Source organism: Streptomyces sp. NPDC002784 (assembly GCF_053592135.1).
The window spans coordinates 57072-113279 of record NZ_JBSFVD010000016.1 but is presented as its reverse complement, the minus strand read 5'-3'; the positions used below and the strand labels follow the sequence as shown (position 1 = coordinate 113279).

The window sequence follows — 56208 nt, the reverse complement described above, 5'->3', positions numbered from 1 at the left end:
CCTGCGCCGTGCCCGCGCCGACCTCGCCCCCGACGGCGACCAGGTCCTCAGGGCGCTCGCCCGGGACGCCTGCACCCCGATGACGGTCGCCGAGCACGCCGCCCGGCACGGCATGACCCTGACCGAACTGCGCGCCGCCGTCCGCCGCGGCGCCGGACGCGGCCCCAAGGACTATCTGCTCGGCATCCGCCTGGGCCGCGCCAAGGAACTCCTCGCCGCCACCGACCTGCCCGTCGCGGCCGTCGCCCGGCGCGTCGGATACGACGATCCGGCCTATTTCTCCCGCCTGTTCACCCGCCGCGTCGGCATGCCCCCCGTCCGTTTCCGCACCCAGCAGGGCCGTACCGTCCCCGGCGGCTGGAGCGACCGGGTTCCGGATCCGGACGATCCACCCATGATCGAAGGGCCCGGGGCTTTGTAGGGTGGTCGCCCATGACCACCAGCAACACCGGAACCGGTGACGTCGACCCCGCCGTCCGCGCGGAGCTCGCCCGCCTGCGCGACAGCATCGACAACATCGACGCGGCCGTCGTCCACATGCTCGCCGAGCGCTTCAAGTGCACCCAGCAGGTCGGCCACCTCAAGGCCGCCCACCAGCTGCCGCCCGCCGACCCGGCCCGCGAGGCCCGGCAGATCGCCCGGCTGCGCACGCTCGCCGAGAACGCCAAGCTCGACCCGGCCTTCGCCGAGAAATTCCTGACCTTCATCATCGCCGAGGTGATCAGGCACCACGAGAACATCGCCGGGACCACCGAGAACACGGTCAACGGCGCTGCGCCCACGGCGAACTGACCCTCTCCCCGGGCGACGGGGAGGTGACAGGGCCGCCCGCACGGGGCATGCTGCGCTGTGCACTCGTTGTCAGTCGGCGGGCACGCCCCGTCAGCGTCATGGACACACGCTGGTGGTCCCATGCGGGAGGGACGTCGGACCATGCCGTCGGATGCCAAGATCCTCATCGTCGACGACCATGAGGACACGCTGTACGCGCTGGAGAGCGCCCTGGCCCCGCTGGGCTACCAGCTCAGCCGCGCCACCTCCGGCGACGACGCGCTCAAACAGGTGCTGCGCGGGCAGATCGGGCTGCTCCTGCTGGATGTGCGCATGCCCGGCGTCAGCGGCCTGGACGTGGTGCGCTACCTGCGCCGCCTCGAACAGACCCAGCACATTCCGGTCATATTATTGACCGGCTTCGGCCCGGACCAGGAACTGACGTCGATCGCCTTCGGACTGGGCGTCGCCGACCTGGTGATGAAACCCATCGACCCCTGGGCGTTACGCACCAAGGTCCGCTACCTCTACGACGCCTACCGCCGCCACCGCGCCCTGGAGCAGGAGGTCCGCGACCTGCGCGCGCTGGTCAAGGACCAGGCCGGCACCGGCGCACCCGTCCTGCCCCACCCCGACTCCCGGGTCCCGCCGCAGCGTGACATCTCCGGCGCCCGACCGGCGCAGGACCGGACATAGGCCGCGTACCGATCCGCCTCTGTGCCTTGCCGGTGCCATCAGGCAGCATGGCCTGCATGTCCGTACTGACGCGCGACGAAGCGCAGACCCGTGCCCAGCTCATCGACGTCCGCCGCTACACGATCGAACTCGATCTGACCACGGGCGACGAGACCTTCGACTCCGTCACCGTCATCGGCTTCGCCACGCGCGCCGGCGCGGACACCTTCGTCGAGGTCAAGCCCGCGGAACTGCGCTCGGTCACGCTCGACGGACAGCCGCTGGACCCGCGGACCCTGGACGGCAACCGGCTGCCCCTGAAGAACCTCACCGCCGGAGAGCACGAACTGCGCGTCGAGGCCGCCATGCGCTACTCCCGCACCGGCGAGGGCATGCACCGCTTCACCGACCCCATCGACGGCGAGACCTACGTCTACACCCAGCTGTTCATGGACGACGTGCAGCGCGTCTTCGCCGCCTTCGACCAGCCCGACCTCAAGTCCGTCTTCGAGCTCACCGTCAAGGCCCCCGAAGGCTGGACCGTGCTCGCCAACGGCCGCACCGAGCACACCGACGGCGTCTGGAGGGCCGCGCCCACCCCGCTGATCTCCACCTACCTCGTCGCCGTCGCCGCCGGACCCTGGCACTCGGTCACCACCGAGCACCGCGGACTGCCCTTCGGCCTCCACTGCCGCCGCTCGCTCGCCCCCTACCTCGACGCGGACACCGACGAACTCCTCGACATCACCAAGCAGTGCTACGACCGCTACCACGAGAAGTTCACCGAGCCCTACCCCTTCGACTCCTACGACCAGGCGTTCGTCCCCGAGTTCAACGCCGGCGCCATGGAGAACCCGGGCCTGGTCACCTTCCGCGACGAGTTCGTCTACCGCTCCGCCGTCACCGACACCGAGCGCCAGACCCGCGCCATGGTCATCGCCCACGAGATGGCCCACATGTGGTTCGGCGACCTCGTCACCCTGCGCTGGTGGGACGACATCTGGCTGAACGAGTCCTTCGCCGAGTACATGGGCTACCAGACCCTCACCGAGGCGACCCGTTTCACCGACACCTGGACCGACTTCGGCGTCGTCCGCAAGGGCTGGGGCTACGACGCCGACCAGCGCCCGTCCACCCACCCCGTCGCCCCCGAGGCCGTCGACGACACCGCCTCCGCACTGCTCAACTTCGACGGCATCTCCTACGCCAAGGGCGCCTCCGCACTGCGCCAGCTGGTCGCCTGGCTCGGCGAGAAAGACTTCCTCGCCGGGATCAACACCCACTTCGAACGGCACAAGTTCGCCAACGCCACCCTCGCCGACCTCATCGACTCCCTCGCCGCCCACACCGACCGCGACGTGCACGCCTGGGCCGACGCCTGGCTGCGCACCACCGGCGTCGACACCCTCACCCCGCGCGTGACGCCCGCCACCGACGGCACCTGCACCCTGCGGGTCGAGCACACCGGCAGCCGCCCGCACCACATCGCCGTCGGCCTCTACGACCTCGACGTCGCCGACGAAGGCCGCCACCTGCTGCTGCGCGAACGCCTCGACCTCGACATCCCGCAGAGCGAGCCGCGGCCCATCGGCAAGCGCCCCACGCTCCTGCTGCTCAACGACGGCGACCTCTCCTACGCCAAGGTCCGCTTCGACCCCGACTCCTTCGAAGGCGTCCGTACGGCCCTGTCCGGACTGCCCGAGCCGCTGACCCGCGCGGTCGTCTGGAACGCCCTCAGGGACGCCGTCCGCGACGGTGAACTCCCGGCCGCCGCCTACCTGGACACCGCCCGCACCCACCTCCCGCACGAGACCGACCTCGCCCTCGCCCAGGGCGTCCTCGGCTTCGCCTCCGGCCAGGTCGCCGACCGCTACCTCGCCCCCGAGGAACGCCCCGCCGCCCTGGCCTCCCTCGCCTCCCTGTGCCGCGACCTCATCCGCCGCACCGAGGACGGCGACCACCCCGGCCTGCGCCTGATCGCCGTACGCCACTACATCGACGTCACCGCGCACCCCGAGCCCATCGCGGCCTGGCTCGCCGACGGCACCGTGCCCGGCGGCCCCGAACTCGACCCGGAACTGCGCTGGCGGATCCTGTCCCGGCTCGCCGTCCTCGGCGCCGCCGACGAGAGCGCCATCGCCGCCGAGCTGGAGCGCGACCCGAGCGCCACCGGCCAGGAGGGCGCCGCCCGCTGCCGCGCGGCCCTGCCCGACGCGGCGGCCAAGGCACGCGCGTGGGACGCGATGTTCGCCACCGACGACCTCTCCAACTACCTGTTCACCGCCACCGCCCAGGGCTTCTGGCAGCCCGAACAGGCCGATCTGGTACGGGAGTACGTGCCGCGCTACTACCGGGACGCGGTCGCCGTCGCCGCCCGCCGCGGCCCGGCCATCGCCGATGTCGTCGGCCGCTGGGCGTTCCCGGTGTACGCCGTCGACGGGGAGACGCTGAGCCTGGGCGAGACCTGTCTGCGCGAGGCGGACCCGATCCCGGCGCTGCGCCGCAAGCTGGTGGATCAACTGGACGACCTGGCGAGGGCGTTGCGGGTGCGGCAGATCTAGCGCCCCACGGGCGGCTCCGGCTCCGGCACGTCTTCCCCGCACGGAAGTACCCCCTTTCGGGTTCCGAACCCCGGGCTTTTCGGACACGTCGCGCCATGGGCGTACAAGCTGGTCCCCATGAGCATGCCGCCCCTCGCCTCGGGACCCGAAGGCCCGCCCGCCCTGGGCCCGTTGCTCGACACCGTCCTCGACGCGCTGCGGGACGGCACCCGGGCCCGCGGCGGCCCGCTGCCCACGGGCGGCCCGGAGGCGGTGGCGGCCCGGGTCCGGGAAGCCGTGGGCGACCCGCTGCCGGAGGAGGGCGCCCCGCAAGCCCTGTACGCCCTGGTGCGGGCGGTGGCGGAAGGCTCGGCCGACCCGGCGCACCCCCTGTGCGCGGCCCACCTGCACTGCCCGCCCCTGGCGGTGGCCACCGCGGCCGACCTGGCCGCGAGCGCCCTGAACCCGTCCCTGGACTCCTGGGACCAGGCCCCGGCGGCATCCGCGCTGGAAGCCCTGGTCACCAGGGCACTCGCGGCACTGGTCGCGGGCCCGGGCGGCGCCCCCGCAGACGCCCTGGTCACCACCGGCGGCACCGAGTCCAACCAGCTCGCCCTCCTCCTCGCCCGCGAAGCGCGCCGCGGAATCCGGCTGATCCACGGCGCCAACGCCCACCACTCCCTCCCCCGCGCCGCCTGGCTGCTCGGCCTCCCCGAACCCGTCGTCGTCCCCGCCCCCGCCGGCACCCTCGACCCCGCCGCCCTGGACGAGACCCTCACCCGCCTCCCGGGACCGCACCTCGTGGCCGCCACCGCAGGCACCACCGACGCCGGCCTCATCGACCCCCTCCCCGAGATCGCCGCCCTGTGCGCCCGCCACCACGCCCGCCTCCACATCGACGCGGCCTACGGCGGCGGACTGCTCTTCAGCGACCGGCACCGGCACAAGCTGCGCGGCCTGGACGCCGCCGACACCGTCACCCTCGATCTGCACAAGCTCGGCTGGCAGCCGGTCGCCGCCGGACTCCTCACCGTCCGCGCCCCGCACGACCTCACCGCCCTGCACCAGCACGCCGACTACCTCAACGCCGACGACGACACCGACGCCGGCCTCCCCGACCTCCTCGCCCGCTCCCCGCGCACCACCCGCCGCCCCGACATCCTGAAGATCGCGGTCACCCTCAAGACCCTCGGCCGCACCGGACTGGGCCGCCTGGTCGACCAAGTCTGCGACCGGGCCGCCGAGTTCGCGGACCTCGTCGACCGGCACCCCGGCTTCCAGCTCTACGGACGCCCCACCCTCAGCACGGTCGCCTTCCGGCCCCGCACCGCCTCCGACGACACCGTCGCCGCCGTACGCCGCACCCTCCTCACCGACGGCCGCGCGGTCATCGGCCGGGCCCGCCTCGACGGCCGGCTGTGGCTGAAGGTCACCCTCCTCAATCCCCGCACCAGCCAAGGCGACCTGGCCGCCCTGCTGAACCTCGTGGAAGGAACCACCCCCCGATGAGCCCCACCTCCGACACACCCCGCGACCTGGTCGGCATCGGCATCGGCCCGTTCAACCTCTCCCTCGCCGCCCTCGCCCACCCGCTCGCCGAACTCGACGCCGTCTTCTACGAACAGCGCCCCGCCTTCACCTGGCACCCCGGCCTGCTCATCGAGGGCGCCACCATCCAGGTCCCCTTCCTCGCCGACCTGGTGACCCTCGTCGACCCCGCCAGCCCCTGGACCTTCCTCAACTACCTCAAGAGCCGCGACCGGCTCTTCCCCTTCTACTTCGCCGAGCGCTTCCACATCCAGCGCGCCGAGTACGACGCCTACTGCCGCTGGGTGTCGCAGAACCTGCCCGCCCTGCACTTCGGCCACCAGGTCGACGCCGTCCGCTTCAACCCCGAACGGGACGTGTTCGAGGTCGACTTCACCCAGCTCGACGCCGACGGGGAGGCCGAGGCACTGGGCCGCACCTACACCCGGAACATCGTCCTCGGCATCGGCACCGAGCCGTACGTCCCCGACCCGCTCAAGCCCCTCGTCGAGGCCCCCGGCGTGCCCGTCCACCACGCCGCCGACTACCTCGACCACCGCGCGGAACTGCTCGCCGCCGAACACATCACCGTGGTCGGCTCCGGCCAGTCCGGCGCCGAGATCTTCCTCGACCTGCTGCGCGCCCGCCCCGCGGGCCGCGAGCGGCTGCACTGGATCGGCCGCAGCACGGCCTTCGCACCCATGGAGTACTCCAAACTCGGCCTGGAGCACTTCACGCCCGACTACACCCGCTACTTCCACGCGCTCGGCGAACCCGCCCGCGACCGGCTCCTCACCTCGCAGTGGCAGCTCCACCGGGGCATCGACGCCGGCACCCTCGCCGCCATCCACGACGAGCTCTACCGCCGTACGCTGGACGGCGGCTGGCCCGACACCGTGCTCACCCCGGGCGTGCGGGTGCGCACCGCGGGCCGGATCGCCACCACCAAGATCGAACTGCACCTGGAACACACCGAGCAGCACACCCGCGACCGCCTCACCACCGACGCCGTCGTCCTCGCCACCGGCTACCGCGAACGCCCCCTCGACCGCATCCTCGCCGGACTCGACCCCTACCTGCGCCGCGACAGCCGCGAACGCCCGCGCGTGGACCAGCAGTTCCGGCTCGTGCTCGACCCCTCCGTCACCGGCTCCGGCTGCAACATCTACGTCCAGAACGCCGAACGCCACACCCACGGCGTCGGCACCCCCGACCTCGGCCTCGCCGCCTGGCGCAGCGCGACCGTCCTCAACTCCCTGACCGGCAAGGAGACCTACCCTCTGCCCGGCCGCACCGCCTTCACCACCTTCGGCCTGGACGCACAGCAGCCCCAGATCCCCTCCGCACGCCGGCCGCAGGCACTGACGCCGCTGCGGGACGGGATCTGAGGCCGCATCACCTCAAGGTCAGAACACCGGCGTGCCGTCCCGCGTGAGCCGCCAGTCCACCGACGCGAAGTCCTTCGGGTCCAGCACCCCCTTCGCCGTGACCCACTCGGCGATCCGGGTGCGGATCTCCGTCGACTCCGACCACACCTCCGGAGCCGAGGCCACATGCGGGAACGCGCCGCCGCCATTGGCCCGGTAGTTGTTCACCGCGAACACGAACCGCTGCGCGTCGTCCAGCGCCGCACCGCCGTAGGTCAGGTTCCTGATCCGCGACCCGGCCGGCTGGGCGATGTCGATGTCGTACGACAGACCCGACACGTAGTCGTAGTTGTAGTCCGGACGGTTGTCCGCGTTGGTCAGCTTGTCGACGTCCACGGCCGCACCCGCCGCCGTCCGCACGAAGTACTCCGCCGAGTACTCCAGGTACGCCTTGAGCTGCGCGCCCGTCATCACCTTGGCGACCAGCGTGTTGTCGTACACGTACAGGCTCGACAGGTCCCGGATGGTCACCTGGCCCGCCGGGATCGCCGAGGTGCGGGAGAACGGCGACGCCTGCGCGAGCACCGGCAGCGAGGCGTGCTCGGTGCCCGCCAGCGCGGCCCTGACCACGTCCTCCTGCACCTTGGTGATCAGATCGATGATCGGGGCGTCCCGGTAGCGGGCGTCCACCGTGGTCAGCGTCTCGGTGGCGGTGCCGACGACCTGGTTGACGTACGCCACCACCTTGTCGTGCTCGTCGTCGAGCAGCCGGGTGATCTCCGGGTCGTCGGCGACCGTCCTGGAGTCCCGCACGCTCGCCGCGACCGACTCGACCGTCCAGCGGCCCTTGTCGAGGACCAGCTCGATGTCGAACAGCGACAGCCGCTGCGCGTAGCACAGCGGCTCCGACAGGATCACCGTCCTGCCGGTCTGCTCGTTCGTCACCTTCAACTCGACGATCTCCGTGTGCGCGTGGCCCACCAGGATCGCGTCGATGCCCGGCACCTTCTGGGCGACCAGCGCGGCCGAGTTCTCGATGTACGGCAGCTGGTCACCGTAGGACGAGGTGCCCGAGGAACCGGAGTGCGCCGAGACGACCACCACGTCCGCGCCCATCGAGCGCAGCTTCGGCACCCACTTCGCCGCCTGCTCCTCCAGACCGGGGAAGGTCATCCGGCCCTGCACATGAGCCTTGTCCCAGATCGCGATGCCCGGGTTGGTCAGCCCCAGCACCGCCACCTTGACCGGCGGGGCACCCTTCACCCGGAACGTCTTCATGAAGTACGGCGGGAAGGCGGGCTTGAGGGTCTTGGCGTCCAGCGCGTTGGCGCCGAGCAGGGGGAAGTCGCACTGCTCCTCGAACTTGCGCAGCGTCTCGATGCCGTAGTTGAACTCGTGGTTGCCCAACGCCACCGCGTCGTACCCGATGGCGTTCATCGCCTGCGCCATCGGGTGCACCGGACCGCCCTCGGCGGTGATCGGCTCGACCTTGGCGTAGTAGTACGTCAGCGGGGTGCCCTGGATGGTGTCGCCGGCGTCCAGCAGCAGCGTGTTGCGGCGGCCCTTCTCCTCGCGGACCTGCTCGACCAGGGTGGCGATCCGGGCCAGGCCCTTGGCGTTGCCCCTGGCGTCGGTGTACTCCGCGTCCTTGAAGTAGTCCCAGTTGAAGATGTTGCCGTGCAGATCGGTCGTGCCCATCACCGTCAGCGAGTACCGCTTGGCGGGCCGGGGCCCCTTCCTTTCCCCGGCGGCCCCGGCCGCGGGCGCCGCCGCACCGGCCAGCGCGACCCCCGCTCCGGTCACGGCCGACTTCTTCAGGAACTTCCGACGGTTCAGGGGCATGTCGCGGTTCTCCTCGGGATGGTCCATGACGCGCGTAGATCCCGGGCGTGACAGCGGACCGACGCGCGTAGATTCTGTCCCGGACAGGGCGACCCGCAACAGGTCCGCGAGATTGCGATCTGATGACCCGAGCTGTGAGCCGGCTGTCCGCACCCGGCCAAGCGGTGACACAGTGGGGCGTATGACCACCCCCACCGCCCTGCCCTACGGCACCCCCGACGCCCCCCGCATCGCCGTACGCGGCGAGGCCCACCTCGAAGTCGACCCCGAGATCGGCCGGATCGGCATCACCGTCGCCTCCCGGGGCCGGGACCGCCGCACCGCCCTGGAGGACCTCACCCGGCGCAACGCCACCGCCCTGGACCTGGTCAAGTCCTACGGCGACGCGGTGGAACGGCTGGAGAGCGGCGCCTTCTCGGTCCGGCCCGAGCTGACCAAGCACGGCCGCGGCGAGCGCGTCCGCACCTACCACGGCACCGTCCATCTCACCGCCGAACTCACCGACTTCACCGCGCTGGGAGAACTCGCCACCCGCCTCGCCGACCTCGAACTCACCCGCGTCGACGGCCCCTGGTGGGACCTGCGCCCCGACTCGCCCGCCCACCGCCGGGCCCGCGAGCAGGCCGTCCGCGAGGCGGTCCAGCGGGCCCGCGAATACGCCGAGGCACTCGGCACCTCACTCGCGGCGCTGGTGGAACTCGCCGACATCGGCGCCGAGGACGGCGGACCCCGCCCGATGGCCGCCGCCGGACGGATGCGGTCCATGGCCTTCGCGGAGGCCGCCGAGGACACGGTGGCCGCCCTCGACCTGGAACCCCAGCGCCAGCACGTCCACGCCGAGGTCAACGCCCGGTTCACCATGCGACCGCCGACGTTGTGAGCGAAATCCCCCGGAATTCGCTCATCAGAGCGCCCCGTCGCACAATTCAACACTTGTCAATAGCCCTTCACGAAAAGGTTGTTGAGTAGTCATGCGGGGCCAATTCGCTACCCGTCGGTAAGCAATAGGCTCGAAACATGCGCCGAGCGAAGATCGTTTGTACTCTGGGGCCCGCCACGGACTCGTACGACCAGATCAAGGAACTGGTCGAGGCCGGAATGGACGTCGCCCGCTTCAACCTCAGCCACGGCGGATACGCCGAACACGAGGAGCGCTACCACCGCGTACGCAAGGCCTCCGACGAGACCGGCCGCAGCGTCGGCCTCCTCGCCGACCTTCAAGGCCCGAAGATCCGCCTCGGCCGCTTCACCGAAGGACCCGTACTCCTTGAACGCGGCGACACCTTCACCATCACCGTGGAAGCCGGCGCCCAGGGCGACCGCGAACACTGCGGCACCACCTACACCGGCCTGGCCGCCGACGTCACCCCCGGCGAGCGCATCCTCGTCGACGACGGCAAGGTCTGCCTGGAGGTCACCGCCGTCGACGGCCCCCGCGTCCGCACCACCGTGATCGAAGGCGGCATGGTCTCCGACAACAAGGGCCTCAACCTGCCCGGCGTCGCCGTCTCCGTCCCCGCCCTCTCCGAGAAGGACGAGGCCGACCTCCGCTGGGCGCTGCGCACCGGCTTCGACGTCATCGCCCTGTCCTTCGTCCGCTCCGGCCGCGACATCGAGGACGTCCACCGCATCATGGACGAGGAGGGCCGCCGCCTCCCCGTCATCGCCAAGGTCGAGAAGCCGCAGGCCGTCGAGGCCATCGACGACATCGTCGCCGCCTTCGACGGCATCATGGTCGCGCGCGGCGACCTCGGCGTCGAAATGCCCCTCGAACAGGTCCCGATCGTCCAGAAGCGCGCCATCAAACTGGCCAAGCGCAACGCCAAGCCGGTCATCGTCGCCACCCAGATGCTCGACTCGATGATCGACAACTCCCGCCCGACCCGCGCGGAAGCCTCCGACGTGGCCAACGCCGTCATCGACGGCACGGACGCGGTGATGCTCTCCGGCGAGACGAGCGTCGGCAAGTACCCGATCGGAACCGTCCGCACCATGGCGAAGATCGTCGAAGCGGCCGAGGAAGACCTCCTCGCCAAGGGCCTGCCCCCACTGACGGACCGCAACAAGCCCCGCACCCAGGGCGGAGCGGTCGCCCGGGCGGCAGCCGAGATGGGCGACTTCCTCGGCGCCAAGTACCTCGTCGCCTTCACCCAGTCCGGCGACACCGCCCGCCGCCTCAGCCGCTACCGCTCCCCGATCCCGCTGCTCGCCTTCACCCCGGAACAGTCCACGCGCTCGCAGCTGAACCTGACGTGGGGCGTGGAGACCTTCCTCGGCCCGCACGTCGAATCCACCGACGCGATGGTCGAGCAGGTGGACGAGCTGCTCCTGAAGTACGGCCGCTGCCAGAAGGGCGACACGGTCGTCATCACGGCAGGCTCGCCCCCCGGAGTCTCCGGCACCACGAACCTGGTCCGCGTCCACCACATCGGCGAGGACGACAGCCCCAAGTAGGCCCGCTTGTTCAGTGCTTGGGTCCGACGTGGGCGTCCATGAGGGCTACGGAGGCTTTGCGGGCGACGGAGATGTTGTACGGGTTGCCGTGACGGGTGCAGTGCGTCCACTCGACGCCGAGGGCGTCCAGGGTGTCGGTGTAGAGCCGTCGGATGTCGTCGGACACGTTGGTGAAGAAGTACCGCGGATACTCATAGCGCTTGCGCTCGCCACCGACCATCCGGGTCGTCCAGTTGGTGATACGGCAACCGTCGGAGTGGATGAGCCCGCGGACGAATTCCCAGGGGTGAGCGTCGACGATCTCCTGTTGCCAGGGTTCGAGGATGATGCGGCGTTCGTGCTTCCTGCCGGGGCCGTGCTGAGGGAAGAGGCAGTGGAGGTGCTTCGAGTAGACCTTCACGTTCCGGCAGCCGGTTCTGCGGACGCGGCAGACGGAGTTGTCCGGGAATACCGCGCGCATGGGCTCGCTCGCACTCGTCCATGAGGCCTGTCCATGACTCGGCGCAGGTGATCATGAGATTCGGGACGTGGTGCTCGGAGTAGTGGCTGATGTGGCCGTCGCCGAGGTACAGGCCGAGTAGGTAGCTGTATGCCTCTTGGTCGAGGTCCCGCCCGTCGCAGCGCGGGCACTTCGGGTCGTGTTTTCCGGGACACTCGCCGTGTTTGGCTCGGTCCATGTGCTTCCAGTAGCCCACGGTTCCCAGTGGGACGTTGAAGCGCCGCGCGACGTCTGCGTTTTTCATGCCGGTGCGCAACAGCGTGACCGCCCTTTGTCGCACATCAGTCCCGTGAAAGTGCATGCGGCCACTTTGTGCCACTCGTAGTGACCATGTGCAGCAAAGAGCGGATGTTCACGAGAACGTGAGCATCCGCCCGGGGTCTGAGGTGCCGGGTGCGGGATTCGAACCCGCAAGCCCTCTCAGGCAGAGGTGTTTGAGACCTCCGTGTATACCGTTCCACCAACCCGGCTGGTAGCTGGCTGCCCGGGAAGTGTACCGGGTCATCATGCGCGCTCGCAGCTAGGTAGGCTCTAGGGGCAGCCCCCAGCCTGCCGAAACAAGGAGCGCCCCCGTGACCGCCCCCGAGTCGCCCCAGCCCGTAGACGCGCCCGACGACGACAAGTCGCACGTGCCTCCGCTGACGACCCGTGTCGTCATCGCCGAGGACGAGGCGCTGATTCGGCTCGATCTCAAAGAGATGCTCGAAGAAGAGGGGTATTCCGTCGTCGGTGAGGCGGGCGACGGGGAGCAGGCGATCGAGCTGGCCCGGGAGCACAAGCCCGATCTGGTGATCCTCGACGTGAAGATGCCCAAGCTCGACGGGATCTCCGCCGCGGAGAAGATCGCCGAGGAGAGCATCGCCCCGGTGCTGATGCTCACCGCGTTCTCGCAGCGCGACCTCGTCGAGCGGGCGCGGGACGCCGGGGCGATGGCGTATCTGGTGAAGCCGTTCAGCAAGAGTGATGTCGTACCGGCGATCGAGATGGCCGTGTCGCGGTTCACCGAGTTGAAGGAGTTGGAGAAGGAGGTCGCGGACCTCACCCAGCGGCTGGAGACGCGCAAGCTGGTGGACCGGGCGAAGTCGGTGCTGCAGACGGAGTACGGCCTGAGCGAGCCCGCCGCTTTCCGGTGGATCCAGAAGACGTCGATGGACCGGCGGATGTCGATGCAGCAGGTCGCCGAGGCCGTCATCCAGGACGCCGCGGAGAAGAAGGCGGCCAAGGGCTAGTCCAAGAAGCGTGTACGACGAAGGCCCGCACCCCCCGCCGGGGGTGCGGGCCTTCGTCGTAGGGGATCAGTCCTCGCCGAGGTAGGCCTTGCGGACCGACTCGTCGTGGAGGAGGTCCTGGCCGGTGCCGGACAGGACGATGTTGCCGACCTCCATGACGTGGCCCTGGTCGGCGAGCGAGAGCGCCGCCTGGGCGTTCTGCTCGACCAGCAGGATCGTGGTGCCCTGGGACTTCAGCTCGGCGATCGTCGCCATGATCTTCTGCATCATGATCGGCGACAGGCCCATGGAGGGCTCGTCGAGCATCAGCAGCTTCGGCTGGGACATCAGGGCGCGGCCCATGGCCAGCATCTGCTGCTCACCGCCGGAGAGGGTGCCCGCGGCCTGCTTGCGACGTTCGCCGAGGATCGGGAAGAGGTCGTAGGCGCGCTGGATGTCCTTCTCGATGCCTGGCTTGTCATTGCGCAGGAAGGCGCCGAGGCGGAGGTTGTCCTCGATGGTCATGCGGGGGAAGATGTGCCGCCCCTCGGGGGAGTGGGCGAGTCCCAGCGAGACGATCTGGTGGGCGGGGTACTTCTTCAGCGACTTGCCGTTGAACTTGATCTGGCCGCCGACCGGCTTGAGCAGGCCGGAGAGGGTGCGCAGGGTGGTGGTCTTGCCGGCGCCGTTGGTGCCGATGAGGGTGACGACCTGGCCTGCGTCGACGGTGAAGGAGATGCCCTTGACGGCTTCGATCTTGCCGTAGGCGACCCGGAGGTCTTCCACTTCGAGGAGTGCGGTCATCGGTCGTTCTCCTTGCCGGGCGCGGCGTCCGTCGTGGCGTCGGCCTGTGTCTCTGCGGCCTCGACTTCGGCGGCCTCGTCGGCGCCGGGGGCGCTTTCGAAGGGTTCGCCGAGGTAGGCGGCGACCACGCGTTCGTCGCCCTGGACGGTGGCGCTGTCGCCTTCGACGAGCTTTTCGCCCTGGACGAGGACGGCGACGCGGTCGCAGAGGTTGAAGATGAACCGCATGTCGTGCTCGATGACGAGGACGGCGATGCCCTTGTCCCGGATGGCGAAGACGAGTTCCTCGGTGGCCCGGGTTTCCTGGGGGTTCATGCCCGCGGTGGGTTCGTCGAGGAGGAGCAGGCTCGGTTCGCTGGCCAGCGCTCGCGCGATTTCGAGCTTGCGCTGTTCGCCGTAGGGCAGGTTGCGGGCGAGGTGCTCGGACTTGGCGGCGAGGCCGACGAACTCCAGGAGTTCCATGGCGCGGGCGCGGGAGGCGGCTTCGGCCTTGTGGAAGCCGGGGCCGCGCAGCAGGGCGGACCAGAGGCCTTCCTTGGTGCGGGTGTGACGGCCGACGAGGACGTTCTCCAGAACGGTCATGTTGGCGAAGAGCCGGATGTTCTGGAAGGTCCGGGCGATGCCGGCGGCCGTGACCTTGAAGGACTTGGGCGGCAGGACGGTGCCCCGGTGGCGGACCTCTCCCTCGGTGGGGATGTAGAGGCCGGTGAGGCAGTTGAAGAAGGTGGTCTTGCCGGCGCCGTTGGGGCCGATGAGCCCGACGATCTCGCCGCTGTTGACGGTGAGGTCGACGTTGCGTACGGCGGTGAGGCCGCCGAAGCGCATCGTGACGCCGCGTGCGTCGAGGACGGGGGTGCCGGGGGTGGCGGCGTCCGGGGTGTTCTGGGTGGTGGTGTCGGTAGTCATGGTGGTCAGGCCCCTGCCTTGCTGAGGACTGTGGGCGGTTCCGCGTCTTCGTGGAATTCGAGCTGGCGGCGCCGGTTGGGGATGAGGCCTTCCGGTCGGAAGCGCATCAGCAGCACGAGTGCGACGCCGAAGGCGAAGAGCTGGTAGTCGCCGAGGAACTGGAGCTTGGCGGGGATGAGGTAGAGCAGGGCGGCGCCGACGAGGGGGCCGCTGATGGTGCCCATGCCGCCGAGGACCACGGCTGCCAGGAGGAACGCGGAGTTGGGCGGGACCACGTGGGCGAACTGGTACTGCTCGGGGGTCACGGTGTAGGTGACGTGGGCCTGGACGGTGCCGGCGAGTCCGGCGAGGGTGGCGCCGAGGGCGAAGGCGATGAGTTTGACGCGGAAGCCGTTGATGCCCATGGCTTCGGCGGCGGTCTCGTCCTCGCGGATGGCGACCCAGGCGCGGCCGATGCGGGAGTCGGCGCTGCGGCGGAAGACCACGACGACGATGAGGGTGATCAGCAGCATCAGCAGGAAGTAGTTGGAGAACCGGCCGATGGTGACGCCGAGCATGTTGTGTTCGGCGCCGAAGTCGAAGCCGAGGATGTTGAGGTTGGGTACGGAGGAGATGCCGTTGGAGCCGTTGGTGATGTCGGGTCCGGAGGTGCCGTCGGTGTTGAGGACGGTGATGCGGAAGATCTCTCCGAAGCCGAGGGTGACGATGGCGAGGTAGTCGCCGCGCAGCCGCAGGGTGGGGGCGCCGATGATGACGCCGAAGACCATGGCGACCGCGGCGCCGAGGAGGGCGGAGAGCCAGAACGGCAGGTGGAGGTCGAACGGCGAGGAGGGGGAGCCGGAGACCATGGCCGCGGTGTAGGCGCCGACGCCGAGGAAGGCGACGTATCCGAGGTCGAGGAGGCCGGCGAGGCCGACGACGATGTTCAGGCCCAGGGCGACGGTGGCGAAGATGAGGATGTAGACGCCGATGGTGGCGTACCGGTCGTCGGACTGGGTGAAGGGGAAGGCGGCCGCCGCGACGAACGCGCCGATCATCGTCACGTTGCGGTGTTTGGCGGTGATCGCGGAGATGCGGCCCAGGAGTCCGGCCTTGGCGCCGGCGGCGAAGCCGAAGCCCGCGGTGATGAGGAATCCGATGAAGAGTTCGTCGTATTCGGTGCCGATGCCGTAGGTGAAGACGGTCAGGCCGATGGCGAGGGCCGCGACGATGACGAGGATCTCGGCGTAGGCGGGCAGGGCGCGGGCCGGGGCCTTGACGGGTCCGGTGGCGACGGAGGCCCGCAGGATGCTGAGGTTGTGCCGGGTGTTGTGCCGGACGTGTTCCCAGGCGGTGTCGTCGGGGTCGACGGGGTCGGGCGCGGGCCGCTCGAAGGGGAGGGCGAGGGCGCCCAGGAGGGCGGTGAGGGTGGCCGCGGCCGCCACGTAGCCGCCGGGTTCGAGGTTGACGACGCCGCCGAGCTTGGTGCTGATGGCGATGACGGTGTACCAGGCGGTGACGAAGGCGCCGAGCGCGGCGAGCTTGATGGCGCTGTCGGCGCCGGCCGGGATGAGCCAGCGCAGGCCCTTGATGCCGTAGGAGGCGAGGCCGAAGAGGGCGGTGAGGGCGCCGCCGATGAGGACGAGGACCTGGAGGCCGCCCGGGTAGCCGTAGACGGTGAGGTCGCCGGGGAACTCGTTGGTCCAGGTCCAGGCGAGGAAGGTGGAGAGGATGGTGAGGACGCCGCCGCCGGTGGCGAGGGCACGTCCGATGTGCGGCGGGATGCCGACCAGGCCGGTGGGGGTGCCGGTGGTGGGGGTCCCGGCGCTTTCGGGTGCGGTGGTCTGTGTGGTCATCGGTGTCACGCCCTGTCCGCGACGCGCTCGCCGAGCAGGCCCTGTGGCCTGAACAGCAGTACGAGGATGAGGAGTACGAAGGCCCAGACGTCGGCCCAGGACTGGCTGCCGAACTTGTCCATGCCGGGGATGTCGGCGATGTAGGCGGTGGACAAGGATTCGGCGATGCCGAGGACGAGGCCGCCGAGCATGGCTCCGTAGATGTTGCCGATGCCGCCGAGGACGGCCGCGGTGAAGGCCTTGAGGCCGAGGATGAAGCCCATGCGGAAGTCGATCTGGCCGTACTTGAGGCCGTAGGCGACTCCGCCGACCGCGGCGAAGATGGCGCCGAGGGCGAAGGCGACCACGATGATGCGGTCGGTGTTGACGCCCATGAGCTTGGCCGTGTCGGGGTCCTGGGCGGTGGCCTGCATGCCGCGTCCGGTGCGGGTCTTCATGACGAAGTAGCCGAGGATCGCCATGCTGATGGGGGCGGCGAGGAGCAGGAAGATGTCACCGGTCTGGATGGTGACGCTGCCGATCTCGAAGGGTCCGCCCTCGATCTGCGGGAACTTGAGCGGGGAGTCGGCCTCGGGGTACCAGGCCCAGACGGCCTGCTGGAGGGCGAGGGAGAGGCCGATGGCGGTGATCAGGGGGGCCAGTCGGGGGGCGCCCCGCAAGGGGCGGTAGGCGAATCGTTCCGCTCCCACGGCGACGGTGGTGGAGACGAGCATGGCGCCGATCAGCATCAGGGGCAGCGCGATGGCCATGGAGGTGCCGTCGGGCAGGATGTAGAGATAGACCGTGATGGCGCCGAACGCCCCGGTCATGAAGATCTCGCCGTGGGCGAAGTTGATGAGCTGGACAATGCCGTAGACCATTGTGTAGCCGATGGCGACCAGCCCGTACATGGATCCCAGTAGCAGGCCGTTGACCAGCTGCTGCGGCAGTTCGTTCACCGCATGTCCTCCGAGACTTCGGATGTCGAGTGGATGGGGCCGTATGTGAGTCCGCGCGGGGCGCCTGTAATGCGGCGCCCCGCGCGGCTCAAGGGGGTGGTGCGGTGGGTCAGCCGGTGTAGGTGCCGGACTTGACGGCCTTCCACTCGCCGTTCTCGACGGCGTAGACCGTGAGCTGCTTGTTGGTCGTGTCGCCGAACTCGTCGAAGGCGACCTTGCCGGTGACGCCGTCGAAGCTGACGTTCTGGACGGCGGCGGTGACCTTGGCGCGCGCGTCGTCCGGCAGCTTGCCGTCGTTGTCCTCGACGACCTTCTTCACGGCCTCGATGATCGACCAGGTGGCGTCGTAGGAGTAACCGCCGTAGGCCGCGAAGTCCTCCTTGTAGCCCGCCGCCTTGTAGTCGGCGACGAACTTCTTGGCGGAGTCCAGCTCCTCCAGCGGGGCGCCCACGGAGGTGGCGAGGTCGCCGTCGCTGTCGTTGCCGGCCAGCTCGATGAAGGTCGGGTCGAAGATGCCGTCGCCGCCGACCAGCGGGACCTTGACGCCCGCGGCCTTGATCTGCTTGCTGAGCGGGCCGGCCTGCGGGTACTCGCCGCCGTAGTAGACGACGTCGGCACCGGACTTCTTCACCTTGGTGGCGACCGCGGAGAAGTCCTTGGTGTCGGGGTTGATGTGCTCGGTGCCGACGATCTTGCCGCCGAGCTTCTTGAACTCGTCGGTGAAGGTGGCGGCGAGACCGGCGCCGTAGGTCTTCTTGTCGTCGATGACGAAGACCTTGGTCTTCTTGCTGTCGTTGTAGACGTACTGCGCGGCGAACGGACCCTGGATGGCGTCCGTGGTCGAGGTGCGGAAGTACGACTTGTAGGTGCGGACCTTGTTGGTCTGCCAGTCGGCGCCCTGGGTGAGGCCGGGGCCGGTGTTGGCCGGGGAGACCTGGACCATCTTGGCGTCTTCGAAGACCTTCTGCATGGACTCGGCGACCGAGGAGTTCAGCGGACCGACAGCGCCGATGACGTTTTTGTCGGCGACGAACGTGGCGGCGTTCTGCTGGCCGGAGGAGGGCTGCGCCTGGTCGTCGAGCGCCTTTATCTCGAAGGTGACGCCGTCGACGTAGTTGTCCTTGTTGGCCGTCTTGGCGGCGAGGTCGGCGGAGTTCTTGATGCCGAGACCGAGCGCGGAGAGGTCACCGGTCAGCGGGGCGTCCACACCGATGATGACCTTGGTGCCGCCGCCGGAGTCCGAGCCGCCGTCGTCGTCGCGCGAGCCACAGGCGGTGAGGGTGAGTGCTCCTGCCGCCAGCGCGGCGGTGATGGCGATGAGCGAACGTTGACGCACGATCAGTCCTTTCCCTGGCGCGGCCCTTCCCTCTGGAAGCGGCCGAGTCGAGCGCTGGGCCGAAGTGACAATCCGACGGCGCGGTGACTGGGCGTGACTCTAGGCGTGTGAGGGGAACGTGGAGGAGTACCTGGCGAATGCTGTGACGCTCTTGTTATGACACGACGTAATGCAGAGCGGTACTGAGTGGGTAGATCTGCAGGATTCCGTACGGTTCGCCCTGTCCGCATTCTGAGAAGTTGCAGGCCCGGTAGACGTTGTTCAGGCGTCTCAGGGGTTTTGGTAGTGACAACTATTTGGTGCCGCAGGCTACCCGCAGGGCGTGTGAGAGATCCCGTGCGTAACGTGAGCCCAGGATGAAACTGTGCATCTGTATTGCGCGTGTATTACGTAGAGTTACGTCCAGAAAAGGCAGTCCGGCGTTCCCGGGTATTTTTCCGCAATCCGTCGCCCGCAGGGTGATCGTGACCTTGCGGGATGATCCCGCCCCGGTCCGGAAGGGCGGTCGCGGGGAGGCGGTCACGGTGAGCCCGGCATAGGGCTGACTGATCGCGGTCACGGTGACGGGCGGGCCGGACAGCACGCTCAGTGCCACGTCGAAGCGGAAACCGGCGGCCTCGGCGGGGCCGCGGGAGGCCGTCCTGCTCAGGTACCGGATGTCGACGACCTGGGAGGGGTACGGCGGGGCGGCGGCAGGGGGCGGCTGCGGCCGGGTGGCGTACAGGTAGCCGCCGCCCGCGAGGAGGGCGGCCGCTGTCCCGGCCGCGACAGCGGCGCGGCGGTGCCGGCCGAGTAGGCGTCCGAGTGGCGCCGGCCGTCCGCGCGATGGCGTGAACTCCGGTGCAGGGCACGGCTCTTGTACGTGGGTTCCCTCGCCCGGCTCGACCGGGCCGACGCCGCTCACTGCCACGGCCCGTTGCTCGGGCCGCCGTTGCGGTACCAGCGCACGCAACCCTCGTGGGCGCGGCGGTCGATCAGCGCGTCGGCCGCCCGCTCACCGCGGCGCGCCTTCTCGGCCCGCGCGGCGTCCACGACGTCCCGCAGGACTTCGTACTGTCCGTTCGACAGCCCCATCGACTGGTAGTCGCCGTAGGTGTCGCCGTCCAGGACCTCCCGTGACCAGTGGGCGACGAGCCGGGTGCACAGCTCCTCGGGCGGTGTGGTCCGCGGGGACGGCGAGGTGCCCGCGGGGCCGTCCGCCGGCGTCCGCGAGCCCGTGTCCGCGCATCCGGTGATCGCGCCGGCGGCCAGGAGTGCCGTCAGGAGTGCCATCAGGACTGCCGGCCGGAGTGCCTGCCGGAGTGCCGACCCCGCCCTGCGGATCCGTCCCATCGTCATGGCCCGACGCTAGGCGCGCCGGGCCCTGTTGGGCCAGAGCGGCGGCCGGAGCGGCGGGGCAGGGGACCTTGGCTCAGGCGGTGGTGCCACCGTCGAAGCGCTCCGCGTCACTGCGCGTGACATCCCGCAGCAGACAGGTCAGCCGGGCCGTGCACACGCGCTTGCCGTGCTCGTCGGTGATCACGATCTCGTACGTCGCGGTGGAGCGGCCCCGGTGCACCGGCGTGGCGACGCCCGTGACCAGGCCCGAGCGTGCCCCGCGGTGATGCGTGCAGTTCAGGTCCACGCCCACGGCTATCTTCGAGGACCCTCCGTGCAGCATCGACCCCACGGAGCCCAGCGTCTCCGCCAGCACCGCGGACGCACCGCCGTGCAGCAGGCCGTACGGCTGGGTGTTCCCCTCCACGGGCATCGTGCCGACCACCCGGTCCGCCGACGCCTCCAGGATCTGCACGCCCATCCGCGTCCCCAGGTGCCCCGCCGAGAAGAGCGCCGGCAGATCCACCCCGAGCGCGGCGTACTCGTCGATGACCTCCTGCGGGAACTTCACCTGCTGCTGCTCGCCCATGGGTGGCACTCCGTTCGTCGTCGGTACTGAGCAAACGCTCAGTCGGCCGCCGATTGTTCCAGACGCACCACGACGGACTTGCTGGCCGGGGTGTTGCTGGTGTCCGCCGTGGCATCCAGCGGCACCAGCACATTGGTCTCGGGGTAGTACGCCGCCGCACACCCCCGGGCCGTCGGATAGAGCACCACCCGGAACCCGGGAGCGCGCCGTTCGACCCCGTCCCGCCACTCGCCGACGAGATCGACGTACGCCCCGTCCGCCACGCCGAGCGCGCGGGCGTCCTCGGGGTTCACCAGCACCACCCGCCGCCCGTTCCTGATCCCCCGATAACGGTCGTCGAGCCCGTAGATCGTGGTGTTGTACTGGTCGTGCGACCGCAGCGTCTGCAGCAGCAGCCGCCCCTCGGGCAGCTCCGGATACTCCACCGGCGCCGCGGTGAAGTTGGCCTTGCCGGTCGCCGTCGGGAACCGCCGCTCGTCGCGCGGCGCGTGCGGCAGGGCGAACCCGCCAGGACGCGCCACGCGCGCGTTGAAGTCCTGGAACCCCGGGATCACCCGCGCGATCCGGTCCCGGATCGTGGCGTAGTCCTTCTCGAACTCCTCCCACGGCACCCGGCTGTCCGGCCCGAGCACCCGCCGCGCCAGCCTGCAGACGATCGCCGGCTCCGACAGCAGCCGTGGGCTCGCCGGTTCCAGCCGCCCGCGCGAGGCGTGCACCATGCCCATGGAGTCCTCGACGGTCACGAACTGCTCGCCGCTGCCCTGCAGATCACGCTCGGTACGCCCCAGCGTCGGCAGGATCAGCGCCCGCGCACCGGTGACCGCGTGCGAACGGTTCAGCTTCGTCGACACGTGCACCGTCAGCCGCGCCCGCCGCATCGCCGCCTCGGTCGCCGCCGTGTCGGGCGAGGCGGAGACGAAGTTGCCGCCCATCGCGAAGAAGACCTTCGCCCTGTCGTCCCGCATCGCGCGGATGGCCTGGACGACGTCATAGCCGTGCTCCCGCGGCGGCGCGAACCCGAACTCCCTCTCCAGCGCGTCCAGGAAGGCCGGCGCGGGCCGCTCGAAGATGCCCATGGTGCGGTCGCCCTGCACATTGGAGTGCCCGCGCACCGGGCACACGCCCGCGCCCGGGCGCCCGATGTTGCCGCGCAGCAGAAGGAAGTTGACCACCTCGCGGATGGTCGGCACGGCGTGCTTGTGCTGGGTCAGGCCCATCGCCCAGCAGACGATCGTCCGCTCGGAGGCGAGGACCATGCCCAGGGCCCGCTCGATCTCCTCCCGGGACAAACCGGTCGCGGTGAGCGTCTCGTCCCAGTCGGCGTCCCGCGCGGCGGCCGCGAAGTCCTCGTAACCGTGCGTGTGCGCGCGGACGAACTCCTCGTCGACGGCGCCCTCGGTCTCCAGGATCAGCTTGTTCAGCAGCCGGAACAGCGCCTGGTCGCCGCCGATGCGGATCTGGAGGAACAGATCGGTGAGGGCGGCGCCCTTGAACATGCCCTGCGGGGTCTGCGGGTTCTTGAACCGCTCCAGGCCGGCCTCGGGCAGCGGGTTGACGCTGATCACCTTGGCGCCGTTCGCCTTGGCCTTCTCCAGCGCGGAGAGCATCCGGGGATGGTTCGTGCCGGGATTCTGCCCGGCCACGATGATCAGGTCGGCGCGGTAGAGGTCCTCCAGCAGGACGCTGCCCTTGCCGATGCCGATGGTCTCGATCAGCGCGGAGCCCGACGACTCGTGGCACATGTTCGAGCAGTCCGGCAGGTTGTTGGTGCCGAACTCGCGGGCGAAGAGCTGATAGAGGAACGCCGCCTCGTTGCTGGTCCGCCCGGAGGTGTAGAAGAGGGCCTCGTCCGGGGAGGCGAGCGCCGTCAGCTCCTCGGCGACGATGTCGAAGGCGCGCTCCCAGGTGACCGGCTCGTAGTGGCTGCCGCCCTCGGGGAGGTACATGGGGTGGGTCAGCCGCCCTTGCTGGCCCAGCCAGTAGCCGCTGCGGGTCGCCAGGTCCGCGACGGAGTGCGCGGCGAAGAATTCCGGGGTCACCCGGCGCAGGGTGGCCTCCTCGGCGACCGCCTTCGCGCCGTTCTCGCAGAACTCCGCGGTGTGCCGGTGCTCCGGCTCCGGCCAGGCGCAGCCGGGGCAGTCGAAGCCGTCCTTCTGGTTGACCCGCAGCAAGGTCAGCGCGGTCCGCTTGACGCCCATCTGCTGCTGGGCCATGCGCAGGGTGTGCCCGATGGCGGGCAGCCCCGCCGCGGCGTGCTGCGGCTCGGCGACCTGCGGCGCGTCCTGAACCGGATCACCCTTGGGCGGCTTCGTCGCCATCGCACGCTCTCCTTATGACTGCGTGTGTGAGGTACGTCTCCGATCCTCGCACGTGTCAGTGACAACGCCCGTTCCCGGGTTCGCCGCCGGTCGCGAGCAATGGTTGCGGGAACCGCCCGGCCCCCGCCGATCCGGCCGTGGGCTCCGACTGTCAGTGCGGCGTGGCAGGATCGGGGACGTGGCAGAGACAGCATCGAAGAAGACCGAAACGAACCCCGGCGGCAGCCGTCCGCGGCTGATGCTCATGGACGGGCATTCCCTGGCCTACCGCGCGTTCTTCGCGCTGCCCGCGGAGAACTTCACCACCGCGACGGGCCAGCCGACGAACGCCATCTACGGCTTCGCGTCGATGCTGGCGAACACGCTGCGCGACGAGGCGCCCACGCACTTCGCGGTCGCCTTCGACGTGTCCCGCAAGACATGGCGCTCGGAGGAGTTCACCGAGTACAAGGCGAACCGCTCCAAGACCCCCGACGAGTTCAAGGGCCAGGTCGAGCTGATCGGCGAGCTGCTGGACGCGATGCACGTCTCGCGCTTCGCGGTCGACGGCTTCGAGGCCGACGACGTGATCGCCACCCTCGCCACCCAGGCCGAGGCCGCGGGCTTCGAGGTGCTGATCGTCACCGGCGACCGGGACTCCTTCCAGCTGGTCAGCGAGCACACGACCGTGCTGTACCCGACCAAGGGCGTCTCCGAGCTGACCCGGTTCACCCCGGAGAAGGTCTTCGAGAAGTACGGGTTGACGCCCGCGCAGTACCCCGACTTCGCGGCCCTGCGCGGCGACCCGTCCGACAACCTGCCGGGTATCCCGGGCGTCGGGGAGAAGACCGCCGCGAAGTGGATCAACCAGTTCGGCTCGTTCGCGGAGCTGGTCGAGCGGGTCGACGAGGTCAAGGGCAAGGCGGGCCAGAACCTCCGCGACCACCTGGAGGCGGTCAAGCTCAACCGCCGGCTGACCGAGATGGTGTGCACGGTCGAGCTGCCGAAGACGGTCGCCGACCTGGAGCGCACGGCGTACGACCGCAAGGCCGTCGCGATGATCCTCGACACCCTGGAGATCCGTAACCCCTCCCTGCGGGAGCGGCTGCTGGCGGTCGACCCGGGCGCCGAGGCGGCCGAGGAGACCCCGGTCGTCGCGGACGGCGTGGAGCTGGACGGCAAGGTGCTCGGCACCGGCGAGCTGGCCCCGTGGCTGGCCGAGCACGGCACCGCGCCCCTCGGTGTCGCCACCGTCGACACCTGGGCGCTCGGTGCCGGCTCGGTGGCCGAGGTCGCGCTGGCCACGGCCGGCGGTCCGGCGGCCTGGTTCGACCCGTCCCAGCTGGACGAGGCCGACGAGAGCGCGTTCGTGGCCTGGCTGGCCGACGCCGCCCGTCCCAAGGTCCTGCACAACGCCAAGGGCGTGATGCGTGTCTTCGCCGAGCACGGCTGGAGCGTGGACGGCGTGACCATGGACACCGCCCTCGCCGCCTACCTGGTCAAGCCGGGGCGGCGCTCCTTCGACCTGGACGCGCTGTCCCTGGAGTACCTGCACCGCGAGCTGGCCCCCGCCGCCGCGGCCGACGGCCAGCTCGCCTTCGGCGCGGACGACGGCGCCGAGGCCGAGGCGCTCATGATCCAGGCCCGCGCGGTCCTCGACCTGGGCGGCGCCTTCGAGGGGCGGCTCCAGGAGGTCGGCGCCGCCGATCTGCTGCGCGACATGGAGCTGCCCACCTCCGCGCTGCTGGCCCGGATGGAGCGGCACGGCATCGCCGCGGACCGGGCCCACCTGGAAGCGATGGAACAGATGTTCGCGGGCGCCGTGCAGCAGGCGGTGAAGGAGGCGCACGCGGCGGCCGGGCACGAGTTCAACCTCGGCTCGCCCAAGCAGCTCCAGGAGGTCCTCTTCGGCGAGCTGGGCCTGCCCAAGACGAAGAAGACCAAGACCGGCTACACCACCGACGCCGACGCCCTGGCCTGGCTCGCCTCGCAGACGGACAACGAACTCCCGGTGATCATGCTCCGCCACCGTGAGCAGGCGAAGCTGCGGGTCACCGTCGAGGGCCTGATCAAGACGATCGCGGCGGACGGCCGGATCCACACCACCTTCAACCAGACGGTCGCCGCGACCGGCCGGCTCTCCTCGACGGACCCCAACCTCCAGAACATCCCGGTCCGCACCGACGAGGGCCGCGCGATCCGCCGGGGCTTCGTGGTCGGCGAGGGCTTCGAGTCCCTGATGACGGCCGACTACAGCCAGATCGAGCTGCGGGTGATGGCCCACCTGTCCGCCGACGAGGGCCTGATCGAGGCGTTCACCTCGGGGGAGGACCTGCACACCACGGCCGCCTCCCAGGTCTTCGCCGTCGAGCCCGGCGCGGTGGACGCCGAGATGCGCCGCAAGATCAAGGCGATGTCCTACGGCCTGGCGTACGGCCTGTCGGCCTTCGGTCTCTCCCAGCAGCTGAACATCGAGGCGGGCGAGGCCCGTGCCCTGATGGACGCCTACTTCGAGCGCTTCGGCGGTGTACGGGACTACCTGCGCCGAGCCGTCGACGAGGCGAGGGCGACGGGCTACACGGCGACCCTCTTCGGCCGCCGCCGCTACCTCCCCGACCTCAACAGCGACAACCGCCAGCGCCGCGAGGCGGCCGAGCGCATGGCCCTCAACGCCCCCATCCAGGGCACGGCGGCCGACATCGTCAAGATCGCCATGCTCAAGGTCGACGAGGCGCTGCGCGAGGCCGACCTGAAGTCCCGCATGCTGCTGCAGGTCCACGACGAAATCGTCCTGGAGATCGCCCCCGGCGAGCGGGACCGGGCGGAGGCCCTGGTCCGCGAGCAGATGTCCAACGCGGTCCGCCTGGACGTCCCCCTGGGCGTCTCGGTAGGCGCGGGCCAGGACTGGGAATCAGCAGCACATTAGAGCGAGCGCCCCGAAGGGGCGCGGGGAACTGCGACAAGCCACAGACAACCCGCGCCCCGAAACAAACAGCAACCAGGCAGACGCGAGGCAACATCACCCAGGTGGCCCCCGCAGAAACGCCACGCCCCAACCCAGACGGTCAGGATGCGGGCATGGGCATACGCACACCCCTGCTCCACCGCCGGACGGCCAACGCGCCGACGGCCAGCACCCCGCGCATCCCCACCGGCTTCACGGCAACGCTGCTCCTGTGGGCGGAGCTCATCGCGCTCGTCCGCCTCCCCCGGTACCGGCCCCGACCGGCACCGGGGCCGGGCGCCACACCCTGACCGCGACGGCGTACACCAGCACCCCGACCACCAGTCCCGCGCCCGCCCCGAAGCACACCGTCGGAATCAGCTCCCAGGGCTTCGCGCGGGACCCCAAGTACGACCACCAGCGCACCGCCCGCTGCACCGCGCACACCACCCCGCAGCCGGCCAGCAGCGCCCCGGCGAGCCACCGGTCCCGCGAGGACAGCACCGGCACCCCGGCCTGCAGGACCCCGGCCGGAATCCGCCGCAGCGCCACCGCCAGGAACCCCACGACGACGGCCGCCGCCACCGCCGAACCGCCGTACTGGAGATACCAGTACAGAGGGGACCCCGCGAACTCCGCGCCGAGGACCGGGAACAGCCGCATCCCCCAGCGGTCGAGGTGCGTGAACGCGTCCCAGACGACATGGGTGAGCGCGCCGAGGACCGCGGAGACGTACCACCACCCCACCAGCTCCGGCCGCACGCGCGCGCGGGCCGCACCGCAGCGCAGCAGTGCGGCCACCCGGCCCTGCCGGGCCGGCGGCAGCAGGGCCACCAGTGGCTCACGGATGAACAGCCACAGCCCCACCAGCGCCCAGGAGATGGCCACATCCACCGTGAACACGCCCGCGAAGGAGTGCGTCACGTCGCCGAACTCCATCGCGCCGGGCACCGCGCCGCCCGCGTAGTAGGTCAGGTCGGGCCCGAACGACCCCGCCACCAGGACGGCCGGGACCAGTCGTCCCCGGCCCGTTCCGTCGGTGCGCACGGCGGGCAGCACGGCCGCCGCATGGCTGAGGGTGAACGGCACCGATGCTCCTCGCTGCGGGACATGATCGACCCGCCCAGTATCACGCATGGCCAACTGGTGAATACGGGACGCGAACGGGTGCCCGTGACGCGGAAGTTGTCGTAGGGTCACTTGGGCCGGTGCGCGGGGAGCGCGGCCGATCTACGGACAAAAACGGACGGATGCTCGGGGGCGGACCACCGAACGGCCCCGCCAGCGCAACCCCCAGGGCGGGTCGTTCGTCACAACAGGGCGACGGGACAGACAGAGACGGGCGCTCGGCGTCCGCAGGAGGGGTTCACTCTATGTCGGCGCAATTCGGCAGGAGGCTGTACAAAGGTGCGGCCACCGCCGCCGTGGCCGCATTGGCGGTCGCGGCGCTGTCCGGCTCCCAGGCTCCGGGTGTGACGGTCGACGAACAGGGGAGACGGACCACGTCCGACACCCAGCCGACCCCCGACGCGGCCGGTGGGAGCGCGACCGGCAACTCGCCGTACTACACCGACCTGCCGCCCCTGGACAGCCCCGAGCCGTCGCCCAGCGCGGGCGGCGGGGGGACGGGCTCCACGGACTCCGAGTCCGGGATACCCGCGACCGTCCTGGCCGCCTACCAGCAGGCCGCCGCCTCGCTGCGGGAGGCCAAGCCGGGCTGCAACCTGCCCTGGGAGCTGCTCGCCGCCATCGGGCACGTCGAGTCGGGCCACGCCCGCGGCGGCCGGGTGAACGCCAACGGCACGACCACCTCCCCGATCCTCGGCCCGCAGCTCAACGGCATCGGCTTCGCGAACATCAGCGACACCGACGACGGCGCCTACGACGGGGACAGCTCCTACGACCGTGCCGTGGGGCCGATGCAGTTCATCCCGTCGACCTGGGAGTGGGCGGGCCGCGACGGCAACGGCGACGGCAAGAAGGACCCCAACAACATCCACGACGCCGCGCTCGCCGCGGGCCACTACCTGTGCCGCTTCGGCTGGGACCTGTCCGACGGGGCCGACCTGAAGAGCGCGATCCTCAGCTACAACAACTCCACGGACTACCTGAACACCGTCCTGGCGTGGCTGGAGCACTACCGCAAGGGCGTCGACGCGATCCCCGACGGCACCGGCACCGTGCCCGAGGACCGCAGCGACGGCCACGCCGGGGCCCAGGGGCAGCCGTCGCCCCCGGCCTCGCGACCGCCGAGCACGCCGCCCACGACGCCCCCGCGGACGACTCCGCCGCCGTCCACGCCGCCGTCGACACCCCCGCCCACGAACCCGCCCACGAACCCGCCCACCACGCCGCCCACCACGCCTCCGGGGACCCCCACCGACACGGTGCACCACCTGGAGGACGCCGGTACCGCCGAGCTGACCGCGATGGCGGGCGACGCCTTCGGCGAGAAGATCAGCACCCGGGCCGAGACCTCGGCCGGCAAGGGCGTCGGCAAGGTGCGGATCCGCTTCACCATCGTCGGCGACACCGACGCCGTCTTCACCGGCGGCGAGAAGTACGCCACCGCCCTCACCGACAGCAGCGGTACAGCCACGGCGCCCGCGCTCCGGGCGGGCGAGGAGACCGGCGAGTTCACCGTCCGGACGACCGTCGTGGGCCGCTCGGTCGCCGGGCTCGACTACACGGCCACGGTCACCGAACGCGCCGCCGACACCCTGGCCCGTACCGCCGAGACCGCGCTGACCTGCGCCCCGGGCGGCGAGTTCGCTAGCCAGGTGGAGGTGAAGGCCACCTACAAGGGAGCCGTCGCGGACGGGGTCGCGGCCACCGCCACCCTGATCACGTCGGCGGACGACCCGACGGCGAACGACAAGGGCCCCTACTTCAAGGACGCCGCCGGAAACCCCGTCCGCTCCCTGACCGGCCTCAAGACGGACGCCGACGGCCTGCTGAAGCTGCCGAAGCTGTACGCCGACGACACCGCCGGCACCTTCCTGCTCCGCATCAGCACCGCCGGCGGCGCCACGCTGACGGTCGAACTCACCGTGGCGGCGGCCGAGTCGGCGTCGCCCACCCCGTCCGCGAGCCCCAGCTCCAGCCCCACCTCCAGTCCCACCTCCAGCTCCAGCCCCAGCTCCAGCCCCAGCGCGTAAGGACAACCCCAGGCGGCGCCCCTCCGGAGCGGAGGGGCGCCGTCGTCGTGTGCGACGTGTTCTCATCTCGCCCGCCGGTTGCTACGGTGCCGGACCTGACGATGTATCAGCTCCGGCCCGTCGGGAGGCACCGTGCGCGCCCTGATCGCCGCCGCGACCGGCCTCGCCGTCGCACTCGCCCTGGTGTTCACGCTCACCGCGCTGGGCGCACCGGCCGGCGAGACCTCCCCGAAGCCGCTGCTGACGACGGTGCCCGCACACCCGTAACCGCCCGGGAGGGAGGCCGAGATGCGCCGCAAGGCCAGTCTGCTGCTGCTCGCCTTCGCCGTGTTCTTCACCGCGCTGTCCCCGATGCTGCGCTGGTACGCCTTCCCGCGCCTGGCCAAGGTCCCCCCGAACCAGTACCAGGACATGGTCCTGGAGGCGAAGGGCGCCACCCTCCTCGACTACGGGACCCTGAAGGCGAGGAAGGTCTCCAAGGTCACCATCGTGCAGACCCTCAAGGGCAACGTGGAGGCCTCCGAGCGGATCGAGCGGACGGCGGGCCGGGACGTTGTCGTCTGGGAGGGCCTCTCCTACGTCCAGGGCCCCGACGGCGAGATGGTCTCCCGGATCCCCGAGCGCTACATCTTCGACGCCCACACCCAGGAACCCGTCCACGCCCCCGGCGAGATGGTCGACGGCGACCCCGTGCGCCGCGAGGGCATCGAGTTCAAGTGGCCCTTCCTGACGGAGAAGCGGTCCTACGAGTACTTCGACGCCCAGACCCGCACCTCCGCGCCCATCCACTACCGGGGCACCGAGGACTTCCGCGGCGTCGAGGTCTACTACTTCGAGCAGACCGTCCCGTGGACGGAGGTGCCGTACCCCAAGAAGATGCCCGTGGACGGCATCACCCCCGAGACCCTCGCCGGCACCGGCACCACCCGCTGGTACACCACCGTCCGCAAGTTCTGGGTCGAACCCCTCACCGGCGCCCCCGTCTACGGCGAGGAGCTCCACAAGGAGGAGCTGCGCGGCGGCACCCTCCTCGGCGACCGCGACAAGGTCACGGCGTTCGCCGGCCACGTGAAGATGCGCGAGGACTACATCGAGCACACCGTCGACCTGGTGAAGTCCAACCGCACCCTGATCCTGCTGCTCACCTCCTACCTCCCGTGGGGCTTCCTGGCCCTCGGCGTCCTCCTGCTCTCCCTCTCCCTCTACCTGGAGGTCCGAGGCCGCCGCCCCGAGGACCCGGCCCCCACCGGCGCCACCGAGCCGCAACCCGCCAACGCCTGAACCCGGCACCCGAGTTGTGCGGTCCCACCGCCAACGCCCTGCTTGTCCTTCAGCTCCCGCCCGCCTGACGCCGGGCCCGGGCCGCCGTGTGCCGGGTCGGCTCGGCGGTCGCGGGATCCTCCGGCCACGGATGCTTCGGATACCGCCCCCGCAGCTCCGCCCGCACTCCCTTGTATCCGTCCTTCCAGAAGGACGCGAGGTCGGCCGTGACCGCCGCGGGGCGCCCCGCGGGGGACAGCAGGTGCACCAGCACCGGCACCCCCGCCACCGACGGCGACTCGTGCAGGCCGAACATCTCCTGGAGCTTCACGGCGAGAACGGGCTGTTCGGGGTTCGTGTAGTCGATCCGGATGCTGGACCCACTCGGCACGGTGAGACGCTCGGGCGCCAGCTCCTCCAGGCGCGCCGCCGCACCCGAGGCCCACGGCAGCAGTCGGTTCAGACCCTCCCCGGCACTGATCCGTCCGAGATCGCTCCGCCGCCTCGCACGGCTCAGCTCCGGCTCCAGCCACTCCGCCACGCGCGCGTGGAGCGCATCGTCGGAGACATCGGGCCACGGGTCCCCTACGTGCGTCCGCAAGAACGCCAGCCGCTGCCGCAGCACGACCGCCTCCGCCGACCACCGCAACAGGCCCAGCCCCTCCTGCCGCAGCCCCTCCAGCAGGGCATCGCGTACGAGGGAGGCGTCGGCGTTCCTGAGCGGGCGCACCGTCAGCTCGATCGCGCCCAGCCGCTCCACCCGGCGCGCCACGACGTCCCCGTCCGCCCAGTGGACCTCCTCGCCCTCCGAATACAGGGGAGCGGCCGCCTGCCGGGCCGTCTCCTCGTCCACCACGGCGGCCAGCTGCACGCGCGCGTGCCCCTTGCCCACCGGACGGTCCGCCACGGCGACCGCGAGCCAGGGCGCCCCGCGCAGCGGCGAGCCCTCCCGCAGCTCCGCCCGGGTCCCGGAGGCCATGAGGACCGAACCGCCCTCGACCCTGCCCACCCGCTCGGGAAACGCCAGTGCGGCCACCGCTCCGGCCAGCGCGTCGTCGCCTTCCCCGGCGACCGCCGCCCCGCCGGCGCTCCGCAGCCGCCGTACCTCCGCCCGCCACCGCCCGGCGTAGGCGTCACCGCCGCGCCGAGCGGCACGCAGAGCCGCCGCCAGGTCGTCGCCGTACTCCCGTGGCGGCTCCTCGGACAGCAGCGCCACCACCTCGGCCCCGGCGCCGGAGGTGTCCAGCAGCGCCCGCCCCAGCCGAGGGTGCAGGCCCAGCCCCGCCAGCCGTGCTCCGCGTTCCGTGGCCCGCCCGTCGGCGTCCACCGCCCCGATCGCCGACAGCACCGAGCGCGCCGCCGCCATGGCCCCCGCCGGGGGAGGGTCCAGCAGGGCGAGGCCGGCCGCCGACGGGTCTCCCCAGCACGCCGCCTGGAGCGCGAACGCCGTCAGGTCCGCCACCTTGATCTCGGGGGAGGGGAAGCGCGGCAGCCGCGTGTCCTCCGCCTCCGTCCAGCAGCGGTACACCGCGCCCGGCGCCTCCCGCCCGGCCCGGCCCGCCCGCTGCCGTCCCGCCGCCTGCGAGGCCCGTACCGTCGTCAGCGCGCTCAGCCCGCGCGCGTGGTCGACGCGCGGCTCCCGCGCGAGACCGGAGTCCACCACCACCCGGACCCCGGGAACCGTCAGCGAGGACTCGGCGACGGAGGTCGCCAGCACCACCCGGCGCCGGTCGCCGCCCGCCGACAGCACCGCGTCCTGCACCGCCGCCGGGGCGCGGCCGTGCACCTGGAGCACCTCCGCCCCGCCCAGGTCCCCCAGCTGTCCGGCCACCCGCGCGATCTCGCCGACGCCGGGCAGGAAGCAGAGCACGTCCCCGTCCCGCTCGGCCAGCGCCCGCCGCACCACCGCCGCCACATGCGCCAGCAGCGCCGGATCGACGCGCATGCCGTGCGGCGGCCGTACGGGACGCGCCGGCGGCGCCCACACCACCTCCACCGGGTACGAGACGCCCTCGGCCTCGATCACCGGGGCGCCGCCCAGCAGCCGGGCCCAGCCGTCGGCGCCCGTCGTCGCCGACGCGGCCACCAGCCGAAGCTCCGGCCGCAGCGCCTGCCGTACGTCCCACAGGAAGGCCGCCGTCGTGTCCGCGTCCAGATGCCGCTCGTGGCACTCGTCCAGGACCACGACGTCCACGCCCGCTAGCTCCGGGTCGCGCTGGACGCGCTGCAGCAGCACCCCCGTCGTGACGACCTCCACGCGTGCGTGCCGCCCGACGACCCGCTCCCCGCGCACGGTGTACCCGACGCTCTCGCCGGCCTTCTCGCCCAGCAGCCACGCCATCCGCCGGGCGGCGGCGCGGGCGGCGATCCGGCGCGGCTCCGCGACCACGACCCGGCGCGCCGGGCCCTCGCCGAGCAGCCCGGCCAGCGCCAGCGGGACCAGGGTCGTCTTGCCGGTACCGGGCGGGGCCACCAGCACCGCGGTGCCGTGTACCTCCAGGGCGCCGGTCAGACCGGGCAGGGCACTGCGGACGGGAAGGGCGTCCAGGGCGTCGTAACGGATCACACGCTCAGTCTCTCCCCCAGCCTCCGGCCGGGGGCGCCCCCATCTCGCTTCGCTCGCAGACGAAGATCGCCGTCCCCGGGATCAGGTTGCCGCGCAGCGGGGACCAGCCGCCCCACTCCGCGGTGTTCCAGGCCGGCCACTCCGGCTCGACGAGGTCCACCAGGCGGAGGTCCGCGGCGACCACGTCGCGCACCCGGTCGCCGATCGTCCGGTGGTGCTCCACGTACACCGCCCGGCCCTCGTCGTCCTGCTCGACGTAGGGCGTGCGGTCGAAGTACGAGGCGGAGACCGACAGGCCCTCCGGGCCCGGCTCGTCCGGGAACGCCCAGCGGAAGGGGTGGGTGACCGAGAAGACGAACCGGCCGCCCGGCCGCAGCACCCGGCGCACCTCGCGCAGCACCAGCACCGGGTCGGCGACGAAGGGCAGCGCCCCGTACGCCGAGCACGCCAGGTCGAAGGTGCCGTCGGCGAAGGGGAGCGCGCCCGCGTCGGCGCAGACCAGGGGGAAGGAGCCGCCGATCCGCAGCGCGTGCTGGAGCTGGCGGTGGGAGAGGTCCAGGGCGACCGGGCGGGCGCCCTGCGCGGCCAGCCAGCGCGAGCACTGCGCCGCGCCGGCGCCGATCTCCAGGACGTCCTTGCCCTTCAGCTCCTCCGGCGGGCCGAGCAGCTCGGCCTCCACCTCGTCCAGGCCCTCCGGCCCCCAGACGAAGCGGTCGTCGCCGAGGAAGGTGCCGTGCTCGATCTGGTAGTCGTCGGCGTTGCGGTCCCACCAGCCCCGGTTGGCCCGGGAGCTCTCCGTGACCCCGGCGGCACGCCGAGTGGCCTCCGCCTCGGCCTCGGATCCGGGCGCGGCCTCGTTCGATACGGGCTCTTGGATGATCGGCTCCCTCGTCGTACTCTTCCGTCCAACCCGTCGCGGAGGCCGTCACGAATGGGGCGCCATCCGGCGCGCGTGGCCTCCTGAGACAGGTTTTGTGCCGGGTATGCGGCGATCCGCCCCGGGTGTGCGCCTTCGCGCATTGACCCTGCCCGGCTGCCCCCGTATGCTACAAGTTGCGCTGCGGGCCTGCGCTCCTCAGACGTAGCAGGCTGCGCTCGCATCTGTTGTATGTCCCCTCGGTTGTCGAGGCGCCATCACCAGTCGGTTGGTGAGGCGCTTCCTTGGCTGTCCGGCTTCTTCAGAGCGAAACGGGCTCCCGGCGTAAGCAGTACCTACGACTCACCGTCCGTACCGGAGCCCTTTCCCACATGACGAGCAGCACCGAGACCACCTCTACCACTCCGCAGGTAGCGGTCAACGACATCGGTAACGAGGAAGCCTTCCTCGCCGCGATCGACGAGACGATCAAGTACTTCAACGACGGCGACATCGTCGACGGCGTCATCGTGAAGGTCGACCGGGACGAGGTCCTGCTCGACATCGGTTACAAGACCGAAGGTGTCATCCCGAGCCGCGAGCTCTCGATCAAGCACGACGTCGACCCCAATGAGGTCGTCGCCGTCGGTGACGAGATCGAAGCCCTTGTTCTCCAGAAGGAGGACAAGGAAGGCCGCCTGATCCTCTCGAAGAAGCGCGCCCAGTACGAGCGCGCCTGGGGCACCATCGAGAAGATCAAGGAAGAGGACGGCATCGTCACCGGTACCGTCATCGAGGTCGTCAAGGGTGGTCTCATCCTCGACATCGGCCTCCGTGGCTTCCTGCCGGCTTCCCTCGTCGAGATGCGCCGTGTCCGCGACCTCCAGCCCTACGTGGGCAAGGAGCTCGAGGCCAAGATCATCGAGCTGGACAAGAACCGCAACAACGTGGTCCTGTCCCGCCGTGCCTGGCTGGAGCAGACCCAGTCCGAGGTCCGCCAGACGTTCCTCACGACCCTGCAGAAGGGTCAGGTCCGTTCCGGCGTCGTCTCCTCGATCGTCAACTTCGGTGCCTTCGTGGACCTGGGTGGCGTCGACGGCCTGGTGCACGTCTCGGAGCTCTCCTGGAAGCACATCGACCACCCCTCCGAGGTTGTCGAGGTCGGCCAGGAAGTCACCGTCGAGGTCCTCGACGTGGACATGGACCGCGAGCGTGTCTCCCTGTCGCTGAAGGCGACCCAGGAAGACCCGTGGCAGCAGTTCGCCCGCACCCACCAGATCGGCCAGGTCGTGCCCGGCAAGGTCACGAAGCTGGTTCCGTTCGGTGCGTTCGTCCGCGTGGACGAGGGCATCGAGGGTCTGGTCCACATCTCCGAGCTGGCCGAGCGCCACGTGGAGATCCCGGAGCAGGTCGTCCAGGTCAACGACGAGATCTTCGTCAAGGTCATCGACATCGACCTCGAGCGTCGCCGCATCAGCCTCTCGCTGAAGCAGGCCAACGAGGCCTTCGGTGCCGACCCGGCCTCGGTCGAGTTCGACCCGACGCTGTACGGCATGGCCGCGTCGTACGACGACCAGGGCAACTACATCTACCCCGAGGGCTTCGACCCCGAGACCAACGACTGGCTCGAGGGCTACGAGACCCAGCGCGAGGCCTGGGAGCACCAGTACGCCGAGGCGCAGACCCGCTTCGAGCAGCACCAGCAGCAGGTCATCAAGTCCCGCGAAGCCGACGCCGCTGCCGCGGCCGAGGGCGGCGACACGGCGGGTGCGGCTCCGGCCGCGTCCGGCGGTGGTGGTGGCTCGTACTCCTCCGAGGGCCCGGACAACTCCGGTGCGCTGGCCTCGGACGAGGCGCTGGCCGCGCTTCGCGAGAAGCTCGCCGGTGGCCAGAGCTGAGCTGACGCTCACTGAGCAGTAGCTCGTGACTGAGGGACCGTACCTTTCGGGGTGCGGTCCCTCGGTGTTTCGGCTGCGGTGCCTTGTCTGCGGGCCGGTGGGGGGCTTGTCTTCATGATCGGGGGAATGCCGCCGCCGCCCTCCGCGTTGTTCCGTGTGAACACGAGGAGGAGCGGTCACTGTGCTTGATCCGCAGGGTTTGTACGCATGGGAGCCGAAGGGCCTGGCCGTCGTCGACATGGCGCTGGCGCAGGAGTCGGCGGGCCTTGTCATGCTCTACCACTTCGACGGATACATCGACGCGGGCGAGACCGGCGACCAGATCGTCGACCGGCTGCTCGACTCGCTGCCCCACCAACTCGTGGCCCGGTTCGACCACGACCGGCTCGTGGACTACCGCGCCCGCCGCCCGCTGCTGACGTTCAAGCGCGACCGCTGGAGCGACTACGAAGTGCCGGCCATCGAGGTACGGCTCGTCCAGGACGCCACCGGAGCACCCTTCCTGCTGCTGTCGGGCCCCGAGCCGGACGTGGAGTGGGAGCGCTTCGCCGCCGCCGTGCAGCAGGTCGTGGAGCGGCTCGGTGTCCGGCTGTCCGTCAACTTCCACGGCATCCCCATGGGCGTCCCGCACACCCGCCCGGTCGGCCTCACCCCGCACGGCAACCGCACCGACCTCGTCCCGGGCCACCGCAGCCCCTTCGACGAGGCGCAGGTGCCGGGCAGCGCCGAGTCGCTGCTGGAGTACCGCCTGATGGAGGCGGGCCACGAGGTCCTCGGCGTCGCCGCGCACGTCCCGCACTACATCGCGCGCTCCCCGTACCCGGACGCGGCGCTGACCGTCCTGGAGTCCATCACGGCCGCGACCGGCCTGGTCCTGCCGGGCATCGCGCACGCCCTGCGCACCGAGGCGCACCGCACCCAGACCGAGATCGACCGCCAGATCCAGGAGGGCGACGAGGAACTGGTGGCCCTGGTCCAAGGTCTTGAACATCAGTACGACGCGGCGGCGGGCGCCGAGACGCGGGGCAACATGCTCGCCGAGCCCGTGGACATCCCCTCGGCGGACGAGATCGGCCTGGAGTTCGAACGCTTCCTGGCGGAGCGCGAAGGCGACGGCTGACCCCGACGCCCAGGGCCTAAGCTCTGGACATGTTGAAAGTTGGCCTGACCGGCGGTATCGGTGCCGGCAAGAGCGAGGTGTCGCGGCTGCTCGTCGCGTGCGGCGCCGTACTGATCGACGCGGACCGCATCGCCCGGGAGGTCGTGGCCCCGGGCACGCCCGGGCTGGCCGCGGTCGTGGCCGCGTTCGGCGAGGACGTGCTGGCCGAGGACGGCAGCCTGGACCGCCCCAGGCTGGGCTCCATCGTCTTCGCCGACCCCGACCGGCTCGCCGTACTGAACTCGATCGTGCACCCCCTGGTCGGCGCCCGCTCCCGCGAGCTGGAGCAGGCCGCCGCCGCAGACGCGGTCGTCGTCCATGACGTCCCGCTGCTGACGGAGAACGGCCTGGCGCCGCTGTACGACCTCGTGGTAGTCGTCGACGCCGCCCCCGAGACCCAGCTCGACCGGCTCGTCCGGCTGCGCGGGATGACCGAGGAGGACGCCCGCGCCCGGATGGCCGCCCAGGCGACGCGGGAGAAGCGCCGCGAGATCGCGGACATCGTCATCGACAACGACGTACCGCTGGAGGAGCTGCGGCAGCGGGTGCGGGAGGTCTGGGCCGAGCTGGAGCGCCGGGCGCACGCGTCCCGGGCGGCTCAGGAATAGCGGCCTGGCGCCGGGGCGTTGAAGCCCCTGAGTGAGGGAAGGACTCTGCCGTGCCCGAGACCAGCGGTTCCACCGGACGTACTCCGGAGACGCATGTCATCGACTTCCGCGCCGCCGAGCATCTGCTCGCCGCGCGGGACCCGCGGGGCGCGGTGAAGCTGCTCGACGGTGTCATCGCCGCGCACCCCGAGAACACCGCCGCCCGTCTGCTGCGCGCGCGGGCCTTCTTCGCCGCCGCGCAACTGCGGCCCGCCGAGCTGGAGTTCACCATCGTCCTGGAGCGCGAGCCGGACAACGCGTTCGCGCACTTCGCGCTCGCCCGCACCTATGAGCGGCAGGCCCGGCACGAGCAGGCCAAGCGCCACTTCCGCCTGGCGGCCGCGCTGGACCCCAACCCGCAGTACCTCCGGGCGGCACGGTTCGAGTCCTGAGCGTCAGCGGTCGGGCGGGTGGTACGGCGGTACGTCGGGGCCCGGCTGGTAGTGCGGGCCCTGGCGGATGTGCCGGACGACGAGGAACAGGTCCACGGTGACGACCAGCGCCAGGACCCCGCAGGCCACGGCCCAGCCGGTGCGGCCCGCCACCGCGAAGGCGGCCGTACCGAACACCGCCCAGACCAGCCCCCACACACTCAGCCAGAACCGCGTGCGCAGGGCACTGCGCGCGGTCCTCGGTTCACTGCCCGTACGCATCGGGATCACCACTCCCTCCTTCGGAACGTACTCTTCGAAACGCCGATCACCAAGAGGGGGCCCTGCCGTGCTGCCTGATGCCGACGATCTGCCCGAGATCCTGATCGACCTCGCCGTACCCCACGAGGACATCGGGGTCCTCGTCCGCGTGCGCCGCAGAGTCACCGACGATCCCGAACTCAGGCGGTTCCTGGAGGCGTCGGTCGAGGAGCTGGTCCGGGACCTGGGGACGATCGGGGCCAGGGCCGAGCTGCCCGAGCTGGACTGGCCCGCCGGCCCCCTGCAGCGCTGCTTCCCCGTGTACGTCTTCGTCGCGGCGCTGCCCCACACGCGCGCCTACCACCGCGAACGCGGTGTCCCCGCCGAGGTGACCCGGCGCACCCTCGCCGACCTAGGCCGGAACATGGCCGTGCACCGCCGGCGGTACGGCCGGGCGGGCCTCCAGGCGCCGAGGTGGCTCACCCACCACTTCCGCGGCGAGCTGTACCAGCTCGGGCGGCTGCAGTTCGAGCGGTCGCGCACCGGGCGGGCGCTCGCCGGGGCCGGGCCGGACCCGGACGCCCTGTGTCTCAACCTCCACATCCCCGACTTCCACGGCCCGCTGACCCCGGTCGCCTGCGACCGCTCGCTCGCGCTGGCCCGGGAGTTCTTCGCCCGCCACTTTCCCGAGGAGCGGTACCCGGCCGCGCAGTGCCACTCCTGGCTGCTGGATCCGCAGCTCAAGCGGTACCTGCCGGCCGACTCCAACATCGTGCGCTTCCAGGAGCGGTTCCGGATCGTCCGCGACGACGGGGAGGAGGCCGACACCGAGCCGGTGCAGTTCGTGTTCGGGGACCCGGATCTGCCCGTCGAAGGGCTGCCGCGGCGCACGGCGGTCGAGCGGGCGGTGGGGGACCATCTGCGGGCGGGCGGCCACTGGTACATCGGGCACGGCTGGTTCCCGCTGGAGGGGGCAACTCCCGCCGGACAGCGATGAGTTTCGCGGCGCACCGCGGTCTATCCGTGTGACAGCGACACCGACGCCGTACCCAGGAGAACCCGATGTCCGAGACCGCCGCCACCGCTCCCGTCATCGCCGAGTCCGCGACCGCCCGTGGGCGCCGGGCCCGGATCGCCCTGCGCGGGCTGCAGATCCTGCTCGCGCTGTTCTTCGCCGTCGCGAGCGCCCTGCCGAAGCTGATCGCGCACTCCACGGCCGTGGATGCCTTCGACGAGCTGGGCTGGGGCAACGCGGGCATGTACACCATCGGCGCCCTCGAACTCGCGGGAGCGGTCGCCCTGTTGATCCCGGTGCTCCAGTCGGTGGCCGGGATCGCGCTGAGCGGGCTGATGGCCGGCGCGTTCGTGGTCCAGATGTCCGCCTTCGAGGGGGAGAACGCCGCCACGCCGCTCATCCTGATCATCCCGCTCGCCCTGATCGCCTGGGCGCGGCGCCGCCACAACGCCGAGCTGCTGCGGCTGGTGCGGCGGGCGTGACCCACGGCGTACGTGCGGCGACGGCCGTGTCCGACGGGCCCCGGGCCCGGGCCGGACGCGGCCGCCGCCGCACGTCCGTGCTCGTCAGCGGGGGCCGGGGCGGCTGCTGCCCTTCTCCAGGGCGCGCAGCCGTTCCAGCTCGCGGCGGTCCCGCTTGGTGGGGCGGCCGGCGCCGCGGTCTCGGATACCGGCCGGGGCGACGGCCTCGCGCGGCGGGGGCGGCGGGGAGTTGTCGACGTAGCACAGGACCGCGACCGGGGCGCCGACCCGCTTGCGGATCAGGCGCTTGACCACGACGATCCGCTCCCGGCCCTCGTGCCGCAGCCGCACCTCGTCACCCACGCGCACCGCGTGCGCGGGCTTGACCCGCTCGCCGTTCACCCGCACATGGCCGCCCTTGCAGGCGGTGGCGCCCGCCGAACGCGTCTTGATCAGCCGTACCGCCCAGATCCAGCTGTCGATCCGCACGCTCTCGCCGGCCTGCGGTCCGGCCGCCTCGGCAGCCGCCACGGCGGCGGCGGTCTTCGCATCCGCAGCCGGGGAGGTCGCGGCGTCCTTGTCCTCGTCACCCTCGGAAGCCATGGCACCGACCTTAGCCGCTGACCGGCGGGGCCGACCTGGCCTTTTCGGCGGGCTTACGGTGGAGCCATGGACGCCCTCGTGGAACTGGACCGACGGATCGCGGGCTGTCGGGCCTGTCCTCGGCTGGTCGCCTGGCGGGAGGAGGTGGCCCGGACCAAGCGGGCGGCCTTCGCCGACCAGACGTACTGGGGCCGCCCGGTGCCCGGATTCGGCCCGCCGGACGCCCGGCTGCTGATCGTCGGCCTCGCCCCCGCCGCGCACGGCGGGAACCGCACCGGCCGCATGTTCACCGGCGACCGCTCCGGGGACGTGCTCTATCAGGCGCTGTACGACGTGGGCCTCGCCTCGCAGCCCACCGCGGTCGCCGCCGACGACGGACTGGAGCTGTACGGCGCCCGGGTCACCTCGCCCGTGCACTGCGCCCCGCCCGCCAACAAGCCCACGCCCGGCGAGCGCGACGCCTGCCGGCCCTGGCTGGTGCGGGAGCTGGGGCTGCTGCGGCCGACGCTGCGGTCGGTGGTGGTGCTCGGCGCGTTCGGCTGGCAGGCGGCGCTGCCCGCGCTGGCGGCGGCGGGCTGGGCGATCCCGAGGCCCCGGCCGGCCTTCGGGCACGGGGTGCGGGTGCCGCTCGACGGTCTCACCCTCTTCGGCTGCTTCCATGTCAGCCAGCGCAACACCTTCACCGGCCGGCTCACCCCGGAGATGCTGCGCCAGGTGCTGCGGAGCGCGGCTCGGGAGGCGGGGCTGTGAGCGCCGGAAGCCTGGCCGGGGGCTTCCACACGTACCGTACGTCCGGCTCGTGTTCCTCGTTGTCGCGGCCGTCGGTGTGCTCGGTGGCGACGAAGCCGTGGCGTTCGTAGAAGCGGTGGGCGGGCTTGTTGATCTGGAAGGTCCAGAGGTTCAGACCGTGCGGGCTCCGCTCCTTGGCGAGCCGGACGAACCGGTCGCCGAGGCCGCGGCCGCGCCAGTCGGGGGCGAGGTAGAGCTGGGAGAGGAGCTCGCCGTGCAGGACCATGATCCCGACGATCGCGCTCTCGGCCTCGGCGACCCACGTCTCCTGCCGCGGGACGACGAACTCACGGATCCAGTCGCGCACTTCGTCGTCCGAATGCGGCCGCACGACGGTCGGCAGCGCGGCGTCGAAGGAGCGCAGCCAGACGTCGGCCACGGCGGAGGCGTCGTCGGCGGTGGCCCTGCGCAGGGTGATCACCGGGCTTCCTCCGGTACGACCGCGGTGGCGGTGATCTCCACCAACTGCCCGGTGTAGCCGAGGCAGGCGACCCCGATGAGGGTGGACGAGTGCGGTCCGGCGCTGAGTCCCGACGCCTCGACGACCTCCCACACGGAGGAGAGCACGGAGGTCTCACTGCTGACGACGTACACGTCGGTCGACAGCACGTGCGTCAAGTCGCTTCCGACAGAAGCCAGTTGAGCCTCCAGGTTGGCGATCACCTGCTGGGCCTGCCGTACCGGATCCTCCTCACCGACGATCTTCCCCTCGGCATCGAGCGGCACGGACCCGGCGAGGAAGGCGAGCCTGGTACCGGCCTCGACGACGGAGGCGTGGGAGTAGGTGGGGGGTGGGAAGAGGGCGGGGTTGGTGACGCGCTGGATCATGGCGGCTCCCGGGTGGTGCGGTGCGGAGTCTGGCGTGCGGCGTGCGGACAACCCACCGATCCTCGGGCGCGGGGCCCGGCACCGCATCCGATTTTCCGGCGCTCCAGCGCCCCCACGCACTGACGGATAACCATTCGACACCGGCGCCCGCCCCCGCGACCCTGTAGCCCAGCCATGTCACGCACCGTCCACCACGTCCCGGGCCGCCAGCGCACCGGCCCGCCCTACTGGCCCCAGGGCATCGCGGGCCCGTGCACCCGTCACTCGCTCGCCGAACTCCGCTACACCCGGCGGGAGTTGGCGCAGGCCGCACGCGAGGGCCGGCGTGCCCGGCCGAGGCCGCTGCTGCGGAGCTTCGCCGCGTACCGGTACCCGCGGGGCCTGGGCGAGCGAGGGGTGAGCCCGTACGAGTCGCGGGCGCGGGCGGGGCTCAGGTCGTTCCGCGTCACGGCGGTCAAGCAGTTGCGAGCCGCGTCTGCCGGAACCCTCGAAAGGGTGGCCGAGACCCTGGACCACCCGCCCACACGGCACCGCCACCGCGACCTCTGGGAGGCTTGAGCCACCATGCCCGACTTTCTCCCGTCGACGGCGGACCGCCTGGCCGCCCTCCCCACCGTGCGGGCGGTGGCCCTGGGCGGATCCCGGGCCCAGCACACCCACCGCCCCGACAGCGACTGGGACTTGGCGATCTACTACCGGGGTCCCTTCGACCCGGCCGACCTGCGCGCGGTGGGCTGGGAGGGCGAGGTGTCGGAGATCGGCGACTGGGGCGGCGGCGTCTTCAACGGCGGCGCCTGGCTGACGATCGACGGCCACCGCGTGGACGTGCACTACCGGGACCTGGACGTCGTGGAACACGAACTCGCGGAGGCGGAGCGGGGGCGCTTCCGGGTGGAACCGCTGCTGTTCCATCTGGCCGGGATTCCCAGCTACTTGGTGGTGGCGGAGCTGGCGATCAACCGGGTGCTGCGCGGTGAGCTCCCGCGCCCGGCGGGCTATCCGGCGAAGCTGCGGCGTACGGCGAGCGAGCGCTGGTACGGCACGGCCCGCGCGACCCTGGCCTACGCCGAGGCGAACCACGCGCCGGCGGGCCGCCTCACCGAGGTGGCCGGTGCCCTCGCCACCGCCGCCGTCCAGACGGGACACGGGGTGCTGGCGGCGCGGGGGGAGTGGGTGACCAATGAGAAGTGGCTGCTGGAGCGGGCGGGACTGCGCACCCTGGACGACGTCCTCGCGTCGCTCCCTGCCGCACCGGACCCGGAGGCCCTGATCCAGGCGATCCACCGGGCCCAGGCGCTGTTCGAAGAGGCGAGCCGGGAACGATAGCGTTCATAAAGAACATGGCGTCACCAAGCATTGTCACGCGGGGGTAATACACCCGTTGCTCAACCTCCGGCTTTCCGGTCTACCGTCGGGGCACACCAGAAAGCCCGGCCACCGTCGCCCGAAGGCACACCCCGCCCTCGTCCGGACAGGAGCCCCGTGTCCCGCCCCGTTTTCGCCCTGCCGCCCTGGCTTGCTCATGCTCTTCGTGCTCAGCGGGGGCCCGTTCCCTGGAGTGCTGTCGGGCGGGGCGGGCTGGCGGCCGGGCCGTTGCTGTGCGGGGCCGTTCTCGCCGGTCAGGCTTCCGTCGGGGTGGTGGCCGCGATCGCCGCCATGCTCGCCGGGATCAACGACCGGCCCGGGAGCCGGCGGGCGGCCGTCAGGCGGATGGGGGTGCCCGCGGTCGCGGGGGCCGCCGGGCTGCTGGTCGGCACGTACGGCGGGGAGCGCCTGGGGGCCGTCGGGCTCACGCTGCTGCTCACCCTCGTCGGGCTGCTCGCCGGCGCCGTCAGTGCCGTCGGGCCCGTGGCCTCCGGTGCGGGGACCCAGTTGCTCGTCGCTTCCGCGATCGGCGCCGGGATGCCGTTGCCGGAGCCGGGATGGCAGCGGGCGCTCGCCTTTCTGTGCGGGGCCGGGTGGCTGCTGGTGCTGCGGCTCGTGCTGCCCGGTCCCGGATCCTTCGCCGGCGACTTCCGGTTCGACGGGGAGCGGGCCGCCGTCGCGTCCGTCTACGACGCCATCGCCGCTCTCCTCGATAGCGCCGGTACCGACCGGGCCAACGCGCGGCGCGCCTCGCTCACCGCGGCGCTCGATCACGCGCAGGACGCCCTCGCCGGGCCCCGGCTGCGGCGGTACGCCTCCTCCTCCGCCGAGCGGCGCCTGCGTGCGCAGTACGCCGCCGCCCTTCCGCTCGCCGAGGCCGCCACGGCGCTCGCCTGGGCCGGGGAGGCGGTACCGGCGCGGGCCGCGGAAGGGCCCCGGCGCCTCGCCTCCGCCGTACGCGCCAACACGGCCACCGGACCACTGCCCGCGCCGTCCCGGAGCGGGCCCGCCCTGCGCGCCCTCGACGACGCCCTGCTGCGTGCCGCCGAGACCTTCGACCGGGGCGAAGGCGGCGCGGATCTGCACACCCGGCGGCGGTCCCTGTCCTCCCTGGTCCGCAGCGTCCTCGGCGCCGGTGGGCGGGAGTACGGCCTTCGGGTCGCCCTCTGCTTCGGGGCCGGCGTCGCCGTCGCGCAGGGCCTGCACCACTCCCACTGGTACGGGCCGCACACGCACTGGTACTGGCTGCCCGCCACCGCCGTCTTCCTGGTCAAGCCCGATCTCGGGCCGCTGGTGTCCCGGGTGCTGTGCCGGGCGGCCGGGACCGTACTGGGGGCGCTGCTCTTCGCCGGGTTCGCCGCCGTGCTGCCCCGGCCGGAAGGGCTCGTCGCGCTGGTCGCGGTGTGCGGTGCGCTCATTCCCGTCGCCACCCGGCACTTCGCCGCCCAGACCGCGGTCGTCACGCTGCTCGTCCTCGCGCTGGTGATGGTCGGGGGCGAACCGCAGGCCTCCGCCGGCCGCATCGGGGAGACCCTGCTGGCCTGCGCGATCGTGCTGGTCGTAGGACATCTGCCGATGCCCGGGCAGCGGGGCGGGGGAGTGCAGGCGCGGCTCGGGGCGGCGGAGAACGCGGCGCGGGCCTATCTCGCGCATGTGCTGCGGGAGGCGGATGGCAAGGCCGGTGGGGCGGACGGTGGGGCCGGTGGGGCGGACGGTGGGGTTGGTGGGGCGGACGGTGGGGTTGGTGGGGCGGACGGTGGGGTTGGTTGGAGGGATGGCGGGGTCGGTGGAGCGGGCGGCGGGGTCGGTCGGGGGGATGGCGGGGTTGGTTGGGGGGATGGCGGGGTCGGTGGAGCGGGCGGCGGGGTCGGTCGGGGGGATGGCGGGGTTGGTTGGGGGAATGGCGGGGTTGATGGAGCGGGCGGCGGGGGCGGTCGAGCGGGGCGTGGCATGGACGGCGCGGCCGGCGGCGGCAGCCGGGTCGGTGGCGATCCCCGGGTCACCCGTTGGACCCTCCGCCGCGAGGCCTACCGCACGCTCGCCGAGGCCCGGGCCGCCATCTCCCTCGCCGCCGCCGAGCTTCCGCCGCTCGCCCGGCACGCGGAGGGGACCGAGGAGGTGGCCGGTGCTCTGGAGCGGCTCGTGGACACCACCACCGCCTGTGCCGTCCATCTCGACGACTCCGGCCGCCTCACCTCCCGGTACGAGCGGCAGCTCACCGGAGCGGTGGACGAACTGGCCGCACTCCGCCGCGCGGGCTGATCCGCACCCGGCACCGAGGACGCGCGCCGACTGACCCGAGCCCGTGCCCCCGGTGCGCGCAGGCAGACCGACGCGCCGTCCCCGATACGCGCCGGCTGACCCGCGCCCGCACACCCGGTGCGCGCCGGCTGACCCGCGCCCGCACATCCGGTGCGCGCAGCCGAAGCAGGCCCCCACTCCCGGCGCGCGTCAGCTGAACCGAGCCGCACGCGCCGGTGGGCGCAGGCCGAAGCTCGCCCGCACTCCGACGCGCGCTAGCCGAAGCCGAGCCCGCTCGCATCCCCGACGCCCGCTAGCCGAACCCGAACCCGCTCGCATCCCCGACGCCCGCTAGCCGAACCGAACCCGCTCGCATTCCCGACGCGCGCTAGTCGAACCGTGCCCACACCGGCGCATGGTCCGAGCCGGGCTTTCCCCGGCGGTCCGTCGGGTTCGGGCCGATCGACGGCAGGTGCGGGGCGTTCGCGCCGGGGAGGCCCGTGCCGGACTCCGTCACGCGGTGGACCAGGCGGTGGCTCAGCAGGACGTGGTCGATCAGCTCGCGGCGGCCGGAGTTGACGCGGGAGAAGCGCTGGGCGGCGGGGATCAGGGGTGCGGTGTTCCACAGCCGTACCGCGTCGCCCCGGTCCGGGGTGTCGAAGCCCGCCGTGCCGATCTCCGAGCCGGGCGGGCCCAGCAGCATCTGGGTCGTGGCCGCCTGGACCTCGTCGTTCAGGTCGCCGACGACCGCCACGTCCCGCTCCTGGCCCGCGCCCGCCAGCAACTCGTCCGCGAGTGCCCGCAGCGCCGCCGCCTCCGCCGCCCGGCGGTAGAGCGCGTACGCCCCGAAACGCGCCCGCTCACCCTCGTCCCGCGGCTGGAAACGGTTCCCGGGGTAGCTCAGCAGCTTCGACTTCAGGTGGCAGACCGCGGCGCGCAACGGCCCCGCTTCCACCGCGAGGAAGCCCCGCCCCGCCACCGCGGTGTCCCCGCCCGTGTCGTCCACCTGCACGGGCCGCAGCTTCCGCGGGAACGCCGTCGTGTCGGCCAGCACCCGCAGCGGCACCCTGCTGAGGAAGCCGACCCGGATTCCCCGGCCGTCGGGATGCTCCGAGAGCGCGGTGTGCCAGTCGCCGCCCACCCTGTCGGCCAGATCGCCGAGCGCCGCCGGATCGCCGACCTCCTGCACGCCGAGCAGCGTCGGGCCGAGTTCCGTGATCACGGCGGCCAGGGCGGCCAGTTTCGCCTCGTAGGCGGCCTTGTCCTTGGGGCCGGACGGGCCACCGGGCAGGAAGAGGTTCTCCAGGTTCCAGGTGCCGAGGAGCATGCCGGGCCCCTTTCCGGAAGCCGTTGCGGTGGGCGGTGGTGAGGCCAGGGTGCTCGCCCGGTGCGGTTCGCGACAGAGCTGCGGCGACATGCGCGGTCCGGGTCACACCGGGCGTGTACGCCGTCGTACGTTGGCGGCATGACGTCGACCGTCGCCGAGCTCATCATCACCGGATGCACCGTCCTGCTGCACGACGATCAAGAGCGGATCCGCTTCGAGGAGGACGCCGCGATCGTCGTACGGGACGGGGTGATCGAGGCCGTCACGGGTGCCGCGGAGGTGGTGGACCTGCCTGCCGTGGAGCGGCTCGACGGCCGTGGTCAGGTCGCCCTGCCGGGGCTCGTCAACTGCCACACCCACGCCCCGATGGTCGCGCTGCGCGGGGTCGCGGAGGACCTGCCCACCGAGCAGTGGTTCAACGACGTCGTCTGGCCCGTCGAGTCCAACCTCACGAGAAGGGACGTGGAGCTGGGGGCGCGGCTCGCCTGCGCCGAGATGATCCGCGGGGGAGTGACCTGCTTCGCCGACCACTACTTCGCCATGGACACCGTCGCCCGGGTCATCGAGGAGTGCGGCCTGCGGGCCCATCTCGGCGAGGCCTTCTTCTCCTCCCAGGGCCCGCAAGGCCGGGAACGCTCACTGGAGTTCGCCCTCCGGCACCGGGGCGGCCGTATCACCACCGCCCTCGCCCCGCACGCCCCCTACACCGTCACCGACGCCGATCTCGCCGCCACCGCCGCACTCGCCCGCGAACACCACCTCCCCGTCCATCTGCACGCCGCCGAGAACCGCGACCAGACCGAGGCGAGCCTGGCCCGGCACGGAGTCACACCCATCGAGGTCCTCCGCCGCACCGGGATCCTCGACACCGACGTCCTGATCGCCCACGGAACCGGCATCCTGGACGCCGACCTGCCCCTTCTCGCGGAGGCCGGCGGCCAGGTGTCCGTCGCCACCGCTCCCCGCGGCTACCTCAAGTTCGGCTGGCCCACCACCACCCCGGTGCGCGCCCTGCGCGAGATCGGCGTCCCCGTCGGACTCGCCACGGACGGCGCCGCCTCCAACAACTCCCTCGACGTCTGGGAGTCGATGGCACTCACCGCGCTCATCCAGAAGTCGACGACCGGTGACCCCCGCTGGCTGACGTCCCGTCAAGCCCTGCACCACGCGACCCTGCAGAGCGCGCGGGCCGTCGGACTCGGCGACCGGATCGGCAGCCTCGCCCCCGGCCGCCGGGCGGACATCGTCCTGGTCGACCTGACCGGCCCGCACACCCAGCCCGTCCACGACCTCGCCGCGACCCTCGTGCACAGCGCCCGCTCCTCCGACGTACGCACCACGATCGTCGACGGCCGTGTCCTGATGCGCGACCGCGAGCTGCTGACCCTCGATGTCGGCGCGGTGGTGGGGGAGTTGACGGAACGCCTGCCGGGTCTGCTCGACCGGGGCCACGGCAGGCGGATCCAGGAGTACGACACCTAGACGCGCGGCCCTCGGAAAGGTCCCGCCAAAAAATCTTGGGTACGAGCGATGAGTTCCGCTCCTCCCCCCGGTCACCCCTCGGAACGGACCGTTCGCACAGGAGGGGCCCATGTCGCTTCCGGAGATCGTCTCGCGCGCTCAGTGGCGCGCGGCACGCGAGGAGTTACTGCTCAGGGAGAAGGCGGCCACGCGCGCGCGTGACGCGCTCAACGCCGAGCGGCGTCGGCTGCCCATGGTCGAGATCGACACGGAGTACGTCTTCGAGGGCGGCGACGGCAAGGCCACCCTCCTCGATCTCTTCGAGGGACGGCACCAACTCGTCGTCCACCACTTCATGTTCGCGCCCGAGTGGGAGGCCGGCTGCCGCAGCTGCTCGGCGTTCCTGGACCAGGTCGGCCATCTCGCCCATCTGCGGGCCCGCGGCACCTCGTTCGTGGTGGTCTCCAGAGCGCCGTACACCCGGATCCTGCCGTTCAAGGCGCGGATGGGCTGGACGCTGCCCTGGTTCTCGTCGTACTGCAACGACTTCAACCGCGACTTCGAGGTGACCCTGGAGCAAGACGGGGAACCCGTAGAGCGACCCGGCGTGAGCTGCTTCCTCAGAGTCCGCGACCGGGTGTTCCACACCTACTCGACGTTCGAGCGCGGGCTGGACGGTCTTGGCTCGACCACCAGCTTCCTGGACCTGACCGCGCTGGGACGGCAGGAGGAGTGGGAGGAACCCGAGGGGCGTGCGTCGTCCCTGGGGGCGCCCGCGGGAAGTGAACGCGTGCGCTATCACGATGAGTACGAGGACTGAGGCGGAAAGTAACCGAAAACTACATAAAGCTGGGGCCCCGCTCACCCTCTGTGGTGAACGAGTGTCAACAATGTCTCAGTCCCGTCACTTCGCGAAGCGTTCACCCCGCTGTTGGCGTTTAACTCTTCGAGTACAGCGCTAGATGGAGGTGCAGGGTGAACAGGCGAACGGTGCTTGAGCGCTTTCCCGCCGGCGGTCCGCGAGGCTCCTGGCCGGCGGAGGAGTTCGCGCAGGCGCGGCGTCGGGAGGGCCTGGACGCCGAGGTCGTGATGGACCTGGCGACGGACACCTTCCTGGTGATCGTGCGCAGCGAGATGACCGTCGACGCGGCCGCCTGAGCGGCGCCCCGAAGGGGCGCGGGGGACTGCGCGACCAGCCACGGCGTATCGGCAGCCGAAAGCCGGCCTCCCCGCGGAGCGCTACGCGCTGACCGGCCGGGCCCAGGGCGGATTGGTCCCCGTCAGCCGGCACAGCGCCAGGTACAGCGGGATCGGCGGCGTGTAGGGCACCGCCCCCTCCGGCCGGTGGATCAGCCGGACCTCGTCCGGAACCACCGCGCCCGTCGCGTACCGGCACGGCTCCGGCCACTCCAGCGCGTAGTCGGAGTCGGACGGGACGATCCACCACCAGTACGCGTCATCGGCGTAGACACACCCCACCTGAGGCAGCCGGGGCAGGATGAGCGGCCCGAGGCGAGCGGGTACGGCCACCGCGTCGAAACCCAGCGGTGTGGTCATCCCTTCCGGTACCGCCAGCCTCGACGGCTCGAGCCGCGGCGCGAGCCCGCGGCGAAGTCGGACCAGTGTGTCCAGGTTCAGTACCTGACCGCCGCCGGACGTCACGCTCACGCAGGCCCCCCGTCCTCGTCTTCGCCGTCGGATCCCCCGGCGGGGCCGCCCGGCTTGGGCCGGGCCCCCCAGCCCAGGTCGTTGCGCGGCCCGGTGTCCTCGCGAGGCGCCTCCGCCTTGCGCGGCAGTTCCGCCCACACCAGCAGGCCGGGCCCGTGCTCATGGACGCCCCAGGAGTGGCAGAGGGCGTCGACGAGGAGCAATCCCCTCCCGTGCTCCTCGTCGCCGCGCTGCGCCGCCGGGTGGGGCTCACCCGGTGCGCACCCCTGGTCGCGCACGGCTATTCGCACCAGGTCGTCGCCGTCGTGCAGCTCGCAGACGACGTGCCTGCTCGCCGTGTGCACGATGGCGTTGGTGACGAGTTCGGAGACCACCAGGGCCGCCGTGTCGCAGGTGTCCTCGCAGACCGACCAGCCGGTCAGCCGGGCCCTCGTCAGGCGTCTGGCCTGCGCGGGGGAACCCGGATGTGCGGCCAGCTCGAAACGGAACCGGCGCTCGGCGGGGCCCGGCTGAGGGCCTACCGCCGTGGCGGCACCGAGGCCGAGCAGGCCTGCGGCGGCGTCTGTTCCTAAGGGCGCGGACGGAATCACGCTTGCCACTATCGCCCCGCCGTGAACACTTGGCAAGTGTCACTCTGAAAAATGCAGAGTGCTGTGTGACGCGGTGGATGGCCGTGGCACACTGCTCGCAACAGCATGTCGAGCGGCGCCAATTGGGATCGCCGGAGGTCTGTCCAGATCTTCGAATAGGTCTTCGAATGGCGCCGCAGGGCTGTCAGGATTCATTGGTGGAGGTGGGAGCGTGAGCGAGCCGCGGTCCGCGCCGACGGTCGGCCAGGTCGTCCTCGGCCGGCGCCTGCTGGACCTGCGGGAACGCGCCGGGCTCAAGCGCGAGGAGGCCGCCCGCGTCCTGCGTGTCGCCCCCGCCACCGTCCGCCGGATGGAGATGGCCGAGGTCGCCCTCAAGATCCCGTACCTCCAGCTGCTGCTGAAGGCCTACGGGGTCGGTGACGAGGAGGCCGCGGCCTTCGTGCAGCTCGCCGAGGACGCCAACAAACCCGGCTGGTGGCAGCGGTTCCACGACATCCTGCCGGGCTGGTTCTCGATGTACGTCAGCCTGGAGGGGGCCGCGAGCCTCATCCGGTCGTACGAGCCCCACTTCGTGCCCGGCCTGATGCAGACCGAGGACTACGCGCGCGGGGTGCTGCGCTCGGGCGCCATCGGCCAGACCAAGCCCGACGACATCGAACGCCATGTGGCGCTGCGCATGCAACGCCAGGATCTGCTCACCCGGCCCGACGCCCCCCGCATGTGGGTGGTCATGGACGAGACCGTGCTGCGCCGCCAGGTCGGCGGCCCGGAGGTGATGCGTGCCCAGATCGACCGGCTGCTCGAGATGACGAAGCTGCCCAACGTGACGCTGCAGGTCGCCCCGTTCGAGAGCGGGCCGCACCCGGGCACGTACGGGCCGTTCGTGCTGTTCCGATTTGCCATGTCAGAACTGCCGGACATGGTCTACAGCGAGTACCTGACCGGCGCCGTCTACCTGGACGCGCGCCCCGAGGTGGCGACCCACCTGGAGGTCATGGACCGCATGGCGGCGCAGGCCGCTACGGCGCATCGCACGAAGGAGATTCTCCGGGATCTCCGCAAGGAGCTGTGAATGGATCGCATCAAGCCGCGGATACCCGTCTACAACGGCATGCCCGCGCGGGAGTTGGGCAGCGAGGGCTGGCACAAGCCGTGGAGCGGCGGTAACGGCGGCAACTGCCTGGAGGCGATGAAGCTTGCCGACGGACGGATCGCCGTCCGTCAGTCGACCGACCCGGACGGGCCGGCGCTGATCTACACCACCGACGAGATGACGGCATTCATCGAAGGCGCCAAGGCGGGGGTGGCGGACTTCCTGATCTCCTGAGGCAGTCCCTTCATCGGGTGTGCCGGTCGCCTTGCTAAGACACTGAGTTGCTGTGCTGCATTGCTGATTGACCGAAAAGCAGCCCTGCTGGACACGCGGGAGGAGATTCACCGATCCGGAAACGCCGCACAGAGGGCGTCCAGAGCAGCCGTGTAGGCGTGCTCGGAGGGCGTGGCATAGCCGACGACCAGCCCGTCATGGGCCGGTACGGCCGTCTCCGCGGCTCCCGGATGCCGGAACGCGGCGAGCCCGTCGAGGGCCACGCCGAGCCGCCCGGCCCGCTCGACGGTGGCCGCCTCGGACCCCGGCGGCAGCCGCAGCACCGCGTGCAGCCCGGCCGCCACCCCGGTGACCTCGATGTGCGGCGCCCGAGCGGCGAGCGCGGCGACCAGCCGGTCCCGGCGGCTCCGGTACCGCTGCCGCATGCGCCGCACATGACGGTCGTAGGACCCCCGCGTGAGGAAGTCGGCGAGGCAGAGCTGGTCGAGCACGCTCGCCCAGCCCTCCCGCTCGCCCTTGGCCGCGAGCACACCCTCGACGTACTCGCCGGGCAGCACCATCCAGCCCAGGCGGACCGCCGGGGACAGGCTCTTGCTGACCGACCCGACGAAGATCACCCGCTCCGGGTCGAGCCCCTGCACGGCGCCGACGGGCTTGCGGTCGTAGCGGAACTCCCCGTCGTAGTCGTCCTCCACGATCACCGCGCCACGCGCGCGTGCCCAGTCGATCACCGCGGCGCGGCGGTCGGTGTGCAGCGGCCCGCCGGTCGGGAACTGGTGCGCGGGCGTGAGCAGGACGCCGCGCTCGCGGGTGAGCCGGTCGACCCGGGCGCCGTCCTCGTCGAGAGGCAGCGGCACGGTCCGCACCCCGGCACCGGTCAGCAGCTCCCGGTGGAAGGGCAGCCCGTACGCCTCCACGGCCAGCGCACCGCGCAGCACCCGCCCCTCGACGAGGAGCCGCAGCGCGTGGGCGAAGCCGGAGCAGATCACGATCCGGTCCGGATCGCAGCGGACGCCACGCGCGCGTGCGAGGTACTCCGCCAGCGCTTCCCGCAGCTCGACCCGGCCGGCCGGATCGCCGGGCCCGAACACCTCGTTGGGCGCCTGCTGCACGGCCCGCCGGTAGGAGGCGAGCCAGTCCGCGCGCGGGAAGCCCGACACGTCCGGGGTGGCCTGGCGCAGGTCGTGGCGGGGGCCACGCGCGCGTGGAGGGGTCCTTAGCGGAGGTTTCACGGCGTGTCGCGGCGGTTCGGCCCGTTCGGCGACCCGCGTGCCCGAGCCCTGACGCGCGGTGAGCCAGCCCTCGGCGACGAGCTCCGCGTACGCGTCGGCCACGGTGTTCCGGGCGACACCCAGGTCGGCGGCGAGTGACCGGTACGGCGGGAGCCGGGTGCCGGGGGCGAGCCGGCCACCGCGGACGGCGTCGCGCAGGGCACGGATGAGGGCGGCCCGTCTGCCGCCGGGGCCGGACAGCTCCAGATGCAGGTCGGCGCCGATCCGCTCGGCGGAATTGACCCATGATTCGGACACGAAAATGCACCCTACAGGGGGTCTTTCCGGGCCGTAGGTTGACGGCATGACGACGAACACGCCGGTCAACACCGACACGCCCCGCATCAACTTCGCCCGGACCGCCTCGAAGGCCTTCCGCGCCCTCGTCGGCTTCGACGCCGCCGCCCGCGAGGGCCTGGACCCGACGCTCGTCGAACTGGTCCAGATCCGTGCCTCGCTGCTCAACAACTGCGCGTACTGCCTGCACATGCACACCAACGACGCCCGCAAGGCCGGCGAGAGCGAGGACCGGCTGCACATGGTGGCGGTCTGGCGGGAGGCCCGGCACTTCTTCTCCGAGCGCGAGCAGGCGGCGCTGGCCCTGACGGAGGCGGTGACGCTGGTCTCCGAGGGCGGTGTCCCGGACGCCGTCTACGCCGAGGCCGCGGCCCACTTCGACGAGGAGGAGCTGGCCCGAGTGCTGGCCCTCATCTTCACGATCAACACCTGGAACCGCGTGGCGCTGGCCACGGGAAAGGTCGCGGGGACGGACGAGCGGTAGGCGCCCGCCCCGATGCGGGGCCTGCACGGCCGTCGGGTGGTCGTGCGGCGTCGATGTGGGGCCTGGAGGGGCATTGGGTGGTCGTGCGGCGTCGATGTGGGGCCTGGACGGGCATCGGGTGGTCGTGCGGCTCGATGTGGGGCCTGGACGGGCATCGGGCGGTCGTGCGGCGCCGATATGCGGGGCCTTACACGGTCATCGGGCGGTCGTACGGGGAGATCGGCGCCGGCAGCCGCGAACTCCCCGTCAGATACCGGTCCACCGCCGCGGCGACCGCCCGCCCCTCCGCGATCGCCCACACGATCAGCGACTGGCCCCGGGCGGCGTCCCCGGCGGCGAACACCCCGGGGACGGCGGTGGCGAAGCCGGCGTCCCGCGCGATCGTGCCGCGCGGCTCCAGCTCAAGACCCAGCTGCCCGATCAGCCCGTCCTCCCGGTCGGGCCCCGAGAAGCCGAGCGCGAGCAGGACCAGATCGGCCGGAATGGCCCGCCCGGTGCCCGGCACCGGCCGACGGCCCGAGTCGACCTCGGCCAGGTGCAGGGACCGTACCCGCCCCTCCGCGTCCCCCGTGAAGCGGAGCGTCGACGCCGCGAACAGTCGCGCGTCCGCGTCCGCCGCCGGGGCGGTCCGCAGCTCCCCGGCCTCCTCGTGGGCCGCCGAGAGCCGGTAGATCCTCGGATACGTCGGCCAGGGCTCGGTGTCGTCGTCGCGCTCGGCGCCGGGCTGGGCGTAGATGTCGAGCTGGGTCACCGAGGCGGCGCCCTCCCGTACCGCCGTGCCCAGGCAGTCGGCGCCGGTGTCCCCGCCGCCGACGATCACGACGTGCTTCCCGGCGGCGGACATCGGCGATGCCGGAAGGTCGCCCTCGCACACCCGGTTGGCCAGCGGCAGATACTCCATGGCCTGCTGGATCCCGGCCAGCTCCCGCCCGGGCACGTCCAGTTCACGCCACGCGGTCGCACCGGTGGCGATCACCACGGCGTCGTGGCGGGTGCGCAGTTCGTCCGCCCCGACGTCCCGCCCGACCGCCGTGGAGGTACGGAACCGGGTCCCCTCGGCGCGCATCTGTTCGATACGGCGCTCCAGTCGGGCTTTCTCCATCTTGAACTCGGGGATGCCGTACCGCATCAGCCCGCCGATGCGGTCGTCCTTCTCGTACACGACGACCGTGTGCCCGGCCCGGGTCAGCTGCTGCGCCGCCGCGAGCCCCGTGGGCCCCGACCCGATCACCGCGACCGTCCGTCCCGACAGCCGGTCCGGCGGCCGGGGCGGGGCGAACCCCAGTTCCCAGGCGCGGTCGGCGATCGCGCACTCGACGTTCTTGATGGTGACCGCGGGCTGGTTGATGGCGAGCACACACCCCGCCTCGCAGGGCGCCGGGCACAACCGGCCGGTGAACTCGGGGAAGTTGTTGGTGGCGTGCAGCCGGTCGGCGGCCGCCCGCCAGTCCTCCCTCGACACCAGGTCGTTCCACTCCGGGATCAGATTGCCCAGCGGACAGGCGTCGTGGCAGAACGGGATTCCGCAGTCCATGCACCGGTCGGCCTGCTTGCTGACGATGGGCAGCAGCGCGCCGGGGACGTACACCTCGTCCCAGTCCCGGACCCGCTCCTCGACCGGCCGGCGGGGCCAGTCCTGGCGGGGTGTGGTCATGAATCCCTTGGGATCGGCCATGGCCGTCTCCCTCGCGTGCGGAGCGGGGCCGTACGTCATCGGTCGGCACTCTTCCGGCCACGATACGTCTCGGTAGCCCCTTGCGCTTTCGCTGAGCCCGTGGCGTTTTCGCTCAGGTGAGGGCCAGGACGTAGCAGATCGTGGCGGCGGCCGAGGCGACCGTGCGGACGTGGTTCCAGGCCGTCCACTCCCGCACGTACGCGGTCCAGTACGTGGCGGCCTCGCGGGTGCCCGCCTCCACCTTCGTCAGCGCGTCATTGCGGGGCACGTTGGCGAGGACGGTCACCCCGAACGAGCCGAACAGGTACAACGCGCTGCCCAGCAGCAGCTCCACCGTCCCCTCGTCCGGCCACACCACGAACGTCACCACGGCGAGCACGGCGCACAGGGCCGCCGAGCCGATGAACACGGTCATGAAGGCGGGGGTCACCGCTGCCACGTTGATCGCCTGCATCGCCGCGACGCCCTGCGCGGGCGGCAGCGCGGCGAGCCCCTTCATCACGAAGGCGGAGAACGCGCAGAACGCCCCGGCCACCAGGCCGGTCCCCAGCACGCCCAGCACGGTCAGTACGAAAAACGGTCCCTCGATCATGCGACGTCAACTCCCCAGTCCCGCCGGGATCATCCCCGGCACCGCCCGTCACCACAAGTGAAATCCGCCGCGCCGACGGATCCCATGGCCGAGTGCCGCGAGGGCATACGCGAGCGTCCAGAGGGGGGCGGGCTGGGGCTGCGGGCAGGCGGGCAGGGCTGCGGGCAGGCCGTCAGGGCTCTGGGCAGGC

52 protein-coding genes, 1 tRNA gene and 1 pseudogene (1 of these 54 cut by a window edge) are annotated in these 56208 nt (G+C 71.6%); 29 read left to right on the top strand and 25 right to left on the bottom strand.

The genetic code is table 11. The annotated features are described in order from the left end of the window. From ACWD1Z_RS25375 to ACWD1Z_RS25350, 6 genes are all read left to right on the top strand, one after another. On the top strand, window positions 1–421 hold the final stretch of the coding sequence (locus ACWD1Z_RS25375; RefSeq protein WP_451121876.1) for a helix-turn-helix domain-containing protein. Its footprint begins 470 nt before the window's first position; 421 of the gene's 891 nt are visible here — the last part of the coding sequence; its start codon lies beyond the left edge, outside the window; its stop codon occupies window positions 419–421. Between the two features lie 11 nt (window positions 422–432). Further along, a complete protein-coding gene (locus ACWD1Z_RS25370; RefSeq protein ID WP_451121875.1) occupies window positions 433–792 on the top strand; it encodes a chorismate mutase in 360 nt (119 codons plus the stop codon). Between the two features lie 141 nt (window positions 793–933). Next, on the top strand, window positions 934–1467 hold the full coding sequence (locus ACWD1Z_RS25365; protein WP_451121874.1) for a response regulator: 534 nt from the start codon (window positions 934–936) through the stop codon (window positions 1465–1467). 56 nt (window positions 1468–1523) lie between these two features. Further along, window positions 1524–4007 (top strand): aminopeptidase N, encoded by a 2484-nt coding sequence (pepN, locus tag ACWD1Z_RS25360; RefSeq protein ID WP_451121873.1) that lies wholly within the window; start codon window positions 1524–1526, stop codon window positions 4005–4007. Window positions 4008–4124: 117 nt separating this feature from the next. Further along, window positions 4125–5495 (top strand): pyridoxal phosphate-dependent decarboxylase family protein, encoded by a 1371-nt coding sequence (locus ACWD1Z_RS25355; protein WP_451121872.1) that lies wholly within the window; start codon window positions 4125–4127, stop codon window positions 5493–5495. Beyond that, window positions 5492–6901 (top strand): lysine N(6)-hydroxylase/L-ornithine N(5)-oxygenase family protein, encoded by a 1410-nt coding sequence (locus tag ACWD1Z_RS25350; protein ID WP_451121871.1) that lies wholly within the window; start codon window positions 5492–5494, stop codon window positions 6899–6901. Before ACWD1Z_RS25355 ends, ACWD1Z_RS25350 begins: the two co-directional genes overlap by 4 nt. Before the next feature lie 18 nt (window positions 6902–6919). Here ACWD1Z_RS25350 and ACWD1Z_RS25345 read toward each other — a convergent pair whose 3' ends face one another. Further along, the gene (locus tag ACWD1Z_RS25345; RefSeq protein ID WP_451121870.1) at window positions 6920–8722 is read right to left on the bottom strand and encodes a bifunctional metallophosphatase/5'-nucleotidase; all 1803 of its coding nucleotides are present in this window, start codon (window positions 8720–8722) and stop codon (window positions 6920–6922) included. A gap of 181 nt (window positions 8723–8903) precedes the next feature. Between ACWD1Z_RS25345 and ACWD1Z_RS25340 the strand changes: the two genes are divergently transcribed. Further along, a complete protein-coding gene (locus ACWD1Z_RS25340) occupies window positions 8904–9602 on the top strand; it encodes an SIMPL domain-containing protein (protein WP_451121869.1) in 699 nt (232 codons plus the stop codon). Between the two features lie 137 nt (window positions 9603–9739). Next, on the top strand, window positions 9740–11176 hold the full coding sequence (pyk, locus tag ACWD1Z_RS25335; RefSeq protein ID WP_451121868.1) for a pyruvate kinase: 1437 nt from the start codon (window positions 9740–9742) through the stop codon (window positions 11174–11176). A 10-nt stretch (window positions 11177–11186) separates the two neighbouring features. Here the strand turns inward: pyk and ACWD1Z_RS25330 are convergent. After that, a pseudogene (locus tag ACWD1Z_RS25330) lies at window positions 11187–11976 on the bottom strand (helix-turn-helix domain-containing protein). Between the two features lie 86 nt (window positions 11977–12062). Continuing rightward, window positions 12063–12145: transfer RNA gene (locus ACWD1Z_RS25325), tRNA-Leu, on the bottom strand. A 102-nt stretch (window positions 12146–12247) separates the two neighbouring features. Here ACWD1Z_RS25325 and ACWD1Z_RS25320 point away from each other — a divergent pair. Next, window positions 12248–12904 (top strand): ANTAR domain-containing response regulator, encoded by a 657-nt coding sequence (locus ACWD1Z_RS25320; RefSeq protein WP_451121867.1) that lies wholly within the window; start codon window positions 12248–12250, stop codon window positions 12902–12904. Between the two features lie 66 nt (window positions 12905–12970). Here ACWD1Z_RS25320 and ACWD1Z_RS25315 read toward each other — a convergent pair whose 3' ends face one another. From ACWD1Z_RS25315 to ACWD1Z_RS25275, 9 genes are all read right to left on the bottom strand, one after another. Further along, window positions 12971–13687, bottom strand: coding sequence for an ABC transporter ATP-binding protein (locus tag ACWD1Z_RS25315; RefSeq protein WP_389418637.1), 717 nt, complete (start codon window positions 13685–13687; stop codon window positions 12971–12973). Beyond that, complete coding sequence (locus ACWD1Z_RS25310) at window positions 13684–14592, bottom strand: ABC transporter ATP-binding protein (protein WP_451121866.1); 909 nt, start codon at window positions 14590–14592, stop codon at window positions 13684–13686. The genes ACWD1Z_RS25315 and ACWD1Z_RS25310 overlap by 4 nt, the downstream gene beginning before the upstream one ends. 5 nt (window positions 14593–14597) lie before the next feature. Beyond that, on the bottom strand, window positions 14598–16427 hold the full coding sequence (locus ACWD1Z_RS25305; protein ID WP_451121865.1) for a branched-chain amino acid ABC transporter permease: 1830 nt from the start codon (window positions 16425–16427) through the stop codon (window positions 14598–14600). A 5-nt stretch (window positions 16428–16432) separates the two neighbouring features. Then, window positions 16433–17365 (bottom strand): branched-chain amino acid ABC transporter permease, encoded by a 933-nt coding sequence (locus ACWD1Z_RS25300; RefSeq protein ID WP_451121864.1) that lies wholly within the window; start codon window positions 17363–17365, stop codon window positions 16433–16435. Between the two features lie 109 nt (window positions 17366–17474). Then, window positions 17475–18701 (bottom strand): branched-chain amino acid ABC transporter substrate-binding protein, encoded by a 1227-nt coding sequence (locus ACWD1Z_RS25295; protein WP_451121863.1) that lies wholly within the window; start codon window positions 18699–18701, stop codon window positions 17475–17477. A gap of 292 nt (window positions 18702–18993) precedes the next feature. Further along, window positions 18994–19605 (bottom strand): Tat pathway signal sequence domain protein, encoded by a 612-nt coding sequence (locus ACWD1Z_RS25290; RefSeq protein WP_451121939.1) that lies wholly within the window; start codon window positions 19603–19605, stop codon window positions 18994–18996. After that, window positions 19602–20039, bottom strand: a complete 438-nt coding sequence (locus tag ACWD1Z_RS25285; RefSeq protein WP_451121862.1) for a hypothetical protein — start codon at window positions 20037–20039, stop codon at window positions 19602–19604. Before ACWD1Z_RS25285 ends, ACWD1Z_RS25290 begins: the two co-directional genes overlap by 4 nt. Window positions 20040–20112: 73 nt before the next feature. Further along, window positions 20113–20607 (bottom strand): PaaI family thioesterase, encoded by a 495-nt coding sequence (locus tag ACWD1Z_RS25280; RefSeq protein WP_451121861.1) that lies wholly within the window; start codon window positions 20605–20607, stop codon window positions 20113–20115. Window positions 20608–20645: 38 nt separating this feature from the next. Beyond that, on the bottom strand, window positions 20646–22925 hold the full coding sequence (locus ACWD1Z_RS25275; RefSeq protein WP_451121860.1) for an FdhF/YdeP family oxidoreductase: 2280 nt from the start codon (window positions 22923–22925) through the stop codon (window positions 20646–20648). Window positions 22926–23103: 178 nt separating this feature from the next. Here ACWD1Z_RS25275 and polA point away from each other — a divergent pair, with 178 nt between their 5' ends. Continuing rightward, window positions 23104–25830 (top strand): DNA polymerase I, encoded by a 2727-nt coding sequence (gene polA / locus ACWD1Z_RS25270; RefSeq protein WP_451121859.1) that lies wholly within the window; start codon window positions 23104–23106, stop codon window positions 25828–25830. A gap of 261 nt (window positions 25831–26091) precedes the next feature. On the opposite strand, the gene ACWD1Z_RS25265 is transcribed toward polA, so the two are convergent. Further along, entirely contained in the window at window positions 26092–26937 is an 846-nt protein-coding gene (locus ACWD1Z_RS25265) for a DUF4184 family protein (protein WP_451121858.1), read from the bottom strand. Between the two features lie 284 nt (window positions 26938–27221). Between ACWD1Z_RS25265 and ACWD1Z_RS25260 the strand changes: the two genes are divergently transcribed. The 3 genes from ACWD1Z_RS25260 to ACWD1Z_RS25250 all read left to right on the top strand — a co-directional run bounded on the left by ACWD1Z_RS25260 (window position 27222) and on the right by ACWD1Z_RS25250 (window position 30287). Next, window positions 27222–29006 (top strand): lytic transglycosylase domain-containing protein, encoded by a 1785-nt coding sequence (locus tag ACWD1Z_RS25260; RefSeq protein WP_451121857.1) that lies wholly within the window; start codon window positions 27222–27224, stop codon window positions 29004–29006. Window positions 29007–29138: 132 nt separating this feature from the next. Further along, window positions 29139–29273: an SPW_0924 family protein gene (locus ACWD1Z_RS25255; protein ID WP_451121856.1), complete on the top strand. Its 135-nt coding sequence runs from the start codon at window positions 29139–29141 to the stop codon at window positions 29271–29273. 21 nt (window positions 29274–29294) lie between these two features. Continuing rightward, window positions 29295–30287: a DUF3068 domain-containing protein gene (locus ACWD1Z_RS25250; protein ID WP_451121855.1), complete on the top strand. Its 993-nt coding sequence runs from the start codon at window positions 29295–29297 to the stop codon at window positions 30285–30287. 49 nt (window positions 30288–30336) lie between these two features. On the opposite strand, the gene hrpB is transcribed toward ACWD1Z_RS25250, so the two are convergent. Together hrpB and ACWD1Z_RS25240 are read right to left on the bottom strand one after the other, a co-directional pair. Beyond that, a complete protein-coding gene (gene hrpB / locus ACWD1Z_RS25245; RefSeq protein WP_451121854.1) occupies window positions 30337–32832 on the bottom strand; it encodes an ATP-dependent helicase HrpB in 2496 nt (831 codons plus the stop codon). Between the two features lie 4 nt (window positions 32833–32836). After that, window positions 32837–33712 carry a class I SAM-dependent methyltransferase gene (locus ACWD1Z_RS25240; protein WP_451121938.1) on the bottom strand — a complete coding sequence of 292 codons (876 nt, stop codon included), beginning with the start codon at window positions 33710–33712 and terminating at the stop codon, window positions 32837–32839. A gap of 368 nt (window positions 33713–34080) precedes the next feature. Here ACWD1Z_RS25240 and rpsA point away from each other — a divergent pair, with 368 nt between their 5' ends. From rpsA to ACWD1Z_RS25220, 4 genes are all read left to right on the top strand, one after another. Continuing rightward, window positions 34081–35586, top strand: a complete 1506-nt coding sequence (rpsA, locus tag ACWD1Z_RS25235; RefSeq protein ID WP_250070474.1) for a 30S ribosomal protein S1 — start codon at window positions 34081–34083, stop codon at window positions 35584–35586. A 181-nt stretch (window positions 35587–35767) separates the two neighbouring features. Next, a complete protein-coding gene (locus ACWD1Z_RS25230) occupies window positions 35768–36706 on the top strand; it encodes a PAC2 family protein (RefSeq protein WP_389418652.1) in 939 nt (312 codons plus the stop codon). Between the two features lie 29 nt (window positions 36707–36735). Beyond that, a complete protein-coding gene (coaE, locus tag ACWD1Z_RS25225; RefSeq protein WP_451121853.1) occupies window positions 36736–37353 on the top strand; it encodes a dephospho-CoA kinase in 618 nt (205 codons plus the stop codon). 50 nt (window positions 37354–37403) lie between these two features. Next, window positions 37404–37784, top strand: a complete 381-nt coding sequence (locus ACWD1Z_RS25220; protein ID WP_250070477.1) for a tetratricopeptide repeat protein — start codon at window positions 37404–37406, stop codon at window positions 37782–37784. A gap of 3 nt (window positions 37785–37787) precedes the next feature. On the opposite strand, the gene ACWD1Z_RS25215 is transcribed toward ACWD1Z_RS25220, so the two are convergent. Continuing rightward, window positions 37788–38045 (bottom strand): DUF6343 family protein, encoded by a 258-nt coding sequence (locus ACWD1Z_RS25215; RefSeq protein WP_451121852.1) that lies wholly within the window; start codon window positions 38043–38045, stop codon window positions 37788–37790. Between the two features lie 67 nt (window positions 38046–38112). Here ACWD1Z_RS25215 and ACWD1Z_RS25210 point away from each other — a divergent pair, with 67 nt between their 5' ends. Further along, window positions 38113–39021, top strand: coding sequence for an acyltransferase domain-containing protein (locus ACWD1Z_RS25210; protein ID WP_451121851.1), 909 nt, complete (start codon window positions 38113–38115; stop codon window positions 39019–39021). A 65-nt stretch (window positions 39022–39086) separates the two neighbouring features. Further along, a complete protein-coding gene (locus ACWD1Z_RS25205) occupies window positions 39087–39521 on the top strand; it encodes a DoxX family protein (protein ID WP_451121850.1) in 435 nt (144 codons plus the stop codon). 84 nt (window positions 39522–39605) lie between these two features. On the opposite strand, the gene ACWD1Z_RS25200 is transcribed toward ACWD1Z_RS25205, so the two are convergent. Then, a complete protein-coding gene (locus ACWD1Z_RS25200; RefSeq protein WP_451121849.1) occupies window positions 39606–40103 on the bottom strand; it encodes an RNA-binding S4 domain-containing protein in 498 nt (165 codons plus the stop codon). 66 nt (window positions 40104–40169) lie between these two features. Between ACWD1Z_RS25200 and ACWD1Z_RS25195 the strand changes: the two genes are divergently transcribed. After that, entirely contained in the window at window positions 40170–40853 is a 684-nt protein-coding gene (locus tag ACWD1Z_RS25195) for a uracil-DNA glycosylase (protein WP_451121848.1), read from the top strand. Here ACWD1Z_RS25195 and ACWD1Z_RS25190 read toward each other — a convergent pair. Then, window positions 40795–41313 (bottom strand): N-acetyltransferase family protein, encoded by a 519-nt coding sequence (locus ACWD1Z_RS25190; protein ID WP_451121847.1) that lies wholly within the window; start codon window positions 41311–41313, stop codon window positions 40795–40797. The two genes, ACWD1Z_RS25195 and ACWD1Z_RS25190, sit on opposite strands and share 59 nt — an antisense overlap. After that, entirely contained in the window at window positions 41310–41720 is a 411-nt protein-coding gene (locus tag ACWD1Z_RS25185) for a RidA family protein (RefSeq protein ID WP_451121846.1), read from the bottom strand. The genes ACWD1Z_RS25190 and ACWD1Z_RS25185 overlap by 4 nt, the downstream gene beginning before the upstream one ends. A gap of 174 nt (window positions 41721–41894) precedes the next feature. Between ACWD1Z_RS25185 and ACWD1Z_RS25180 the strand changes: the two genes are divergently transcribed. The 3 genes from ACWD1Z_RS25180 (at window position 41895) to ACWD1Z_RS25170 (ending at window position 45347) form a co-directional block, all read left to right on the top strand. After that, a complete protein-coding gene (locus ACWD1Z_RS25180; protein ID WP_451121845.1) occupies window positions 41895–42278 on the top strand; it encodes a hypothetical protein in 384 nt (127 codons plus the stop codon). Window positions 42279–42284: 6 nt separating this feature from the next. Beyond that, on the top strand, window positions 42285–43046 hold the full coding sequence (locus ACWD1Z_RS25175) for a nucleotidyltransferase domain-containing protein (protein WP_451121844.1): 762 nt from the start codon (window positions 42285–42287) through the stop codon (window positions 43044–43046). Between the two features lie 156 nt (window positions 43047–43202). Further along, the gene (locus ACWD1Z_RS25170; protein ID WP_451121843.1) at window positions 43203–45347 is read left to right on the top strand and encodes an FUSC family protein; all 2145 of its coding nucleotides are present in this window, start codon (window positions 43203–43205) and stop codon (window positions 45345–45347) included. Between the two features lie 367 nt (window positions 45348–45714). Here the strand turns inward: ACWD1Z_RS25170 and ACWD1Z_RS25165 are convergent, their stop codons facing one another. After that, window positions 45715–46653, bottom strand: coding sequence for an endonuclease/exonuclease/phosphatase family protein (locus tag ACWD1Z_RS25165; protein WP_451121842.1), 939 nt, complete (start codon window positions 46651–46653; stop codon window positions 45715–45717). Window positions 46654–46791: 138 nt separating this feature from the next. Here ACWD1Z_RS25165 and ACWD1Z_RS25160 point away from each other — a divergent pair, with 138 nt between their 5' ends. From ACWD1Z_RS25160 to ACWD1Z_RS25150, 3 genes are all read left to right on the top strand, one after another. Further along, on the top strand, window positions 46792–48135 hold the full coding sequence (locus ACWD1Z_RS25160; protein WP_451121841.1) for an amidohydrolase: 1344 nt from the start codon (window positions 46792–46794) through the stop codon (window positions 48133–48135). A gap of 109 nt (window positions 48136–48244) precedes the next feature. Continuing rightward, the gene (locus tag ACWD1Z_RS25155) at window positions 48245–48934 is read left to right on the top strand and encodes a DUF899 domain-containing protein (RefSeq protein WP_451121840.1); all 690 of its coding nucleotides are present in this window, start codon (window positions 48245–48247) and stop codon (window positions 48932–48934) included. Between the two features lie 155 nt (window positions 48935–49089). Beyond that, window positions 49090–49272 (top strand): hypothetical protein, encoded by a 183-nt coding sequence (locus tag ACWD1Z_RS25150; protein ID WP_250070490.1) that lies wholly within the window; start codon window positions 49090–49092, stop codon window positions 49270–49272. Between the two features lie 81 nt (window positions 49273–49353). Here the strand turns inward: ACWD1Z_RS25150 and ACWD1Z_RS25145 are convergent, their stop codons facing one another. Continuing rightward, window positions 49354–49782: a hypothetical protein gene (locus ACWD1Z_RS25145; RefSeq protein ID WP_451121839.1), complete on the bottom strand. Its 429-nt coding sequence runs from the start codon at window positions 49780–49782 to the stop codon at window positions 49354–49356. Then, a complete protein-coding gene (locus tag ACWD1Z_RS25140) occupies window positions 49779–50381 on the bottom strand; it encodes an ATP-binding protein (RefSeq protein WP_451121838.1) in 603 nt (200 codons plus the stop codon). The genes ACWD1Z_RS25145 and ACWD1Z_RS25140 overlap by 4 nt, the downstream gene beginning before the upstream one ends. Window positions 50382–50583: 202 nt before the next feature. On the opposite strand from ACWD1Z_RS25140, the gene ACWD1Z_RS25135 reads away from it, so the two are divergent. Both ACWD1Z_RS25135 and ACWD1Z_RS25130 read left to right on the top strand, forming a co-directional pair. Beyond that, window positions 50584–51444 carry a helix-turn-helix domain-containing protein gene (locus ACWD1Z_RS25135; RefSeq protein ID WP_451121837.1) on the top strand — a complete coding sequence of 287 codons (861 nt, stop codon included), beginning with the start codon at window positions 50584–50586 and terminating at the stop codon, window positions 51442–51444. Further along, window positions 51445–51699 (top strand): DUF397 domain-containing protein, encoded by a 255-nt coding sequence (locus ACWD1Z_RS25130; RefSeq protein WP_250070493.1) that lies wholly within the window; start codon window positions 51445–51447, stop codon window positions 51697–51699. A gap of 107 nt (window positions 51700–51806) precedes the next feature. Here ACWD1Z_RS25130 and pdxR read toward each other — a convergent pair whose 3' ends face one another. Beyond that, a complete protein-coding gene (pdxR, locus tag ACWD1Z_RS25125) occupies window positions 51807–53228 on the bottom strand; it encodes a MocR-like pyridoxine biosynthesis transcription factor PdxR (RefSeq protein WP_451121836.1) in 1422 nt (473 codons plus the stop codon). 46 nt (window positions 53229–53274) lie between these two features. On the opposite strand from pdxR, the gene ACWD1Z_RS25120 reads away from it, so the two are divergent. Further along, the gene (locus tag ACWD1Z_RS25120) at window positions 53275–53751 is read left to right on the top strand and encodes a carboxymuconolactone decarboxylase family protein (RefSeq protein WP_451121835.1); all 477 of its coding nucleotides are present in this window, start codon (window positions 53275–53277) and stop codon (window positions 53749–53751) included. Between the two features lie 187 nt (window positions 53752–53938). On the opposite strand, the gene ACWD1Z_RS25115 is transcribed toward ACWD1Z_RS25120, so the two are convergent. Then, on the bottom strand, window positions 53939–55426 hold the full coding sequence (locus ACWD1Z_RS25115; RefSeq protein ID WP_451121834.1) for a glutamate synthase subunit beta: 1488 nt from the start codon (window positions 55424–55426) through the stop codon (window positions 53939–53941). Between the two features lie 112 nt (window positions 55427–55538). Beyond that, window positions 55539–56018, bottom strand: coding sequence for an anthrone oxygenase family protein (locus tag ACWD1Z_RS25110; protein ID WP_451121833.1), 480 nt, complete (start codon window positions 56016–56018; stop codon window positions 55539–55541). Between the last annotated feature and the right edge of the window lie 190 nt (window positions 56019–56208).

Bases quoted from the DNA above. Each gene is read 5' to 3' on its own strand.
- ACWD1Z_RS25370 (WP_451121875.1), top strand. From the start codon at position 433: ATGACCACCAGCAACACCGGAACCGGTGACGTCGACCCCGCCGTCCGC.
- ACWD1Z_RS25365 (WP_451121874.1), top strand. From the start codon at position 934: ATGCCGTCGGATGCCAAGATCCTCATCGTCGACGACCATGAGGACACG.
- pepN (WP_451121873.1), top strand. From the start codon at position 1,524: ATGTCCGTACTGACGCGCGACGAAGCGCAGACCCGTGCCCAGCTCATC.
- ACWD1Z_RS25355 (WP_451121872.1), top strand. From the start codon at position 4,125: ATGAGCATGCCGCCCCTCGCCTCGGGACCCGAAGGCCCGCCCGCCCTG.
- ACWD1Z_RS25350 (WP_451121871.1), top strand. From the start codon at position 5,492: ATGAGCCCCACCTCCGACACACCCCGCGACCTGGTCGGCATCGGCATC.
- ACWD1Z_RS25345 (WP_451121870.1), bottom strand. From the start codon at position 8,722: ATGCCCCTGAACCGTCGGAAGTTCCTGAAGAAGTCGGCCGTGACCGGA.
- ACWD1Z_RS25340 (WP_451121869.1), top strand. From the start codon at position 8,904: ATGACCACCCCCACCGCCCTGCCCTACGGCACCCCCGACGCCCCCCGC.
- pyk (WP_451121868.1), top strand. From the start codon at position 9,740: ATGCGCCGAGCGAAGATCGTTTGTACTCTGGGGCCCGCCACGGACTCG.
- ACWD1Z_RS25315 (WP_389418637.1), bottom strand. From the start codon at position 13,687: ATGACCGCACTCCTCGAAGTGGAAGACCTCCGGGTCGCCTACGGCAAG.
- ACWD1Z_RS25310 (WP_451121866.1), bottom strand. From the start codon at position 14,592: ATGACTACCGACACCACCACCCAGAACACCCCGGACGCCGCCACCCCC.
- ACWD1Z_RS25305 (WP_451121865.1), bottom strand. From the start codon at position 16,427: ATGACCACACAGACCACCGCACCCGAAAGCGCCGGGACCCCCACCACC.
- ACWD1Z_RS25285 (WP_451121862.1), bottom strand. From the start codon at position 20,039: ATGACGATGGGACGGATCCGCAGGGCGGGGTCGGCACTCCGGCAGGCA.
- ACWD1Z_RS25280 (WP_451121861.1), bottom strand. From the start codon at position 20,607: ATGGGCGAGCAGCAGCAGGTGAAGTTCCCGCAGGAGGTCATCGACGAG.
- ACWD1Z_RS25275 (WP_451121860.1), bottom strand. From the start codon at position 22,925: ATGGCGACGAAGCCGCCCAAGGGTGATCCGGTTCAGGACGCGCCGCAG.
- ACWD1Z_RS25260 (WP_451121857.1), top strand. From the start codon at position 27,222: ATGTCGGCGCAATTCGGCAGGAGGCTGTACAAAGGTGCGGCCACCGCC.
- ACWD1Z_RS25250 (WP_451121855.1), top strand. From the start codon at position 29,295: ATGCGCCGCAAGGCCAGTCTGCTGCTGCTCGCCTTCGCCGTGTTCTTC.
- rpsA (WP_250070474.1), top strand. From the start codon at position 34,081: ATGACGAGCAGCACCGAGACCACCTCTACCACTCCGCAGGTAGCGGTC.
- coaE (WP_451121853.1), top strand. From the start codon at position 36,736: ATGTTGAAAGTTGGCCTGACCGGCGGTATCGGTGCCGGCAAGAGCGAG.
- ACWD1Z_RS25215 (WP_451121852.1), bottom strand. From the start codon at position 38,045: ATGCGTACGGGCAGTGAACCGAGGACCGCGCGCAGTGCCCTGCGCACG.
- ACWD1Z_RS25205 (WP_451121850.1), top strand. From the start codon at position 39,087: ATGTCCGAGACCGCCGCCACCGCTCCCGTCATCGCCGAGTCCGCGACC.
- ACWD1Z_RS25200 (WP_451121849.1), bottom strand. From the start codon at position 40,103: ATGGCTTCCGAGGGTGACGAGGACAAGGACGCCGCGACCTCCCCGGCT.
- ACWD1Z_RS25195 (WP_451121848.1), top strand. From the start codon at position 40,170: ATGGACGCCCTCGTGGAACTGGACCGACGGATCGCGGGCTGTCGGGCC.
- ACWD1Z_RS25185 (WP_451121846.1), bottom strand. From the start codon at position 41,720: ATGATCCAGCGCGTCACCAACCCCGCCCTCTTCCCACCCCCCACCTAC.
- ACWD1Z_RS25180 (WP_451121845.1), top strand. From the start codon at position 41,895: ATGTCACGCACCGTCCACCACGTCCCGGGCCGCCAGCGCACCGGCCCG.
- ACWD1Z_RS25175 (WP_451121844.1), top strand. From the start codon at position 42,285: ATGCCCGACTTTCTCCCGTCGACGGCGGACCGCCTGGCCGCCCTCCCC.
- ACWD1Z_RS25165 (WP_451121842.1), bottom strand. From the start codon at position 46,653: ATGCTCCTCGGCACCTGGAACCTGGAGAACCTCTTCCTGCCCGGTGGC.
- ACWD1Z_RS25160 (WP_451121841.1), top strand. From the start codon at position 46,792: ATGACGTCGACCGTCGCCGAGCTCATCATCACCGGATGCACCGTCCTG.
- ACWD1Z_RS25155 (WP_451121840.1), top strand. From the start codon at position 48,245: ATGTCGCTTCCGGAGATCGTCTCGCGCGCTCAGTGGCGCGCGGCACGC.
- ACWD1Z_RS25130 (WP_250070493.1), top strand. From the start codon at position 51,445: ATGGATCGCATCAAGCCGCGGATACCCGTCTACAACGGCATGCCCGCG.
- ACWD1Z_RS25120 (WP_451121835.1), top strand. From the start codon at position 53,275: ATGACGACGAACACGCCGGTCAACACCGACACGCCCCGCATCAACTTC.
- ACWD1Z_RS25115 (WP_451121834.1), bottom strand. From the start codon at position 55,426: ATGGCCGATCCCAAGGGATTCATGACCACACCCCGCCAGGACTGGCCC.
- ACWD1Z_RS25110 (WP_451121833.1), bottom strand. From the start codon at position 56,018: ATGATCGAGGGACCGTTTTTCGTACTGACCGTGCTGGGCGTGCTGGGG.